We start from the raw sequence: 57012 nt of genomic DNA on the forward strand, positions 1-57012 counted from the left end.
CAGCGTCACCCATGCCTTTTGCGGCGACTGCAACCGCGCACGCCGCACGGATCAGCCGCCGATGTAGCTCATCTCGATGCGCCTGCGCTGCGTGCCCGTGCTGGCCGGCAGGCTGGCGCGCAGCTCGGAGTAGCGGTCGCTGCGCTGCTGCCAGATGGGGGCCAGCGCGGAGGCGACCTCGGCATCGCTGGCGCCGCTGCGCAGCAGGCTGCGCAGGTCCCAGCCTTCGGAGGCGAACAGGCACAGGTACAGCCGGCCTTCGGTGGACAGGCGTGCGCGGTTGCAGTCGCCGCAAAAGGCATGGGTGACGCTGCTGATCACGCCGACCTCGCCCAGCGACGGGTCGTGCAGGCCGCGTGCGTCGGCATAGCCCCAGCGCACGGCCGTCTCGCCGGTGGCGCTGGGCTGCAGCGGCACCAGGGGCAGTTCGGCGCGCAGCCGGGCGATGACCTCGTCGGAGGGCAGGACCTCGTCCATGCGCCAGCCGTTGGTCGCGCCCACATCCATGTATTCGATGAAGCGCAAGGTCACGCCCGTGCCCTGGAAGTGGCGCGCCATGGGCAGGATCTGGTCTTCGTTGGTGCCGCGCTTGACCACCATGTTGACCTTGATGTTGGTCAGGCCCGCGGCCTGGGCCGCCTCGATGCCGGCCAGCACGTCGGAGACCGGGAAGTCCACGTCGTTCATGCTGCGGAACACCGCGTCGTCCAGCCCGTCCAGGCTCACGGTGACGCGGTTCAGGCCGGCGTCCTTGAGCGCGCGGGCCTTGCGGGCCAGCAGGGAGCCGTTGGTGGTCAGCGTCAGGTCCAGGGGCTGGCCGCCGGGCGTGCGCAGGGCGGAGAGCTGCTCCACCAGCGTTTCCACGTTCTTGCGCAGCAGCGGCTCGCCGCCCGTCAGCCGGATCTTCTGCACGCCGTGCTGCACGAACAGGCGTGCCGTGCGCGTGATTTCCTCGAAACTCAGCAGCGAGCCGTGCGGCAGGTAGCTGTAGTTCTTGTCGAAGACTTCCTTGGGCATGCAGTAGCTGCAGCGGAAGTTGCAGCGGTCGGTGATGCTGATGCGCAGGTCGCGCAGCGACCGGCCAAGCCTGTCCTGCAGATCGCCGGTGGGCGTCTGCAGCAGACTTGGCACGGCGGCCGGGCGCGTGGGGGAGCGCTCGTCGACCAGGGGGATCACTCGTTCTGCCATGCCTGCGATTTTGCCCGAATGCCTATGTCCAGGCACTGCGCAAGCCTGCAGTTCTTGATCTGTGTCTAGACGCAGCGCGCTCCGTCCACCTCGATGCAGGTGCCGCTGATGAAGGCGGCCTCGTCGCTGGCCAGATACAGCGCGGCATTGGCCACGTCCAGCGCTGTGGAAAAGCGGCCCAGCGGAATCGTCGCGCGAAAGCGCGCGCGGCGCTCCTCGTCCACGGGGCCGCCGGCAAACTCGGCGGCCAGGCCGGTGTCCGGGTTGAACACGGGGTTGATGCAGTTGACGCGGATGTTCTCGGGCCCGAGCTCGGCCGCCATGGACTTGCTGGTGATGATGACGGCACCCTTGGAGCCGTTGTACCAGGTCAGCCCCGGCCGAGGGCGCAGGCCTGCCGTGGAGGCGATGTTGATGAAGCTGCCGCCGCCAGGGCGGCCATCGGCCAGCGCCGGGTTGGCGCGCATGGCGGGCACGCCGTGCACGGCAGAAAGGTAGATGCTCTTGACGTTGATGGCGTAGACGCGGTCGAACTCGGCCTCGCTGACTTCGAGCATGGGGCGGTTGCGGTGCGTCCAGCCCGCGTTGTTGACGAAGGCATCGAGCCGGCCATGCGCCTGCAGCGTGGCCTCCACCAGGGCCTTGACCTGTTCGCTGCTTGTCATGTCCGCCTGCACGAAAAGTGCCCGGCCGCCTTCGGCGGTGATGGACTGTGCCACGCGCGTGCCGGCCTCGCGGTCGATGTCGTTGACGATGACCCGGGCACCTTCGGCGGCCAGCCGCTGTGCGATGCCGGCCCCGATGCCGCTGCCGGCGCCTGTGACGATGATGGATTTGTCCTGGACACGCATCGGGCTTTGCTCCTCGGTCGGGGGTCAGGCCCCCTGGGTTTCGGTGGTTGCTGTGGTTGCCGGGATCGGGGTCGCGCCGCCTGTGCCGGGCTGCCAGCCCACGAATTGCGGGTAATAGCGGGCCACGCCGGGGCCATTGAAGTCCCAGCCCAGGCACTGGCCCAGGTGGCGTGGCGGCTGGCTGGGGTCGGCATCGCCAAAGACGCCCGGCACGGACTGGAAGGCGGCGGTGGCCATGTTGAACAGCAGCTCGCGCAGATGCGTGCAGCTGGCCACGCCGCCCAGGTTCTCGTTGATGGCCTTGCGCCAGCCGCGCGCCATGCTGCAGCCCACCATTTTTTGCAGGGCCCGCGTGGCCTCGGGGCAGTGGCCCAGCGGGTGGGAATCCATGACGACCTCGATGGCCTGCACCGTCAGGCGGGCATCGACCGTGGTGCGTATCCACATGTGGTGTATGGCCGTGCCGGCGGGCATGTGGCGGCCGCCGCTCAGTTCGATGTCATGGGTTTTGCTGTCGCGCAGCTCGCCTTCGATATCCCAGAGGCCGTCGGCGCGGGCGTAGCTGCGGTAGCGCACGTCGCGTTCATGCTGGGGCGTGCGGTCGGGAATGGGGGACAAGGGCATGGGGGAAGCTGTTCTTTCTGTCGCGGGCTGCCGGCTGGCGCCGGGCATCCCGCGATTTTCCGTCATGCGCCAGGATCAGCCATGCCGTATGGCGACGGTCTTCAGCGTGGTAAAGCCGTAGAGCGCCTCGAAGCCCTTTTCGCGGCCATGGCCGCTGGACTTGACGCCGCCGAAGGGCAGCTCCACGCCGCCACCGGCGCCGTAGTTGTTGACGAAGACCTGGCCGCAGCGCAGGCGCCGCGCCATGCGCAACTGGCGCGCGCCGTCGCGCGTCCACAGGCCGGCCACCAGGCCGTAGGCCGTGCCGTTGGCCAGTTGCACGGCATGGTCCTCGTCATGGAAGGGCATGGCGCAGAGCACGGGGCCGAAAATCTCTTCCTGCGCCAGCCGGTGCTCGGGCGGCACGTCGCGCAGCAGGGTGGGCGCCTGGTAAAAGCCGCTGTCGGGCGCATCCTCGACGATCTGGCCCTGCGCCACCACGGCAATGCCGGCCACCTGGGCGTCGGACAGGAAATCCCAGACGCGCTGCTGCTGGCTGGCGCGGATCAGCGGCCCCAGGTCCAGGTCCATGGCAGCCGGGCCAACGCGCAGCGCCTCGAAGGCCTGGCCCAGGCGTTCGAGCAGCGGCTCGTAGATCAGCGAGTCGATCAGCACGCGCGAACCTGCCGAGCAGGTCTGGCCCGCGTTCTGCACGATGGCGTTGACGATGGCGGGCACGGCGGCATCGAGGTCCGCGTCTGCAAACACGATCTGCGGGCTCTTGCCGCCCAGCTCCAGCGTGACGGGGCAGTGGCGCTCGGCAGCGGCCTGCTGGATCAGCGTGCCCACGCCGGGGCTGCCCGTGAAGCTCAGGTGGTCTACGCCGGGATGGCGCGCCAGGGCCTCGCCCACCTCGTGACCCAGGCCGGTGACCACGTTGAAGGCGCCGGCTGGAAAGCCGGCCTCGGTGGCCAGCCGCGCCACGCGCAGCACGGACAGGCAGGCGTCTTCCGACGGCTTGACCACACAGGTATTGCCCGCAGCCAGCGCCGCGCCCACGCTGCGGCCCAGGATCTGCATGGGATAGTTCCAGGGCACGATGTGGCCGGTCACGCCGTGGGGCTCGCGCCAGGTCAGGGCGCTGTAGCCCTGCTGGTAGGGCAGGGTCTCACCGTGCAGCTTGTCGCAGGCGCCGGCATAGAACTCGAAGTAGCGCGCCAGCGCCAGCACATCGGCACGGGCCTGGCGCGTGGGCTTGCCGCAGTCGCGCTGCTCAATGGCCGTGAGCTCATCGGCATGCTGGAGCACGCTGCCCGACAGGCGCATCAGCAGGCGACCGCGCTCTGCGGCAGAAAGCTTGCTCCAGACGCTGTCCTGGCACTCGCGCGCCGAACGCACGGCCAGGTCGATGTCCTGGGGCGAGCCGCGCTGCAGCTCGTCGAAAGCCTGCCCGTCCGACGGGTCCAGCACGGGGATCGTGCGTCCCGACTCCGTGGGCACGGACGCATTGCCGATGTAGTGGTATTGCATGGAGCCCGATTGTGGGGTGCCCGCGCCGCTTGTCCAGTCCCGGGCGTTGCTGCGTCCCCTCGATCGCCTTGGTGGCTCCAGCGGCTACAGCGGCTTCAGTGGCTTCAGTCCTCGGGCCAGCCCGCGTCGCGCAGGCCCTGCCGGTCCAGCACCTCCATCTTGCCGCGCCGCAGTTGCAGGCAACCGGCCTGCTGCAGCTCCTGCAGGATCTGGTTGGTGGTCTGGCGCGACAGGCCCAGCATGCGCGCCAGCTGTTCCTGGGAAACATCCAGCTCGCGGCGCCAGCGCTGGCGGCCCTGGCCGTCCGGCTGCCACTGGTCAAAGCCTTCGGCCATGCGCACCAGGCGCCGCGCCAGACGCTGCGGCGCAGGCAGCAGCGTGTGCTCCTCCAGCGCCATCAGACACACGCGCAGCTTGTCGGTCAGCAGCAAGGCCAGCACCTGCCAGTGTTCGGGATGGGCCGCCAGCCATGCCTGCAGTGGGGCCTGGGGCACGTGCAGCACGGTGCAGGCCGTGGCTGCCTGGGCATCGTGGGTGCGCTCGGCTCCATCGAACAGCGCGATTTCCCCCAGCCACATGGGAGGCTCCACCAGGGTCAGCAGCGCCGTGCGGGCCTGCTCGCCGCAGGCGGCCGTTCCCGAGATACTGAGCGCACCACGCGCCACCGCATACAGGCCGCAGGGCGGGTCGCCGCGCCGGAACAGCCAGTCGCCTGCTGCCAGCGTGCGGGGCTGGGCCAGTGCCTTGAGCTGTGCGCCCAGCTCCGGCGGCAGGGCGTGGAACCAGCGGCCCGCCTCGATGGTGGCCCAGAGATCGGCCATGCCCGGCGGGCCGGCCGCAGCACGGCGCCGTACGCCGCGCGGGGCGGCGTGGGCTGCCGGAGCTGCCGGGGCGGGTGCGGGTAAGCCCGAGGTGTGCGATGAGGCTTGTGTCGGATCCATGACAGACGCCAATCCTTGATGACACCACCATGGTTGCGCAACATCCACCGCAGGTGCAGCCTATGAAAACCCTCATCGACCAACTGTCCCAGTACGCGGACTATCACCGTGATCCGCGCAACATCCTCACGCACTTCGTCGGCGTGCCGCTGATCATGTGGGCCGTGGTGATTTTGCTGGCCCGCCTGCAGTGGGCTGCCCCATTGGGCGATGGCCTGCCCGAGCTGCCATTGAGCCTGGCCCTGCTGGCGGCACTGGCGGCAGGCATCTACTACTGTCTGCTGGACCTGCGCTACGGCATCGCCATGGCCCTGGTGCTTGCCCTGATGCTGGCGCTGGCCCAGCCCATCGCCATGCTGCCGATGGGGGCTTGGCTGGGCTGGGGCCTGGGCATCTTCGCCGTGGGCTGGGTGATCCAGTTCGTGGGCCATTACTACGAGGGCCGCAAGCCGGCTTTCCTGGATGACATCGTGGGCCTGGTCATCGGGCCGCTGTTCGTGCTGGCCGAGCTGGGCTTTGCCCTGGGCCTGCGCCGCGAAGTGCAGCATGCGGTGGAGCAGCGCAGCGGGCCCGTGCAGCGGCGCGCGGGCGGCGCACACGCCTGAAAACGGCCCGGGCGCTGCAAGCTTGGCGCAGGCTTGCCGCCGTAGCATGGCAGGCGTTCCTGCGGAGCCATCCGTGGGGGCGTGTGCCTGCGCCTAAAATCACGCTGCTATCCCCCTGCGGGGGCTTTTTTGTTTCAACTCTCCTCATCCATCATGTCTTTCGACAAAGTCACACCGGGCAAGAACGCTCCTGAAACCTTCAACGTGGTCATCGAGATCTCGGCCAACTCCGATCCCATCAAGTACGAAGTGGACAAGGAAAGCGGCGCCGTCTTCGTGGACCGCTTCATGGGCACGGCCATGCACTACCCGGCCAACTACGGCTATGTGCCCCAGACGCTGTCCGGCGACGGCGATCCGGTGGACGTGCTGGTGATGACGCCCTTCCCGCTGCCCCCGGGCGTGGTCGTGGCCTGCCGCCCCATCGGCATCCTGCTGATGGAAGACGAGTCCGGCGTGGATGGCAAGGTCCTGGCCGTACCCACGCAAAAGCTGCTGCCCGCCTACGACAAGATCAACACGCTGGAAGACATCCACGAGATCACCCTCAAGCAGATCCAGCATTTCTTCGAGCACTACAAGGACCTGGAAAAGGGCAAGTGGGTCAAGGTGCTGGGCTGGAAGGGCGTGGACGAGGCCAAGAAGGAAGTCGTGGACGGCATCGCCAACTACAAGGGCTGATCCTTTTCACTCCCGTTGAGGGAGTCTCAACTGCGCTGAGGTAAATGCCCGCTTCGCAGTTGATACAATTTGAAACGCACCCGTTGCCTACGCGCCGGGTGCGTTTTTTGTTTTGTCGTGGATCAGGGTTTGGACAGATCAATCAGGCGCTGGTGCGAGCCATCAGCCCGGGAGCGAGCAAATGAAGTTGGCAGATTGGCGCATGGGCACGAAGCTGGGCATGGGATTCCTCGTCATGGTCCTGTTCTCGGCCATCCTGGGGGCTGTGGCCTGGTTGCAACTGGCGCAGATGCACCGCAACGCATTGCATTTGTCGGATGTGGCCCTGCCCAGCATGTTCCATGCGGGCGCCATGCGCTCCGAGTACAACCGCCTGCGCCGCCACGAGGCCGGCATCGCCTCGGCGCGCAGCCTGGGCGAGGTCGATGGCTTTGCCAAGCAGGTGCAGGACCGGCTGCAGACCATCGGCGAGCATGAGACGGCGCTGCGTGCGCTGATCGACCAGCAGGCCCTGCGCGCGGCCTTTGACGACTACCTCGGCTTCAAGCAGCAGTTCCTGGCCATGCATGCGCGCCTGCTGGAGCGCGCGCGTGCCGGCAACTATTCGACCACCGAGGAGCAGGCCTTCATGGCCGACGAGATGGGGCTGATGTTCGCCGGCGAATCCGAGGCGCAGTTCGGCAAGCTGGCCGAAAGCGCCGGCCGCCTGCTGACCCTGCAGCGCGAGGCGGGAGAGCAGGCGCGCCAGCAGGCGCAGGCAGGCTTTGACCTCGCCCGCATCTGGGTGCTGGGCACGCTGGCCGTGGTGGTGGCCATTGCCGCCCTGGTGGGATGGTCCATCACGCGTGCCGTGACCGGCCCCGTCGCCCAGGCCGTCCATGTGGCGCGCAACGTGGCGGCCGGCCATCTGGAGACGCCGGTCACCAGCCGCCGCCGCGACGAAATGGGCCAGCTCATCAACGCACAGGAAGACATGCGCCGCAAGCTCGCCGAGCTGGTGGGCGAGGTGCGTGGCAACGCGCAGGGCGTGGCACTGGCCGCCGGTGAGATCGCCCAGGGCAATGCCGATCTGTCGGCGCGCACCGAAAGCCAGGCCAGCGCGCTGGAGGAAACGGCAGCCTCCATGGAGCAACTGGGCGCCACCGTGCGGCAGAACGCCGACAGCGCGCGCCAGGCCAACCAGATGGCGGCCTCCGCATCGGGCATCGCCGCGCGTGGGGGCGAAGTCGTGGCCCAGGTGGTGGACACCATGAAGGGCATCAACGACAGCAGCCGCCAGATCGCGGACATCATCGGCGTGATCGACGGCATTGCCTTCCAGACCAACATTCTTGCGCTGAACGCGGCCGTGGAAGCGGCCCGCGCTGGCGAGCAGGGCCGGGGCTTTGCCGTGGTGGCGGGCGAGGTCCGTTCGCTGGCCCAGCGCAGCGCCGAGGCGGCCAAGGAGATCAAGGCGCTGATCCAGGCCAGCGAGCAGCGCGTGGAGCAGGGCACGCAACTGGTGGACAAGGCCGGCGAGACCATGTCGGAAATCGTCACCGCCATCCGGCGCGTGACGGACATCATGGGCGAGATCAGCGCGGCCAGCAGCGAGCAGAGCGCGGGCGTGGCCCAGGTGGGCGATGCCATCACGCAGATGGACCAGGCCACGCAGCAGAACGCGGCCCTGGTGGAGCAAAGCGCCGCCGCCGCCCAGTCGCTGCAGCAGCAGGCACAGGCCATGGTGGCCTCGGTCTCGGTATTCCGCACGGCCGCTGCCGATGCGCCAGCTGTCACTGTGGCGACTGCCGCAGCATCGCGCGCAACGGTTGTTGCCTCCCTGGCATCGCGTCCGGCCCTGGCTCCCATGGCCGCCGGGCCGGCGCAACAGATCGCTGCGGCCACCCCGGCCAAGGCCACCAAGGCCACCAAGGCCACCAAGACGACCACCGCCGACGATGAGGAGTGGGCCGCATTCTGAGGCCTCACGCGCAGTTCGGCTCCCTTTTCTGGCGGCTCCATGCTTTGCATGGGGCCGCTTTCCTTTTGTGTCTGCCGCTGAGCTGGCGCAAGACGGGAGCGAGAGGCTGTGGCACAAATCTGCCAGTGAAGGTTTCTGCCTACTACCAGTCCCTGAACTTGTCCTGAACAATGCCTGGATACTGGCAGAATGTAAGTGGATGTAGTCCTATTCTTACAGCGTGAACAATGGCGGCTTCTGGCGCCGCTCCCTAGGAACGAAGGGGTATCCCGTGATCACCTTGTTCTCATGGCCGCCACGCCTGGCGGCAATCAGTCTTCCAGCGGACCGCGCCACCGCGGCGGCTCTCCCTCTCCGATCCCTGCCAACAAGCCGACTTGCGCGGTTGCGGCAGATCTGTTTTTGCGAAGTCCGCGCCGGGCCTGGCTGACGCCTGTCCATGGCGCAACACAAAGCTAGGCACAACAAGATGGCAGGACTTCGACAAGAAAGACGAACGTGAAAAACCTCAAGATCTCAACGCGCATGCTGGGCACCTTCGGCCTGCTGGTGCTGCTGCTGCTGGCCGTGGTGGCTGCGGCGCTGGTGCAGTTGCGCGCCATGCGCGCCAGCATGGAAGTCATCACGGGCAACGCCATGCCCAGCGTGGAAGTGATCAACCAGATCGGCACCGATGTCGTGCGCACGCGCCTTCTGGAAGTGCGCCATGTCAACAATGACGATGCCGCCTACAAGACCGATTCGGAAAAGCAGCTGGAACAACTGCAGCGCCGCCTGGCCGAGCGCAAGAAGGCCTATGAGCCGCTGCTGTCATCGGACGAAGAACGCAGGCTCTACGCGCAACTGGTCCAGGAACGCGAGCGCTACCAGCAACTGAGCCAGCAGGTGCTGGCGCTGTCGCGCCAGGGCGAGAAGGAAAAGGCCCAGGCGGTGCTGGGCGGCGAGTCGCTGAAGCTCTACAACGATTCGTCGAACACGCTGGATCTGCTGGTCAAGCTCAACAGTGATGCCGCCTTGCAGGAAAGCCGCAACGCCGAGGCCGTGTACGGGCGCTCGGTCGTCGTCCTCAGCGTGGCGGCGCTGGCGGCCGTGCTGCTGGCCGTGCTGGCCGGCCTGTGGCTGACGCGCTCCATCCGCGCGCCGCTGGCGCATGCGGTCGATGCCGCAGACCGCGTGGCCAACGGCGACCTGGGCGGGACCATCCGCATCGACCGCAATGACGAAACCGGCCTGCTGCTGGGCGCGCTGCAGCGCATGCAATCGAGCCTGGTGCAGACCGTGCGCAGCGTGCGCCAGAACGCCGAAGGCGTGGCCTCGGCCAGCGCGCAGATTGCCTCGGGCAATGCCGACCTGTCCAGCCGCACGGAAGAGCAGGCCAGTGCCCTGGAGCAGACGGCAGCCTCCATGGAGGAGCTGGGCTCCACCGTGCGCCAGAACGCCGACAACGCACGCCAGGCCAATCAGCTGGCGCTCAATGCATCCAGCGTTGCGCGCCGTGGCGGCGAAGTGGTGGCCGAGGCCGTGGAGACCATGAAGGGCATCAACGACAGCAGCCGGCGCATCGGCGACATCATCGGCGTGATCGACTCCATTGCCTTCCAGACCAACATCCTCGCGCTCAATGCCGCGGTGGAGGCGGCCCGCGCAGGTGAGCAGGGCCGGGGCTTCGCCGTGGTCGCGGGCGAGGTGCGATCGCTGGCCCAGCGCAGCGCCGAGGCCGCCAAGGAAATCAAGGCGCTGATCACGGCCAGCGTGGAGCGTGTGGAGCAGGGCTCGCAACTGGTGGACCGCGCAGGCACGACCATGACCGAAGTGGTGGCCGCCATCGGCCGGGTCACCGACATCATGGGCGAGATCAGCTCGGCCAGCACTGAGCAGAGCTCCGGCGTGGCCCAGGTTGGCGAAGCCGTCACGCAGATGGACCAGACCACGCAGCAGAACGCGGCCCTGGTCGAGGAAAGCGCGGCCGCCGCTGCCTCGCTGCGCAAGCAGGCGCAGGACCTGGTCGAGGCCGTGGCCGTCTTCCAGTTGCCCCGTGGCGCCACGGACAGCCATGCGCATGTGCCGCACAGGGTGGCGGCACCGGCCAGCGCCGCAACGCGCCCCGCAGCCCCGCCTGTCCGGCCTGCCCCACCCGCCAGCCCTGCGCGGCCTGCGGCCCTGGGCGGCGGCGGTGCGCCTGCAGGCGGCGAGACGCTGGCCCGCCGGCTTGAGCGCGATGCCACACCCCCCATCCGGCCGCGCGCCGGACCCACGCAGGCCGGCAAGCCGGCACCACGCCAGCCCGGCCAGCCCGGTCAGGGCGATGACGACTGGGAAACCTTCTGAGCCTTGGCCCTGGCCTTACCCCTGGCGCAGCGGGCTGTGGGCCTGCAGCTCCTGCAGATAGCCGGCCATGCCCTCGCCCTCGCGGTCCAGAAAGCGCGAGATGGCATCGGCAAAGGACGGGTGGGCAATCCAGTGGGCGCTGGGGGTGACCACGGGCAACAGTGCCCGTGCCATCTTGTGCTCGCCCTGGGCGCCTCCCTCGAAATGCGCAATGCCGCGTTCTATGCACCAGGCGATGGGCTGGTAGTAGCAGGCCTCGAAATGCAGGCAATCCACGCGCTCCAGTGCACCCCAGTAGCGGCCGTAGGCCGTTCCCTGCGGGGTCTGCGGCGCGTGGGCGCGTCCGCCTGGATGGCCCGCTGACAGCCTTGCGGCCGCAGCATCCAGCGCGATCAGGCTGCAGGCCATGGGCTGGCCGTCGCGCTCGGCGATGAACATCAGCCAGGCCTCGGGCATCTGGCGCGCCATGGCCTCGAAGAAGGCCGGTTCGAGGTACGGGGCGTTGCCATGCTCCAGGTAGGTTCGCTCGTGGCAGCGGTAGAAAAAGGCCCAGTCCTGTGCGCCCATGTCCGGCCCGTGCAGGGCGCGAAAGCGCACGCCGGCCTCATGCACCTTGCGCCTTTCCTGGCGTATCTTCTTGCGCTTTTCCTGGTTCAGCGTCGCCAGAAAGTGTTCGAAATCGCCGTGCCCGGCGCCATCGGCGCCCTGGTTGGTCCAGTGGAACTGCACGGTGCTGCGCTGCATCCAGCCGTCGGCATCGCAGGCTGCCAGATCCTCTGCATCGCTGAACAGCAGGTGCAGCGAAGACAGCTGCTGCGCCTGGGCCCATTCGCGCACCGCGCGCACCAGGGCTGCACGCAGCAAGGGCGTGCGCGCCAGCAGGCGGCTGCCCGGCACGGGCGTGAAAGGCACGGCCAGCACGCCCTTGGGGTAGTAATCCAGCCCGTGCTGGGCGTAGGCACGTGCCCAGGCAAAGTCGAACACGTACTCGCCATAGGAGTGCGCCTTGGCGTAGACCGGGCAGGCGGCGACCAGCTCGCCGCCCTGCCAGAGCGTGACCACGCGGCCGGCCCAGCCGGTTTGCGGCACGGCGCTGCCGCTGGATTCCAGCGCGCTCAGGTACTCGTGGCGCATGAAGGGAGTGGGCGCGGCCTGCGATGCCAGCAGCGCATTCCATGCCTGGGCATCGAGCTGCTGCACGCTGTCCAGCACGCGGGTGATAATTGCGGTTTCAGCCATGCCATTCCTTGCAGGCCGGTGTGACGCGCGCTGCCGCCTTTCGCTGTGGGGTGGCCTTGTCGGCCCTGTTGGCTCCATTGCATTCCATGACGCTCTCCATCTGCACTGCCCAGCTCAACTTTGTCGTGGGCGACCTGCCCGGCAATGTCCAGAAAATCATTGCCGCAGCCCGTGAAGCTTATGCCACGGGAGCACGCTTGCTGCTGACGCCCGAGCTTGCCCTGTGCGGCTATGCGGCCGAAGACCTGTATCTGCGCCCCGCCTTTCTGGATGCCTGCGACCAGGCCGTGCAGCAGCTTGCGCTGGAGACCGCGCAATGGCCGGGCCTGGCGCTGGTGCTGGGCCATCCCTGGCGCGACCCGGGCGCCGGTGGCGCGTTGCGCAATGCGGCCAGCGTGCTGCGCGACGGGCGCGTGGAATGCAGCCATGCCAAGCAATGCCTGCCCAACTACGGCGTGTTCGACGAGCAGCGCTACTTTGTGGCCGGCCAATCGCCCTGCGTGATCGAAGTGCAGGGTGTGCGCGTGGGCCTGCTGATCTGCGAGGACGCCTGGCATCCCGAACCCGCACGCGCCGCCGCCCAGGCCGGTGCGCAATTGCTGGCCGTGATCAATGCCTCGCCCTTCCATGAGGGCAAGCAGGCCGAACGCGAAGCCACGCTGGCCGCGCGTGCGTGCGAGACCGGCTTGCCCCTGGTCTACGCACATCTGGTTGGCGGCCAGGATGAAATCGTCTTTGATGGCAGCTCCTTTGCCGTGCAGGCGGACGGCTCCATTGCCGCGCGCGCGCCGGCCTTTGCCGAGGCCTTGCCGCGGGTGGAGGTCCGCACGGGCGGGCATGCGCTGGTGCTGGCCGGCGAGGTGATTGCGCAGCCAGGGCACCTGCCGGCGCTGTGGTCCGCCCTGGTGCTGGCCGTGCGCGACTACGTGGGCAAGAACCGTTTCCCCGGCGCCCTGCTGGGCCTGTCGGGCGGTATCGACTCGGCCCTGGTGCTGGCGATTGCAGTCGATGCCCTGGGAGCTGACAAGGTGCATACGGTGATGATGCCTTCGCCCTATACGGCCGACATCAGCTGGATCGACGCGCGTGACATGGCCGAGCGCGTGGGCGTGCGCTATGACGAAATCTCCATCGCACCGCAGTTCGAGGCCTTCAAGGCCGCCCTGGCCCCGGCCTTCGCGGGCCGCGCCGAGGACACGACCGAAGAAAACCTGCAGGCCCGCATCCGCGGCACCTTGCTGATGGGCCTGTCCAACAAGTTCGGCTCCGTGGTGCTGACCACGGGCAACAAGAGCGAGATGTCCACCGGCTACTGCACGCTCTATGGCGACATGGCGGGCGGCTTTGCGGTGATCAAGGACGTGCTCAAGACCGAGGTCTTTGCGCTGGCGCGCTGGCGCAATGCCAACGATCCGTTCGGCACGGGGCTGGACCCCATTCCGGATCGCATCATCACGCGCCCGCCCAGCGCCGAACTGCGCCCTGACCAGAAAGACCAGGACAGCCTGCCCGCTTATGAGGTGCTCGATGCCATCGTGCGCCGTTACATGGAAAATAACGAAAGCATCGCCTCCATCGTGGCCGACGGATACGCCAGCGCCGATGTGGAGCGAGTGACGCGCCTGATCCAGATCAACGAGTACAAACGCCGCCAGGCGCCCGTGGGGCCGCGACTGACGCGCCGCAGCTTCGGCAAGGATTGGCGCTACCCCATCACCAACCGCTTTCGCGCTTGAAGCACCTGAGGCGGCGGGGTTTCCCGGCCAGCCGTCTTGCCCCGTATTGCATGCACTGAGGAGTTCACCCCATGAAAATGATCACCGCCATCATCAAGCCGTTCAAGCTGGAAGAGGTCCGCGAGGCACTGGCCGACTGCGGCGTCAACGGCCTGACCGTCACCGAGGTCAAGGGCTTTGGCCGCCAGAAGGGCCATACCGAGCTTTACCGCGGTGCTGAGTACGTGGTGGACTTCCTGCCCAAGGTGAAGATCGAGGTCGTGGTCCGCACCGAGGACGTGGACCGCTGCGTGGACGCCATCGTCAACGTGGCGCGCACGGGCAAGATCGGTGACGGCAAGATCTTCGTCACGGCCGTGGAGCGCGTGGTGCGCATCCGTACCGGCGAGCTCGACGACGGAGCCATTTGAGTCCGAGAGCAGGGCAGGGCGCATTCGGCGCCCTGCATTCCTGATATCTCGACGCTGGCGGCCATCCTCTCAAGGGTGGCCGTTTCCGTTTCCGCTTGTGTTCAGATCACGGCGCGCAAGGGCGCAGTCTCCAGGCCCGTGCCGGCGTTCTGCACCAGGGATTGCAGCAGCGTGGGGATGTCGCTGCCGCTTTCGATCAGTCCCATCTGCCACTCGCCCATGAAGCCATGGCCCACGCAGGTCTGCAGGAACTGCAGCATGCTGTCGTAGTAGCCATCCACATTGAGCAGGCCGATGGGCTTGTCGTGGTAGCGCAGCTGGCGCCAGGTCCAGACCTCGAACAATTCCTCGAAGGTGCCTATGCCGCCGGGCAGGGCGACGAAGGCATCGCTGCGCTCGGCCATCATGGCCTTGCGCTCGTGCATGGTCTGGACGATGTGCAGTTCATCGCAGGCATGGTTGGCCAGTTCCTTGTCCACCAGCGCCTGCGGGATCACGCCCACGACGCGGCCGCCGGCCTGCCGCGTGGCTTCGGCCACCTCGCCCATCAGGCCGCTGCGGCCGCCTCCATAGACCAGCTGGCCGCCGTGCTCGCCGATCCAGCGGCCGGTGGCGCGGGCCGCCTCGATGAATCCGGGCTGGTCGCCGGGGCGCGAGCCGCAATACACACAAATGGAAAACGTGGGATTTGTCATGCAATGAACCGTTGATAGAGGGCGGCCAGCCAGACGCCGGCGCACAGCAGCAGCGCCAGCATCACGGCCGCGCTGCCCATGTCCTTGGCCTGCTTGGACAGAACGTGCCATTCGGGGCCTATGCGATCGACCACGGCCTCGATGCCGCTGTTGAGCAGCTCCACGATCAGCACCAGCAAGACGGTGCCCGCCAGCAGTGCGACCTCGATCCAGCTGCTTCCCAGCCAGAAGGCGGCAGGGATCAGCACGATGGCGGCCAGCGCTTCCTGGCGGAAGGCTTTTTCATTCCATCCGGCGCGAAGGCCCGACAGCGAATAGCCTGCTGCGTGCCAGACACGCGTCAGGCCTGTGCGGCTTTTCTGGGGATTGACAGGTGCACTGTCGGTCGGGTCGGGAGATGCGGCGGGCATGCTTGCGAGTGTAGGAGATGCGACGCTGCCTCTGGGCCTGTCAGTGCTTTTTCCTGGGTGCCGGTGCCTGGTGGATCAACTGGGTGCCGGCCCATGCGTCATGCCAGAACTGGCGGCGCGGATGAAAGCGGCTGAGCAGCGCCCAGAGCGCCACCCACAGCACCAGCAGCATCAGCGTGGTCAGTGCAGGCACGCCGGTCGAGTAAGCCGCCAGCGGCGGCAGCAGCCAGATCCAGCTGAACACATAGCGCCGCAGCGCGCGCAACTGGCTGACGGGCTGGCCAGCTGCATCCACCAGGCGGATGTGCCAGGTCTTCATGGCCAGCGTCTGGCCCTTGGACCAGAACCAGACGAAATAGATGCCCAGCACCACGAACATGAAGGCCTGCAGCGCATGGCGGTTGTCCATGGCATTGCGTGTCTGCGACAGGGTGCCGAACAGATAGCCTGCAATGAAGACCACGCCGAACAGCAGCATGCCCTCGTAGAGCCAGCAGGCCATGCGCCGCGCCAGTCGCGGGGCCATCTGTGGGGAGGATGCGATTGCGGCTGCCGTGGTGGAGGCGGGGGATGTGGCGTTCGTCATGCGGACGGGGAGATCGGTGCGTCAGTGCGTCAATGCGAGAGGGGCGCTTCGCCGTGCGATGGCTGGGATGCAGCATCGGGGCTGTCATGCAGTTCCATGGGCGGCAAAGGCATGGGCGTGGCCGAGGGCACTTCCACCGGCGCTGTCTCCACCAGCGCCGGCGGGCGCACGGGATGGGTTTCCACGGCCGCAGGGGATGGGGCAGGGGGTACCGGAAGCGGCGGGTTGTAGATGGTGGCGGGCGGAATCTTCGGCGGATTCGGAATGGTGGCCGGAGCCACCGAGGCCGCCGGAATCCGCGCCAGCCGCTTGGGGGCCACGGGCTCTATGGCGGTGGCGGCGCCCTTGGCCTTGGGCGCGGCGCGCGCGGCCAGCAGGCGTTTTTCCTCGTCGCTGAGCGCCTGGTAGGCCTCCCATTGGGCGCGCTTGTCGGTGGCCAGGCGGTTGGTCAGGGCGAAATTCAGGCGGGCCTGGCTGCGCTGCTGGGCGCTGAGGCTGGACCAGGTCTGCATGCGATCGCGCAGCTTTTCCTGCTCTTTTTCACTGAGCTTGTCCCAGCCCTCGGCCAGCGCCATCCAGCGGCGCTTTTGCAGCGCATCCATCATGGACCAGCGCTCGGACAGGGGTTCAAGCACGCTGCTTTGCGCCGGTGTCAGCTCTGCCCAGCGCGGGCCGGAGGCCAGGTCCGTGGCGCGCTGGCGTGTGGCTGCATCACCGTGCAGGGTCTTGGAGGCTGCGATCGTGGCCGGCGAGACGGTGCTGGGTGCCAGCCGTACCTGCTGCACGACGCGCCAGCCGGTCCAGGCCAGCGCCATCAACAGCACCGCCGCCAGGATGGCGGCGGCTGAGCGGTGGAACGCGGCGCGTGAATCAGTGGGCATGCAGGCAGGCAAGGCGGGGATCAGCGTTCCGTGTTGGTGGCCGAAGTCTTCAGGTACTGGATGAAGCCGGGGTCGGCGTAGGCGGCGGGCGGCAGATCATCGGTCAGCAAGGCGGTGTCCACCTCGGCAACCTCTGTCAGACCTGTCTGGTCCGTCTGCACGTTGACGACCACCAGGCCAACGATCAACGCCAGCACCGGCACGGCCGAGATCAGCGCGCGCCACCAGGTGCCGCCCTCGTCGCCCGAGCCCAGCGTCAGCGTGCCGCCCTGAGCCTGGGTTGCGCTGGCGGTCTGCAGCGGTGCAGCGCGCAGTTCGCGCCGGCGAACGGACAGGGCGCGCTCGCGCCCAGCGCGCAGCCGTTCGGTGATGTCGTATGGCAGCAACGCCTCGCCGTCACCCAGGCGCGCGGTGATCCGGCGTGCGATGCGGTCGGCCGCCATTTCGCTGTGGAGAGTGAGAGTGGGCGCAGTCTTCATAGCTCGATTCCTTTGGCCTTCAGTGCCTTGCTCAATGTCTGGATGGCGCGGAAACAATGTGTTTTTACACTTCCTTCGGAACACCCCATCGCGGCAGCGGTCTCCGCGACGTCCATCTCTTCCCAATAACGCATCAGGAAAGCTTCGCGTTGACGTGCTGGAAGCTCCTGTATCTCTTTTTCAATGCTTTGCAAAATCTGGGCCCGCTCGGTCAGATCTTCGGCGCTGCGGGCGGTTTCGCCGTTCTGGCCTGAGTCGGCGTAGGTTTCTAGCCAGTCGAAGTCCGCATCGTCGCCGGCCGAGGCCTCCAGGTCGCTCATGCGGGTGAAGAGGGCGTTCTGCGTTTTTTGCCTGCGAAACCAGTCCAGCGTGCTGTTGGACAGGATGCGCTGGAACAGCATGGGCAGCTCGTTGATGGGCTTGTCGCCATAGTGCTGCGCCAGTTTGAGCATGCTGTCCTGCACGATGTCCAGCGCCGCCTCCTCATCCCGGACGTGAAAAAAGCTGCGCTTGAAGGCTCGCTTTTCTACGCTTTTGAGGAAGTCGGATAGTTCTTGCTCGGTTGCCAAAAGGAACGCAGGCCCGGATGAGGGGCTCGTTGATGAGGGGCTGAACGGGTGCGGGGCCTGATTATCGCACCGCACTGTCAATTTTTTTCGCAGGATGGCGCGCAGGCTTGTTGCAGTGCGATAATGTCTGCTGCAATTCAAAAAGGCAAACGGGTCACGGTCCGGCGTTTACTCACTCGCCCATGTCTGTTGGTCCTAAGTCCCGCACCGGCCTCACAAGGGCTTCAGGCAAGGGGCACCCAAGGTTTTTCGTTAGAGAAATTCACAAAGGTTGATCATGGAAATTTCCAAAGCCGAGTACTCCAGCGCGGCAGCAGCGGCGTCGCAGTCCCATGCATCCCAGGAGCTGATGGGCTCCGAGATCCTCGTCAAGTCCCTGCAGGCCGAAGGTGTCAAGCAGCTTTGGGGCTATCCGGGCGGTGCGGTTCTGTACATCTACGACGCCCTCTACAAACAAGATTCCATTCAGCATGTGCTGGTGCGCCACGAGCAGGCGGCCGTGCATGCGGCAGACGGTTTTGCCCGTGCCACGGGTGAAGTCGGCGTGGCCCTGGTGACCTCGGGTCCCGGCCTGACCAACGCCGTGACCGGCATTGCCACCGCCTACACCGATTCCATTCCCCTGGTCGTGATCAGCGGCCAGACCTCGACGGCCTACATCGGCACCGATGCGTTCCAGGAATGCGACACCGTCGGCATCACCCGCCCCATCGTCAAGCACAACTTCCTGGTGAAGGATGTGCGCGATTTGGCGGACACGATGAAGAAGGCCTTCCACATCGCGCGCACCGGCCGTCCCGGCCCTGTGGTGGTGGACATCCCCAAGGATGTGTCCTTCAAGAAGGCTCTCTACGCCGGCTACCCCGAGAAGGTGGAGATGCGCTCCTACAACCCGGTGCGCAAGGGCCATGCGGGCCAGATCCGCAAGGCGCTGCAGTTGCTGCTGGCTGCCAAGCGTCCCTATATCTACACGGGCGGCGGCGTTCTGCTGGGCAATGCCTGCAACGAGCTGCGCACGCTGGTGGACATGCTGGGCTACCCGGTCACGCATACGCTGCTGGGCCTGGGTGCCTATCCGGCCAGCGACCGCAAGTTCCTGGGCATGCTGGGCATGCACGGCACCATCGAAGCCAACAATGCCATGCAGAACTGCGACGTGCTGCTGGCGGTGGGTGCACGCTTCGATGACCGCGTGATCGGCAACCCCAAGCATTTCATGTCGGTGGAGCGCAAGATCATCCACATCGACATCGATCCCTCTTCCATCTCCAAGCGCGTGAAGGTGGACGTGCCCATCGTGGGCGACGTCAAGGAGGTGCTGACCGAGCTGATCTCCATGATCCGCGAGGCAAGTGCCCGTCCCGACGCAGCGGCCCTGGGTCAATGGTGGGAGACTATCGAAGGCTGGCGCAGCCGCGACTGCCTGCAGTACAGCCGTGGCGATGGCTCGGTCATCAAGCCCCAGTACGTGGTGGAGACGCTGTGGAACATGACCCGCGACGCCGATGCCTACATCACGTCCGACGTGGGCCAGCACCAGATGTGGGCCGCGCAGTACTACCGCTTCGACGAGCCGCGCCGCTGGATCAACTCCGGCGGCCTGGGCACCATGGGTGTGGGCCTGCCCTACGCCATGGGCATCAAGCTGGCCAAGCCGGATTCCGAGGTGTTCTGCATCACGGGTGAAGGCTCCATCCAGATGAACATCCAGGAGCTGGCCACCTGCCTGCAGTACAACACGCCGGTCAAGGTGGTGTCGCTGAACAACCGCTACCTGGGCATGGTGCGCCAGTGGCAGGAGATCGAGTATTCGGGCCGCTACAGCAGCAGCTACATGGACTCGCTGCCCAACTTCGTGAAGCTGGCCGAGGCCTATGGCCACGTGGGCATGCTGATCGAGCGCCCCGAGGACGTGGAGCCCGCCCTGCGCGAGGCACGCAAGCTCAAGGACCGCACGGTGTTCATGGACTTCCGTACCGATCCCACCGAGAATGTGTTCCCCATGGTGCAGGCCGGCCGTGGGATCACCGAGATGCTGCTGGGGGCTGACGACCTCTGAGCATGGTCCCTTGCGGGATCTGCCCGGGTTCATTCCTGCCGCATCCGTTCCAGTGAGCCGTCCTCGAGGCGGCCCCTTTGACGAATCTATTGCCTGCCAAGCCCGACGTTTACCGGCGCCGGGGGAGGGCAGCGAAAAGAGGAATCTTTCTTTCATGAAACACATCATTGCCGTGCTGCTCGAAAACGAGCCGGGAGCCTTGTCGCGCGTGGTGGGCCTGTTCTCGGCCCGCGGCTACAACATCGAATCGCTGACCGTGGCCCCCACGGAAGACGCATCGCTGTCGCGCATGACCATTCAGACGAATGGCTCCGAAGACGTGATCGAGCAGATCACAAAACACCTGAATCGCCTGATCGAAGTCGTCAAGGTCGTGGACCTGACCGAAGGCTCCTATACCGAGCGCGAACTCATGATGGTCAAGGTCCGCGCCGTGGGCAAGGAACGCGAGGAGATGAAGCGCATGGCGGACATCTTCCGCGGCCGCATCATCGACGTGACCGAAAAGAGCTACACGGTCGAGCTGACCGGCGACCAATCCAAGAACGACGCCTTCCTGCAGGCGCTGGACCGCACGGCCATTCTGGAAACCGTGCGCACCGGCTCCTGCGGCATCGGCCGCGGCGAACGCATCCTGCGCGTTTGATGCGCTGCAACGCACCTGAAACCTGTCCCCTTCCCCTTTTCAACCCCTACACACACGAAGCCTGGAGCCAACATGAAAGTTTTCTACGACAAGGACTGTGACCTGAGCCTGATCAAGGGCAAGACCGTTGCCATCATCGGCTACGGCAGCCAGGGCCACGCACACGCGCAAAACCTGAACGAAAGCGGCGTGAAGGTCGTGGTCGGCCTGCGCAAGGGCGGCGCTTCCTGGGACAAGGTCGCCAAGGCTGGCCTGACCGTCGCGGAAGTCGATGACGCCGTGAAGTCCGCCGACCTGGTCATGATCCTGCTGCCGGATGAGAACATCCCCGAGGTCTACAACAACAACGTGGCCCCCAACATCAAGCAAGGCGCCACGCTGGCCTTTGCCCACGGCTTCAACATCCACTACAACCAGGTCGTGCCCCGCGCCGATCTGGACGTGATCATGGTCGCCCCCAAGGGTCCTGGCCACACCGTGCGTTCCGAGTACCTGAAGGGCGGCGGCGTGCCTTCGCTGATCGCTGTGTACCAGGACAAGTCCGGCAAGGCCCGTGACCTGGCCCTGTCCTATGCCATGGCCAACGGCGGCGGCAAGGGCGGCATCATCGAGACCAACTTCAAGGAAGAAACCGAGACCGACCTGTTCGGCGAGCAAGCCGTTCTGTGCGGCGGCGCGGTGGAACTGGTGAAGATGGGCTTCGAGACCCTGACCGAAGCCGGCTACGCTCCCGAAATGGCCTACTTCGAGTGCCTGCATGAGCTCAAGCTCATCGTGGACCTGATGTATGAAGGCGGCATCGCCAACATGAACTACTCGATCTCGAACAACGCCGAATACGGCGAGTACGTGACGGGTACCGAAGTCATCAACGACAAGTCGCGCGAAGCCATGCGTGCTGCCCTCAAGCGCATCCAGACGGGCGAATACGCCAAGATGTTCATCCAGGAAGGCCGCACCAACTACCCGAGCATGACGGCCCGCCGCCGCATGAACGCCGACCACGCCATCGAGAAGGTCGGTGGCCAGCTGCGCGCCATGATGCCCTGGATCTCCAAGAACAAGCTGGTTGACCAGAGCCGCAACTGAGATTGCTGCATTCCATCTTGCCTGGGTCGCGCAAGCGGCCTACGCAAGGTGCAGGACAAGGCCACCCCGACGGGTGGCCTTTTTCGTGCAGGGAAGGGGTGCGGCGCGCAGGTACACTGACCCTTTCGGGGCGGCGCGGTCCGCTCCCTTAGAATACTATCGTTTTAATAGCTGCCCGCGCCCGTAGGCGCTGTGCTGGAGGCTGGATTGATGCAAAACCACAATGAGTCCAACGAGATTGAGGGCGTGGTGGTGCGCAAGCGCCGCAAGGGTATCTACATCCTGCCCAACCTGTTCACGCTGGCTGCGCTGTTCGGTGGCTTCTACGCCATCGTGATGGCCATGAACGGCCGCTTCGAACTGGCTGCTGCAGGCGTGTTCTGCGCCATGGTGCTCGACAGCCTTGACGGCCGTGTGGCACGCATGACCAATACGCAAAGCGCCTTTGGCGAACAGATGGACTCGCTGTCGGACATGGTGTCCTTCGGCGCCGCTCCCGCCTTGATCGCCTATGAGTGGGCGCTCAAGGGCATTGGTCGCTGGGGCTGGATTGCCGCCTTTGTCTATTGCGCCTGCGCCGCACTGCGGCTGGCGCGTTTCAACGTGAATACCGGCACGGTGGACAAGCGCTGGTTCCAGGGCCTGCCTTCGCCTGCGGCGGCGGCGCTGGTCACGGGCTTCATCTGGCTGCTGGACGAAGCGGGCCTGCTGCGCGGGCAGGATGCCTGGCTGAGCTGGACGCAGATCACCTGGATCATGTTCTTCCTGACGCTGTACGCGGGCCTGACCATGGTCACCAATGTGCCGTTCTACAGCTTCAAGGACGTGCACTTCAAGAAGAGCGTGCCGTTTGCCGCCATCGTGCTGATTGCGCTGGGCATTGCCATCATCAACATCCACCCGCCCATCGTGCTGTTCGGCGTGTTCCTGCTCTACGGTTTCTCGGGCTATGGCGTCTACGCCTGGCGCAAGGCCAAGGGCCAGCGCACCAGCGTCATCAGCACCTCGACCGACGAGCCCGAGGAGCGCGGCCTGCACAAGTGATGCGGCGCAGCATCTTCACAGCCTTTGTGAACCTGTGCTAAAGTCGTCCGAATGCAATACCTGTCGCTAGCTCTACTACTGATGTCCAACGGGCAGAGACAGTAGCGCGCGCGTACATACCTACTTTCACGGCCCGTTTGCACCAGCGACGGGCCGTTTTGCATTTGTGGGGTCGCTGGAGCAGGTGGGTCTTGTTTTTACCTAGACGATAGAAAGCACTTCAGCCATGTTGCAAAACCCTTCGACCAAGTACCGTCCGTTCGCTTTCGCTCCCGTGCGTCTGCAAAATCGCAGCTGGCCCGACGCGACGATTACCAAGGCTCCGATCTGGTGCAGCGTGGATCTGCGCGATGGCAACCAGGCGTTGATCGAGCCCATGGACATCGATCGCAAGATGCGCATGTTCGAGCAGCTGGTGAAGATCGGCTTCAAGGAGATCGAGGTCGGTTTTCCCTCCGCTTCGCAGGTGGAGTTCGACTTCATGCGCAAGCTCATCGAGGAAAACCGCATTCCCGATGACGTGACCATCCAGGTGCTGACCCAGGCGCGCGAGCACCTCATCCGCCGTACCTTCGAAGCGCTCGAAGGCGTGCCCCGTGCCATCGTCCATCTCTACAACGCCACCGCGCCCGTGATGCGCCGCGTGGTGTTGAACATGAGTGAAGACGAGATCGTCGAGCTGGCCACCACCAATGCCCGCATGTTCAACGAGATCGCTGCCGGCTACCCCCAGACGCAATGGACCTTCCAGTACTCGCCCGAGATGTATTCGGACACCGAGCTGGAGTTTTCCAAGCGCGTCATCGATGCCGTCACCGATGTATGGCAGCCCACGCCCGAGCGCAAGTGCATCATCAACCTGCCCACCACGGTGGAGCATTCCACGCCCAATCTGTTTGCCGACATGGTGGAGTGGACGCACCGCCACATCCAGCGCCGTGATTCCATCGTGCTGTCCGTCCATCCCCACAACGATCGCGGCACGGGCACGGCCACGGCCGAGCTCGCGCTGATGGCCGGTGCCGACCGCCTCGAAGGCTGCCTGTTCGGCAACGGCGAGCGCACGGGCAACCTCGACGTGGTCAACGTGGCGCTGAACATGTACATCCAGGGCGTGTCGCCCGGGCTGGATTTCTCCGATATCGACGGCATCCGCAGCACGGTCGAGCATTGCAACCAGTTGCCCGTGCACCCGCGCCATCCCTACGTGGGCGATCTGGTCTACACCTCGTTCTCTGGCTCGCACCAGGATGCGATCAAGAAGGCCTTCGCCGACCGCAAGGACGGCGACATCTGGGACATGCCCTATCTGCCCATCGATCCCAAGGACCTGGGTCGCAGCTATGAGGCCGTGATCCGCGTCAACAGCCAGTCGGGCAAGGGCGGCATCGCCTATCTGCTTGAAAGCGAATATGGCCTCCAGTTGCCGCGCCGCCTGCAGATCGAGTTCAGCCAGGTCGTGCAGCGCGAGATGGATGCCAGCGGCAAGGAATTGGCTGCCGCCGACCTGTGGAATCTGTTCCAGCGCGAATACGGCCTGCAATCCGTGCAGGCGCCGCACTACCGGCTGAGCGAGAACGATGGTGTGGTCAGCCTGTCGGCCGACCTGGCCGTCGAGGGCGGCAAGCGCACGGTCGAGGCCGAGGGCACGGGCCCGATCGACGCCTTCGTGCAGGCGCTGAGCGAGCACAGCGGCCGCGCGGTGCGCGTGCTGGACTATGCCGAGCACGCCATTGGCGAAGGCGCCAACGCCAAGGCCATCGCCTATGTGGAACTGCGCGTGGACGAGTCCCACGTGTGCTACGGCGTGGGGGTCGATGCGAATATCGTCTCTGCCTCGTTCCGGGCCATCATGTCGGGCTTGCAGCGTGTTCCCTCCGCCGAGAATGCGGTGGCGCAGGAGGCAGTCGCCGCCTGAATTTCGTTCCCGAGCCGGTGCAGCCACAAGCGCACCGGCTTTTTTCATCGCCTGCCCGTGGGCAGGGGCTTCGCATCCACAAGAAAGACGAGACTCCCCATGACCGACCAATTGATCATTTTCGACACCACCTTGCGTGACGGCGAGCAGTCGCCCGGTGCCTCCATGACCCGCGACGAGAAGCTGCGCATCGCGCGCCAGCTCGAACGGCTGAAGGTCGATGTGATCGAGGCCGGTTTTGCGGCGAGCTCCAATGGTGACTTCGAGTCGGTGCAGGCCATTGCGCGCGCCATCAAGGACTCCACCATCTGCTCGCTGGCGCGGGCCAATGACCGTGACATCGCCCGTGCGGCCGAGGCTCTGAAGGACGCCAACCGCGCGCGCATTCACACCTTCATTGCGACCAGCGCGCTGCACATGGAGAAAAAGCTGCGCATGACGCCCGAGCAGGTGCTGGAGCAGGCGCGCCAATCCGTGCGCTTTGCGCGCAACCTGATTGCCGACATCGAGTTCAGCCCGGAGGACGGCTACCGCAGCGACCCGGATTTCCTGTGCCGCGTCATCGAGACCGTGATCGCCGAGGGCGCAACCACGATCAACGTGCCCGACACCGTGGGCTATGCCATTCCCGAGCTCTACGGCGCCTTCATCAAGAACCTGCGCGAGCGCGTGCCCAACAGCGACAAGGCGGTCTGGAGCGTGCACTGCCACAACGACCTGGGCATGGCCGTGGCCAACTCGCTGGCCGGCGTCAAGCTCGGCGGCGCCCGCCAGATCGAATGCACCATCAATGGCCTGGGTGAGCGCGCCGGCAACTGCTCGCTGGAAGAGGTGGTGATGGCCATCAAGACGCGCAAGGACTACTTTGGCCTGGACGTCAACATCGACGCCCTGCACATCGTGGCCGCCAGCCGCATGGTCAGCCAGACCACCGGCTTCGTGGTGCAGCCCAACAAGGCCGTGGTGGGGGCCAACGCCTTCGCCCACGCCTCCGGCATTCACCAGGACGGCGTGCTCAAGGCGCGCGACACCTACGAGATCATGCGTGCCGAGGACGTGGGCTGGAGCGCCAACAAGATCGTGCTGGGCAAGCTCAGCGGCCGCAACGCCTTCAAGCAGCGCCTGCACGAGCTGGGCGTGGAGCTGGACAGCGAAGCCGCGATCAATACCGCCTTCGCCGCCTTCAAGGAGCTGGCCGACCGCAAGAGCGAGATCTTCGACGAGGACATCCTGGCCCTGGTGACCGAGCAGGACGCGCATCAGCAGGCCGACCCCTTCCAGTTCATCTCGCTGGCTCAGCAAAGCGAGACAGGTGAGCGCCCACACGCGTCAGTGGTGTTCAGCCGCGACGGCCGAGAGATCAAGGCCCAGTCCGACGGCAATGGCCCGGTCGATGCCTCGTTCAAGGCCATCGAGTCCGAGGTGAAGAGCGGTGCCGAGATGCTGCTGTACTCGGTCAACGCCATCAGCGGCTCCACCGAAAGCCAGGGCGAAGTGACCGTTCGCCTGCAGCGCAGCGGGCGCGTGGTCAACGGCGTGGGCGCCGACCCTGACATCGTCGTGGCTTCTGCCAAGGCCTATCTGAGCGCGTTGAACAAATTACACAGCAATGCAGAGATCGTGGCTGCGCAGGGGTAAGCACTCGCCTTATAATTTCACTTAAATTATCGAAAAGTCGCACAAGTTATTGTCACAGTGCGACTTTTTCGATTAATGTAAGGTCTAGTCACAAATTCTTGCTGCTTGGAGCATTTCTCATGCCCACCCTACGCCGTGCCCGCCTCGGTCGATTTGCTCAGGTCATGTCCTTTCTGGCCCTGAGTTGTGCTCTTGCTGCTCCGGGCGCATATGCCGCGCCCGCCAAGAAAGTTGCCAAGAAACAGGTGGCCGTGGCCCCTGTCAAGAAGAAGGCGGTGAAGGAGCGCGCCACGGCCGCTCCCCAGGGCAAGCGCGTTGCCAAGAGCGCGCGCCAGCCCAGCCGCGTCGCTGCACGCAGCGTGGCCAGCCCCATTCGCGCCGTTGCCTACGAGCCACGCCTGTCCTTCGGCCAGATGGCCGGTCTGCATGCGGTGGCCGATCCTCTGGATCTCAAGAGCAGCGTGGCCCTGGTCCTGGACCAGGACACCCATGAGGTGCTGCTGAGCAAGAACGACCATGCCGTCTTGCCCATCGCCTCGTTGACCAAGCTGATGACCGGCCTGCTGATTTCCCAGGCCCATCTGCCGATGGATGAAACCATCACCATCACGCAGGACGACGTGGATACCGAAAAGGGCAGCAGCTCGCGCCTGGCCGTCGGCACCACGCTCACGCGCGGTGAAATGCTGCACCTGGCCCTGATGTCCAGTGAAAACCGCGCTGCCCATGCCCTGGGCCGCACTTTCCCTGGTGGCCTTGATGCCTTTGTCCAGCAGATGAATGCCAAGGCCCGTCTGCTGGGCATGACCGATACCCGCTACGTGGAGCCCACCGGGCTGTCCAGCCGCAACCAGTCCAGCGCCCGTGATCTGGCCGTGCTCGTCAATGTGGCGCACAGCGATCCGCTGGTGCGCGAGTACACCACCTCGCCCGGCTATGAGGTGGCCGTGGGCCGCCGCACGCTGCAGTACAACAACACCAACCGTCTGGTGATGAGCCCCACCTGGGACATCGGTCTGCAAAAGACCGGCTACATCTCCGAGGCAGGCCGCTGCCTGGTCATGCAGGCGCAGGTGGCTGGCCGCAAGATCATCATGGTCTTCCTGGATTCGGCCGGAAAGTTCAGCCGCCTCGGTGATGCCGAGCGCGTGCGCCACTGGGTGGAGTCCATGGGACAGGTGGCTGGCGATCCCATGATCCACAAGGTCAAGGGCTGAGTTTTCTTTCCCCTCACGACAAAGGCGCCGATGGCGCCTTTGTCGTTTCTGGTGGGCAGAGGTCTGTGTAGCCAATGGCCCCTGGCCAATGCCAACGGGGCCGACGGCCGTTCAGTGGCTGCTGCGCGCGTAGGGGTTGGGAGGCGGTGCAGCCGGACGGGTTGCATTGAAGCCCAGGGCGCCCGAGATCTCCTGTGCGGTGGATTGGAGCTTGGACATCCAGCTTTCGTCCAGCCGGTCGGCGGGAGCGGAGATGGACAGGCCGGCCACCAGCTTGCCCTGGTCGTCGTAGATGCCGGCGGCCATGCAGCGCACGCCCAGTTCCAGCTCTTCGTTGTCGCGGGCCACGCCATGGTGGCGTACCTTGTCCAGCTCGTTTTCCATGTCGGCCAGCCGCGTGATGCTGAAGTGCGTCTTGCCGGGCAGGCCGGTGCGCGTGGCGTAGGCGCGGACCTGTTGCGCATCGTCGGCCGCCAGGAACAGCTTGCCGTTGGATGTCAGGTGCAGCGGCGCATGGCCGCCGATGGCGCGCACCACCTGCATGCCGGAGCGCTCGCTGTAGGCGCGTTCCACATAGACGATTTCATCGCCCTGGCGCACGCTGAGGCTGACCGGCTGCTGGATCTGCTTGTGCAGCTGGCGCATGGGGATCAGGGCCGCTTCGCGCACGCTCAGGCGGGCCTTGACCAGATTGCCCAGTTCCAGGAAGCGCATGCCCAGGCGGTAGCTGCCCGATTCGGGGCGATCGACAAAGCGGCCAATGGCCAGATCGTTGAGGATGCGGTGCGTGGTGGAGGGGTGCAGGCCGGTGCGCTCGCTGATCTCCTTGAGCGATACCGCTTCCTCGCGCGAGGCCAACACGTCGATCAACGTGAACATGCGTTCCAGGACTTGGACGCTGGGCTTGGGGGAGGCCGCGTTATCGTTTTTTTTCATGAGGCGGAGTGGAGTTTCGGCATTCGGTCATTCTAGCGGCGGCCATGGCATGGCGGCATATGTGCCGCCAGCAAACAGCGGCTATGCGCATAAGAAATGTCGCTGAAAAGGCGTGGAGTGACGCTGTATCAGCGCGGCAGCTGATCCACGCGCTGCCAGCGCTCGTCAACGCGCACTTCATGGGGCAGGAAGCGCGCCTTGTAATTCATCTTCTGGCTGTCGGCGATCCAGTAGCCCAGGTAGACATAGGGCAGGCTCATGGACCGGGCCTGGTCGATCTGCCACAGCACATTGAAGGTGCCGTAGCTGGCGGGGTCGTTGGGCTCGTAGAAGGTGTAGACGGCAGACAGCCCGTCTTCCAGCACATCGAGGATGGAGACCATCTTCAGCGTGCCGATGCCGCCATCGGCCGCCGGCGTGCGGAACTCCACAAGGCGCGAGTTGACGCGGCTTTGCAGCAGGAACTGGGTGTACTGGTCCACGCTGTCATGGTCCATGCCTCCGCCGCTGTGGCGGCTTTGCTGGTAGCGCAGGTACAACTGGTAGTGCTCGTTCGAGTAGTGCAGGCGCTGGATCGATGCCGTGAGGTCGGTATGGCGCGCGGCAGCGCGGCGCTGGCTGCGGTCGGGGCGGAAGTCGTGGACCAGGATGCGCATCGGAACGCAGGCTCGGCATCCGTCGCAATACGGCCGGTAGGTGAACATTCCGCTGCGGCGAAAACCCAGTGAAACCAGCTCCGAATAGGCGCTGTTCTGGATCAGGTGGCTGGGCGTGGCCACTTGCGAACGCGCCAGCCGGCCATCGAGATAGCTGCAGGGGTAGGCGGCGGTGGCATAGAACTGCAGGGCCTGCAGCGGAAGATCGTTCGGGTGCGTCATGGTGTGCTGGCGGCAGCCGGTGATGTGTCGCCAGCCTCGCCGGACGGTGGCAGCAACGCGTCCCAGTATACGTTTTCGAACCGCCAGCGCATGGGCAGCAGCTGGCTTTGCTCGGCCACGGTTTGCAGGAACCGGGCGCGCGGCATTTCGCGCGCCCCCAGCGAGGCCAGATGCTGCGTGGCCTGCTGGCAATCGATCTGCACGGCGCCTTGGTGTCTGCACAGTGCAACCAGGGCTGCCAGCGCGATCTTGGATGCGTCGGTGGCATGCGCGAACATGGATTCGCCAAACACGGCGCGGCCCAGTGCCACGCAATACAGGCCGCCCACCAGGCGTCCGTCCATCCAGGTCTCCACGCTGTGGGCTGCACCCTGGTGGTGCAGATCGGTATAGGCGTCAAGAATTTCCTGCACGATCCAGGTGCCATCCTGGTCGTGGCGCACCGTCTGGGCGCAGTGCTGCATCACCGTCTCGAACGCGCTGTCGATGCGGATCTCGCAGCCCGGCGTGGCGCGAAAGCGCTGCAATGTCTTGCGCAGGCTGCGGTGCAGCCGGAACTGCGATGTCTGCAGCACCATGCGTGGATCGGGCGACCACCACAGCGTGGGCTGGCCTTCGCTGAACCAGGGAAAAATCCCCTGGCTGTAGGCGATGCGCAGGTGCGCCGCATCCAGCGTGCCGCCTGCGGCCAGCAGGCCTGGGATGGGGTCGTTGGGGCCCCATGCCGTTTCCACAGGAGGGAAGGCCTGGTGGGGGATGAGCCATGGGAGGGGATGGGACATGATCGGGTGCGGACGGAGGAAATGGATTCGTATGCTCTGCAGCCGCAGTCTTGCACAAACCATGCGCAAGAGGGCTGCGTGGATGCGAGGGCATCGCCTGGCCGGGGTAAGTGAACCTCCTACGCGGCCTTGTCGCGCCAGGGGACAGTGCCGCTTGGCAGGCTTGGGCTATGCTGGTTCCGTCTTCTTGCGGATGCTTGGCTTTCGCTGTGAAGGCATCGAAGGAGGATGAGCGATGTTTTTCAGCAAAATCTTTGGCGCAAGCCTTGCCGAGCCGCGCTATATCCGTCGCACCCGGGCCTACCTGCAGGAAGCCCGCATGGCGATGCTGGAGCACACCATTGCCGCGGAGTACTACAAGTCCTCTGCTGACATGTATGCGGAACGTGCCGCACGGCTGGAAGAAGAGCTGCGCGCATGGGAAGAGGGTGTCGAGCAATCCCGTACTGCCCATGGTTCGCGCCGCGCACATGCCAGGCACAGCAAGCCCGTCACCGTGGAGCCCGCTGCAGCTCCATCGCCACCGAACACGCCCACCGTGGGCATGGTGCGTGCAGCCTGACCCAACAAAAAAGCCCGCATGCGTTGGCATGCGGGCTTTTCATCTGGCTCCTCAACCTGGGCTCGAACCAGGGACCTACGGATTAACAGTCCGGCGCTCTACCAACTGAGCTATTGAGGAATATGTTGGCGTTGGGTCTTGTGCGATTGCAAGGCCACTGAAATTTGGCTCCTCAACCTGGGCTCGAACCAGGGACCTACGGATTAACAGTCCGGCGCTCTACCAACTGAGCTATTGAGGAATACACGTCTATCGACAGAGATCTTGTGCGGTTGCAAGATCTTGAAATTCTTTTGGCTCCTCAACCTGGGCTCGAACCAGGGACCTACGGATTAACAGTCCGGCGCTCTACCAACTGAGCTATTGAGGAACAAGACCTAGATTATATGACGTAAAAAACACGTCATAGAAAACTCGGGGGAATTTTTTCAGGAAGGCCCGCTGCAGGCCTTCATTCTCACGGCTCAGGCCTGAACCACAGCCATACCAGCACGCAGCCCATGGAGGTCAGCGCCACGGCCTGCACCCAGGCGGGCGGGCGTGTCCACAGCAGTATGACGGCGCACAGGCTCATCATGGCGCTGGCGCTCCATTTGGCGCGCCGGCTCACGCAGCCGCCCCGTGCCCAGTTGCGCAGCATGGGGCCGAACAGGCGATGGCGCCACAGCCAGGTGTGCATGCGCTGCGAGCTGCGCGCCGCGGCCCAGCCGGCCATGAGCACGAACACCGTGGTGGGCAATCCTGGAATGAAGATGCCGGCAATGCCCGTGGCCAGGCTCAGGCAGGCAAACAGCTGCAGCGCCCAGCGCAACGGGGCGGCCGGCATGCGGTGCAGGGGAGGGGGATCGTCATCATGGAAGGCCGGCGCCGTGCCTGCCTGCGCAGTGGCCTCTGGCTCCAGGGCCTGTGCCGTGGGTATTTGCTGCGCGCCTGCCTCACGGTCCTCTGGGGACGCGGTGGATGACTCTCTGGCGGTGCTGGGCATGCTGCGATTGTGCCAGCGCGCTGTGGCCATGGCGGCCAAGAGGTGGCCAGGAGGCAGTCGGGAGGCAGCCGGGAACCGGGCGGCAGCTATGCTTGGCAACCCACATATATATGCATAGCCTTGTACTGCCATGACTGTCCGCACCATTTTGAAGATGGGCGATCCGCGCCTGCTGCGCGTCGCCCAGCCCGTGACCGAATTCGACACCGACGAACTGCACCTGCTGCTCAGCGATTTGCTGGACACCATGCATGCAGCCAACGGCGCGGGGTTGGCCGCGCCGCAGATTGGCGTAGACCTGCAGATGGTGGTGTTCGGCTCCGGCCTGCCCAATCCGCGCTACCCCGATGCGCCCGTGGTGCCGCGCACCGTTCTCATCAACCCGGTCATCACGCCCATGGGCGAGGACGAGCAACTGGACTGGGAAGGCTGCCTGTCCGTACCCGGCATGCGCGGCATGGTGCCGCGCTGGAACCATATCCGCTACACGGGCTTCGATGTGTTTGGCGATGCCATCGACCGCACGGTGGATGGTTTTCATGCGCGCGTGGTCCAGCATGAGTGCGATCACCTCTGGGGAAAGCTCTATCCCATGCGCATGCGTGACTTCAGCCAGTTCGGCTTCACCGATGTGCTGTTCCCCGGCATCAGCGCGGCCGAGGACGACTGAGCGGGCGGGCGCTGCCCGTATTCAAGGATCTTCGGTCAGGTCTTTGTATACAAATCGGTAGACAATTTTTCCATGCTGGCGCCGTACATTGGCACTTCCCGCCAAGGCGGGGATTGTGTGCGTTCGCCCCCCAAGAGCTGCCAAGCAGCCACCGGGCTTCGCGATGCAGGATGCAGGAGAGCGCGGCCTATCGGGTCGGCGGCAAAGGTGCGCGGGGGCGCGCCTGCCGCCATCCGGCTGCCGCGTACTTGTCCGGCGTTCTGTGAACAAGAGGACAAGGAGACAGCGATGGAAAAAAGTTCTGGCAATGCGCCGGCCCTGGGTACAGACATCCGCCCGGAGGACGAGCAACTCGGCCTCACGGCCAACACCCTCTATGGTTTGCAGCATGTGCTGACCATGTACGGAGGCATCGTGGCCGTGCCCCTGGTCATGGCCAATGCGGCCGGCATGTCGGCGGCCGACACGGGCCTGCTGATCACGGCCTGCCTTTTCATGGGCGGGCTGGCCACGCTGCTGCAGACGCTGGGCATTCCGTTCTTCGGCTCGCGCCTGCCGCTGGTGCAGGGCGTGTCCTTCTCGGGCGTGGCCACCATGGTCAGCATCCTGCACACAGGCGGCGGCATGCAGGGCGTGCTGGGCGCCGTGCTCTTTGCCTCGGTGTTCGGCCTGATCATTGCGCCCATTTTTTCCAAGCTCACCCGGTTTTTCCCGCCGCTGGTCAATGGCTGCGTGATCACCATCATCGGCCTGTCGCTGATGCCGGTGGCGGCCCACTGGGCCATGGGCGGCAATCCCCAGGCGGCCGACTACGGCAGCATGGGCAACATCGGGCTGGCGGGCCTGTCGCTGGTCATCGTGCTGGCACTGAGCAAGCTGGGCAACGCCATGATCTCGCGCCTGTCCATCCTGCTGGCCATCGTCATCGGCACGGCGGTGGCGGCCATGATCGGCAAGTCCGACTTTTCCGAGGTGGGCAGCGGCGCCTGGTTCGCCGTGCCCATGCCGCTGCACTTCGGCTGGCCGACCTTCAGCCTGGCGGCGACGCTTTCCATGTCCATCGTGATCCTGGTGACGCTGGTGGAAACCTCGGCCGACATCCTGGCCGTGGGCGACATCGTGGGCACCCGCGTGGATTCGCGCCGCCTGGCCGACGGCCTGCGCGCCGACATGCTGTCCAGCGTGGTGGCGCCGTTCTTCGGCTCGTTCACGCAGAGCGCCTTTGCCCAGAACGTGGGCCTGGTCGCGGTCACCGGCATCAAGAGCCGCTATGTGGTGGCCTTCAGCGGCCTGATCCTGATCGCCTTCGGCCTGTTGCCCATCATGGGGCGCATCGTGGCCTGCGTGCCGCCCTCGGTGCTGGGCGGCGCGGGCCTGGTGCTTTTTGGCACGGTGGCGGCCAGCGGCATCCGCACGCTGGCCAAGGTGGACTATCACAACAACATGAACCTGATCATCGTGGCGGCGTCCATCGGCATGGGCGTGCTGCCCATGGTCAAGCCGGACTTCTATCACCACTTCCCGGACTGGTTCGCCACCATGTTCCATTCGGGCATCAGCTCCACTGCGGTGACCGTGCTGCTGCTGAACCTGGTCTTCAACCACTTCAAGCAGGGCAACCCCGAGGAGCCTTCGGTGTTCGGCGCAGGTTCTGAGCGCGTGCTCAGCGAGGCCGTGCTGTCTGCCCTGGCCGATGGCGACCGGGTGGTTGACGGCAAGCTCTATGACCGCGAGGGCAAGGAGGTGGCCACGGTGTCGGCGCCTGCGGCCGCCATGCACTGACGGCCGCACCCGCGCCAGCGCCTGGATGCAAAAGGCCCGCCCTGGTTGACAGGGCGGGCCTTTTTTCGCCGCAAGCTCAGACCGCCAAGGCCTGCAGCAGCTCGGTTTCTATGAGCAACTGGCGCTGGTTGTTCTGCAGTTCGGCGCCCTCGATCAGAAAGCTGTCTTCCACGCGCTCGCCCAGCGTGCTGACCTTGGCCAATTGCACGCTCAGGTGGTGCTGGGCCAGGATGCGCGCCACGGTGTAGAGCAGGCCGGCCCGGTCCGTGGCCGAGATGGACAGCAGCCAGTGCTGGGCTTTCTCGTCGGGCTGCAGCGTGACGCGCGGCGCAAAGGGGAAGCTTTTGACGCGGCGCGACAGGCGCCGGGGGGATGGCTCGCGCAGCGGCCCGCCCTGCATCAGCGCGGCGACCAGGTCGTTCTCGACCATGTGCATCAGCTCGCGGTACTGCTCCTGCATGGCGGGCGCGACCACCTGGAAGGTGTCCAGCGCATAGCTGTTGTGGGCCGTGTGCACGCGCGCATCCAGAATGGAGAAGGCCGCCCGGTCGAAGTAGCCGCAGATGCGCGCGAACAGATCGGGCTGGTCAGGCGCGTAGACCAGCACCTGCAGCCCCTCGCCGGCCAGGGAGCGGCGCGCGCGCACCACGGGGCGGGTGGTGCCCACATGGCGCGACAGGTGGCGCGTGTGCCAGGCGATGTCGGCCGCCTCATGGCGCATGAAATAGTCCACGCCCAGCGTGTCCCAGAGCTTCTTGTGCGATTCGAAGGGCTGGGCTGTCAGTGCAAGCTGCACCAGGGCCTCGCGGCGGCGGGCCTCGATTTCGGCGGCAGCATCGGGCGCGCGTCCGCCCATGACGCGCAAGGTCAGGCGATAGGTGTCCTCCAGCAGCTTGCCCTTCCAGGCGCTCCAGACCTTGGGGCTGGTGCCGCGGATGTCGGCCACGGTCAGCAGGTACAGGGCCGTGAGGTTGCGTTCGTTGCCCACGCGCTCGGCAAAGGCCTGGATCACCTCGGGGTCCGACAGGTCCTGCTTTTGTGCGACCTGGCTCATGGTCAGGTGCTCGCGCACGAGGAATTCGATCAGCTCGGCGTCGGCGCGCGCAATGCCGTGGGCGCGGCAAAAGCGCTTGGCCTCCACGGCGCCGATGATGGAGTGGTCTCCGCCCCGGCCCTTGCCGATGTCGTGGAACAGCGCGGCCACGTACAGCAGCCAGGGCTTGTCCCAGCCGCTGGCCAGCTGCGAGCAGAACGGGTACTCATGCGCATGCTCGGCCATGAAAAAGCGCCGCACATTGCGCAGCACCATGAGGATGTGCTGGTCTACCGTGTAGACGTGGAACAGGTCATGCTGCATCTGGCCCACGATGCGCCGGAACGGCCACAGGTAGCGCCCCAGCACCGAGGTCTGGTTCATCAGCCGCATGGCGTGCGTGATGCCGCTGGGCTGCTGCAGGATCTTCATGAAGGTGGCGCGGTTGACCGGGTCGCGCCGGAAGGCCGCATCCATCAGGTCCCGCGCGCCGTACAGCGCGCGCAGCGTGCGCGCCGACAGGTCGGTGAGGCCCACATGGGTCTCGTACATCAGAAAGGTTTCGAGGATGGCGTGCGGCTCGCGCTCGTAGAGATCGTCGCTGGCCACCTCGATGGTGCCGGCCTTCTCGTAGAAGCGCGAGTTCAGCCGGATGCGCGGCGTGGGGCGCGGGTTCAGCCGCTCCTCGATGTTCAGCCGCAGGATCTGGCACAGCTGGGTCACGGCCTTGGCCGCCCAGTAGTAGTGGCGCATCAGCGTCTCGCTGGCGCGCATGGCCAGCTTGCGCCCCTCGGCCGAGGTGGAGCGGTAGCCAAAGGCCTCGGCCACGGCGGTCTGCTGGTCGAAGACCAGGCGGTCCTCATGCCGGCCCGCCACCGCGTGCAGGCGTGCACGTATCAGGCTCAGCAGGGCTTCGTTGTCCTCGAGCTGGCGGCGCTCGAAATCGGTGATCAGCCCCTTGCCGGCCAGGGCCTGCCAGCTGCTGCCCAGGCCTGCGGCACGGGCCAGCCAGATCATGGTGTGCAGATCGCGCAGGCCGCCGGGCGATTCCTTGCAGTTGGGCTCCAGCGAGTAGGGCGTGCTCTCGTACTTGTTGTGGCGCTGGCGCATTTCCAGCAGCTTGCCGGACAGAAAGGCGTGCGCATTCATCTGGGCCTGGTAGCGCGTCTGGAACTCGGCGAACAGCGGCTCGCTGCCGCAGATGCGGCGTGATTCGAGCAGGGCGGTCTGCACCGTCAGGTCGCGCTCGGATTCCTCCAGGCATTCGGCCAGCGTGCGCACGCTGGAGCCGATCTCCAGGCCCGCGTCCCAGCAACTGCCGATGAATTTCTCGATGCGCGAGGCCAGCTCGGCATCTGCCGTGCCGGCGGCTGGCAGCAGCACCAGCACGTCGATGTCGGAATAGGGAAACAGCTGGGCGCGCCCGAAGCCGCCCACGGCGGCCAGGCAGGCCTCGGGCGGCATGCCGGCGCGATGCCACAGCGCGCGCAGCAGCGTGTCGGCCAGATCGCTCAAGTGCTGCAGCACCAGGCGCACGCCGCGCCGGCCCATGGTGGGCGCCAGCAGCGAGCCTATCCAGCGCCCGCGATCCCGGGCGTACTGCACGCGCAACTGCTCCAGCGAGTCCGGGGCAGAGGGCGCAGCGTGGGAAGGAGTGTGGTCAGTGGTCTGTTTCATGCGCGGCGAGGGCAGGGAAGGCGCCGGGAGCGGGTGCCCCGGACGCCATGCCATTTTGCCTGCGCATCACGCAAGAAACATGCCGAGCCTCAGCAGCTCGTGGTGGTAACGAAGGGGGGCAGCGCGGGCGAGCCGGCCGACAGGGTCATGACTTCGTAGCCGGTCTTGGTCACCACCAGGGTGTGTTCCCACTGGGCCGAGAGGCTGTGGTCCTTGGTCACGATGGTCCAGCCGTCCTTGCCCAGCTCCTTGATCTCGCGCTTGCCCAGGTTGAGCATGGGCTCCACGGTGAAGACCATGCCTTCTTCCAGCACGGTGCCCGTTCCGGGGCGGCCGTAGTGCAGGATCTGGGGCTCTTCGTGGAACTTCTGGCCGATGCCGTGGCCGCAGAACTCGCGCACCACCGACAGGCCGTGGCCTTCGGCAAAGGTCTGGATGGCGTTGCCGATGTCGCCCAGCGTGGCGCCGGGCCTGACCTGCTGGATGCCCAGCCACATGGCGTCGAAGGTCAGTGCCGACAGGCGCTTGGCCGCGATGGAGCACTCTCCGATCATGAACATGCGGCTGTTGTCGCCGTACCAGCCGTCCTTGGTGATGACCGTGACGTCCACATTGACGATGTCGCCCTTCTTGAGCGGCTTGTCATTGGGAATGCCGTGGCAGACCACATGGTTGACCGAGGTGCACAGGTGTCCGGGGTAGGGAGGGTAGCCGGGCGGCTGGTAGCCGATGGTGGCGGAGACCGTGCCCTGCTGCGCCATGCATTCGGCGCCCAGGCGGTCGATCTCGGCCGTGGTGATGCCGGGCTTGATGTGGGGGGTGATGTAGTCCAGCACTTCCGAAGCCAGGCGGCAGGCCACGCGCATGGCTGCGATGTCTTCAGCGCTCTTGATGGTGATGCTCATGCCCGCAATTATCCCATTGCGCCTTCGGGCGTGCAGGGGTAAGGGGCGGCTGTCGCCATCGGGACGACTCAGCCCGGTAAAATAGCGGCCTCACCGATTCAGCGCCTTGCAGCCAGCCCCCGGAGGGCGGGGCCGCAGGGCGCTTTTCACAAGCCTCCTCACCCAACAGGCCGCCACGTGACCTTGCATCTGACACAGTTGGAGGGTGGAAACGCTCTCAGCTCGTTCCGCGCCCAGCAGCTCCTGACCGAACTGGTCTCCATCCATCCCAAAATCACCGGCATTGCCGCGCGCTTCGTGCATCTGGTGGCCACGGACGCCGCACCCACGCCCGCATTGCAAGAGCGCCTCCAGGCGCTCTTGACCTATGGAGACCCCTATGAAGGCCCGGCCGACGGTGCCGCCCTGGTGGTCACGCCGCGCCTGGGAACGATCTCCCCCTGGGCCTCCAAGGCCACGGACATTGCCCGCAACTGCGGCCTGGGCGTGTTCCGCGTGGAGCGCATCACCGAATACCGCATCGCCTTCAAGACCGGCCTGCTGAGCAATGTGCTGGGCAGCGCGCCTGAGCTTTCGGCCGAGCAGACTGCACAGATCGCCGCCTTGCTGCACGACCGCATGACCGAGTCGGTCTTCGCCACGCGCGCCGAGGCCGAGCAACTGTTCTCCGCCCTGGACGCCGCTCCCATGGAGTTCGTCGATGTGCTGGGCGGCGGCCGCGCCGCGCTGGAGACTGCCAACCGCCAATGGGGCCTGGCCCTGGCCGACGACGAGATCGACTACCTGGTCGATGCCTTCAAGGGCCTCAAGCGCAATCCCACGGACGTGGAACTGATGATGTTCGCGCAGGCCAACAGCGAGCACTGCCGCCACAAGATCTTCAACGCCCAGTTCACCATCGATGGCGAGGCCCAGGACAAGAGCCTGTTCGGCATGATCCGCAACACGCACCAGGTCTCGCCCCAGCACACGGTGGTCGCCTACTCGGACAACGCCTCCATCATGGAAGGCCATGAGGTCGAGCGCTTCGTCGCCACCTTCGAGGCGGCCCTGGACAAGATCAAGGCGCCCAGCTACCAGAAGAAGCAGGCCGTCAACCACGTGCTGATGAAGGTGGAGACGCATAACCACCCCACGGCCATCTCCCCCTTCCCCGGCGCATCGACCGGCGCGGGCGGCGAGATCCGCGACGAGGGCGCCACGGGCCGCGGCTCCAAGCCCAAGGCCGGCCTGTCGGGCTTCACGGTCTCCAAGCTGTGGGGCAGCGAAGTGGGCAAGCCCGAGCACATCGCCAGCCCGCTGCAGATCATGATCGAGGGCCCGCTCGGTGGCGCGGCCTTCAACAACGAATTCGGCCGTCCCAACCTGACCGGCTATTTCCGCGAGTACGAGCAGCAGGTCGGCGTGGGTGCCGATGCCGTGATGCGCGGCTACCACAAGCCCATCATGATCGCGGGCGGCCTGGGCGTGATCGACTCCGAGCTGACTCAGAAGATCGAATTCCCCGCCGGCACCCTGCTGATCCAGCTGGGCGGCCCCGGCATGCGCATCGGCATGGGCGGGGGCGCTGCCAGCTCCATGGCCAGCGGCACGAACGCGGCCGAGCTGGACTTCGACTCCGTGCAGCGCGGCAATCCCGAGATCGAGCGCCGCGCCCAGGAAGTCATCAACCACTGCTGGGCCCAGGGCGACAAGAACCCCATCCTGGCCATCCACGACGTGGGGGCCGGCGGCCTGTCCAATGCCTTCCCCGAGCTGACCAACGATGCGGGCCGTGGCGCGCGCTTTGACCTGCGCGCCGTCAACCTGGAGGAATCCGGCCTGGCGCCCAAGGAAATCTGGTCCAACGAAAGCCAGGAACGCTATGTGATGGCCATCGCTCCCGAATCGCTGGCCGAGTTCACGGCCTTCTGCGAGCGCGAGCGCTGCCCGTTTGCCGTGATCGGCACGGCCACGGAAGAACGCCAGCTGGTGCTGGAGGACACTGCGGTGGCCTCGGGCGACCAGAAGTTCCCCGTGGACATGCCCATGAACGTGCTGCTGGGCAAGCCGCCCAAGATGCACCGCGACGTGGCCACCGTGCAGCGCGAGCTGCCGCCCATGGACCTGACCGGCGTGCCCCTGGAAAAGGCCGTGATCGACGTGCTGGCCCACCCCACCGTGGCCTCCAAGCGCTTCCTGATCACCATTGGCGACCGCGCCGTGGGCGGTCTCACGCACCGAGACCAGATGGTCGGCCCCTGGCAGGTGCCCGTGGCCGACGTGGCCGTGACCCTGGCCGACTACCGTGGCTTCAAGGGTGAGGCCATGGCCATGGGCGAGCGCACGCCGCTGGCCTCCATCAACGCCCCGGCGTCGGGACGCATGGCCGTGGCCGAGGCCATCACCAACATGCTGGCCGCGCCCATCGAGCTGTCCAAGGTCAAGATGTCGGCCAACTGGATGGCGGCCTGCGGCGAGCCCGGCGAAGACGCGGCGCTCTACGCCACCGTCAAGGCTGTGGGCATGGAGCTGTGCCCGCAGCTGGACATCTCGATCCCCGTGGGCAAGGACAGCCTGTCCATGCGCACCCAGTGGAACGAGGGCGGCCAGGTCAAGAAGGTGACCTCGCCCGTCAGCCTGATCATCACGGGCTTCGCCTCCATCGACGATGTGCGCGGCACGCTCACGCCCCAGCTGGACGCCACGGAAGACGACAGCACCCTGGTCCTGGTGGACCTGGGCCGCGGCAAGATGCGCATGGGCGGCTCCATCCTGGGCCAGGTGCTGGGCCAGTCCGGCAATGAAACGCCTGACCTCGATGACGCCAAGGACCTGATTGCCCTGGTCGATGCCGTCAACGACCTGCGCGCCAAGGGCCAGATCCTGGCCTACCACGACAAGGGCGACGGCGGCCTGCTGGCCACCGTGGCCGAGATGGCCTTTGCCGGCCATGTGGGCGTGGCCATCAACGTGGACATGCTGGTCACCGAAGGCGACGGCATCAGCGACAGCCGCATGGACTCGGGCGAAGGCAAGAACTGGGCCTCCCAGATCAGCGGCCGCCGCGACGACATGACGCTGCGCGCACTGTTCAACGAAGAGCTGGGCGCCGTGCTGCAGATCCGCACGGCCGACCGCGCCGCCGTGCTGCAGACCCTGCGTGAGCATGGCCTGTCCACCTGCAGCCACATCATCGGCAAGACGCGCCCCGTCTCGTCCAAGGTCGATGCGGGCAAGGGCGAGCTGCAGGTCTGGCGCGATGCCAAGTCCGTCTTCGGCGCCTCGCTCAGCGACCTGCACCAGGTCTGGGATGCCGTCAGCTGGAAGATTGCCCAGCAGCGCGACAACCCGGCCTGCGCCGACAGCGAGCACGCCGCAGCCGGCGAGCCTGCCGACCCGGGCATGCACCTGCACCTGACGTTCGACCCGGCCGAGAACCCGGCCGCACCCTTCCTGAACCTGGGCGCGCGCCCCCGCGTGGCCGTGCTGCGCGAGCAGGGCGTGAACTCCCATGTGGAAATGGCCTACGCCTTCACCGAAGCCGGCTTCGACGCGGTGGACGTGCACATGACCGACCTGCAAAGCGGCCGCGCGCAGCTGCAGGACTTCGCTGGCGTGGTGGCCTGTGGCGGCTTCAGCTACGGCGACACGCTGGGCGCCGGCATCGGCTGGGCGCGCTCCATCACCTTCAACGACAGCCTGTCCGCGCAGTTCCAGCAGTTCTTCGGCCGCAGCGATACCTTCGGCCTGGGCGTGTGCAACGGCTGCCAGATGTTTGCCGAGCTGGCCGACATCATTCCCGGTGCCCAGGACTGGCCGCGTTTCACGCAGAACCAGAGCAACCGCTTCGAGGCGCGCCTGTCCATGGTGGAAGTGCTGGAGTCGCCCAGCCTGTTCCTGCAGGGCATGGCCGGCAGCCGCCTGCCCATCGCCGTGGCCCACGGCGAAGGCTTTGCCAACTTCCGCTTCCGCGGCAATGCGGACAAGGCCATCGCCTCCATGCGCTATGTGGACAACCACGGCAAGGCCACCGAGCAGTACCCGTTCAATCCCAACGGATCGGCCGGCGGCCTGACGGCAGTGACCACGGCCGACGGCCGCTTCACGGCCATGATGCCCCACCCCGAGCGCGTGTTCCGCAACGTGCAGATGAGCTGGACCAACGGCGACAAGTCGGAATTCAGCCCCTGGATGCGCGTGTGGCGCAACGCCCGCAAGTGGCTGGGTTGATGCACTGAGCGACGCTGCAAAGCAGACAAAGGCCCTTCGGGGCCTTTTCTTTTTCTGTTTCTTTTTGGTGGCTGCCGTTACGGCGCCAGCATCTGCGCCGTGCGCGCGCGGGCCTGCTGGACCAGGGTGGAGATCAGCACCGTCTCGGGCAGGTTGTGCCAGTAGCGGCGCGGCATCTCGCGCAGCATGGCCTGCTCCTTCAGGCGCGCCGGGTTGAAGGTGCTGGCGTAGTAGGTCAGCCACAGGGCCTCGCCCGCGTCGGCTGGCGGGGCATCGCTGCGGCGCGCGCCGGGCGCCAGGCGCAGCGCATGGCCGTCCCAGTGAGCGCTGCATTGCGGCGTGAGGATGGCCCAGTGCATGTTGGCAAAGCGCTTGCAGAAGAAGGGCGCCGCCGCGCGCACGATGTGGTGCTCGGGCTCGAACCAGGCAATGTGCAGATCGGGCTGGTCCGGTCGCTGCGTGGTCCGAAAGCGCACAAAGGCGTGCATCTTGTGGATCTCGCGCGAGACGGGGCGGGCCAGGGCCTCGATGGCGCGCCAGTCCGCATCCAGCGCATCCAGCCGCAGTTCGGGCCGGGCCTGCATGCGCGCCAGCCAGCGGTGGCATAGCTCGAAGCGGCCTGCCGCGCGGTGCATGCAGGCATGGCGCAGCGCGGACATCTGGGTGTCCGACAGGGACAGCCCTGCCTCGCCGGGGCCGGTCAGCCCGGCGAGTGCCGAGGCGGGCATGGCCTGCTGCGGCGCGCTGGAAAACAGGTCCACCCCCGCGCCGAGTTGCTGCGCACCCCGCGTGTCGGGCCACCGCCAGCGCACCAGGGCGGGGTCGGCGCCATGGGCCAGCAGCGCCCGGCAGGCTGCGCGAAAGCCGGGCCAGTCGTCGGGGCTGTCGAGTTCGATGGTGAGAGCCTGTGCTTGCATGGCGAGCTCCAGGCGCTAGAACAGGCTGGCCTGCAGCGCGTTTTGCACGCGCATGCCGCTGTGCCGGGCCTGGGCCTGGCTGGCCTGCGACTGCGCGATCAGCCGGGTGCGCAGCGCGGCCGAGTCGGTCTCGCCCAGCAGGGGCCGGTGGCCGTCGATCAGCACGAAGGGCAGGGCCTTTTGCACGGGGGCGCGCAGCCGCAGCAGATCGTCCAGCCGCAGCCTGCGCACGCGGCGCGCCGCCAGCAGGCGGTCCACCGTCTGCGTGCCCAGGCCCGGCACGCGCAGCAGCAGGCTGCGCGGCGCACGGTTGAGGTCCACGGGGAACTGCTGTCGGTTGGCCAGTGCCCAGGCCAGCTTGGGGTCGATCTCCAGGTCCAGCATGCCGTGGCGGCTGGCCGCCGCGATCTCGCCCGCCCCGTAGCCGTAAAAGCGCATCAGCCAGTCGGCCTGGTAGAGCCGGTGCTCGCGCATGAGGGGCGGCGCCTGCGGCGGCAGATCGCGCGAGGCATCGGGAATGGGGCTGAAGGCCGAGTAGTACACGCGGCGCAGGCCGTAGCCCGCATACAGCGTGTGGCTGGATTCGAGGATGTCGGCATCGGTTGCGCGGTCGGCGCCCACGATCATCTGCGTGCTCTGCCCGCCCGGCGCAAAGCGGGGCACGGCGGCGCGCTGCGCGGGCGCGCCGGGCAGGGACTGCGCCTGGCGCTGCTCGCGCGTGGCCGCGCGCCAGGCCTGCACATGCCGGTCCACGCCCTGCATGGCCTGGCGTATGCGCTGCCCATCCTTTTCAGGCGCGAACTGCGCCAGGCCGCTGGCCGTGGGCAGTTCCACATTGATGCTCAGGCGGTCGGCATGGCGGCCTGCCTGGGCCAGCAATTCGGGCGCGGCATCCGGGATGGTCTTCAGATGGATGTAGCCGCGAAAGTCATGCTCCTCGCGCAGGCGGCGCGCCACTTCCACCAGTTGCTCCATGGTGTAGTCGCTGGAACGGATGATGCCGCTGGACAGGAACAGCCCCTCGATGCAGTTGCGCCGGTAGAAGTCCAGCGTCAGCTGCACCACCTCGGCCACCGTGAAGCGGGCGCGCTGCACGTTGGAGCTTTTGCGGTTGATGCAGTAGCGGCAGTCGAAGATGCAGACATTGGTCAGCAGGATCTTGAGCAGCGAGATGCAGCGCCCGTCGGGCGCATAGCTGTGGCAGATGCCCATGCCGGTGACCGAGCCCATGCCCTTGCCGTCCAGCGAGTCGCGCCCCTGCGATCCGCTGGAGGCGCAGCTGGCGTCGTACTTGGCGGCGTCGGCGAGGATGAAAAGTTTGCGTTGCAGCTCCATGGCTGTATAAATATACAGTATATTTGCCTGACACGTCCGGTTTTCTGAGAGCCCATCCCCCAGCCAGGGTCTGGTCCGGCCTTGCCTGGCTGCGGGTCGAACGCACTGTCGCTCTATCGCAATGGCCAGCGGATTGCAATGGTTGCCAGTGCAATGGAATGAAACCGTTTTCAGGTGCGGAATGAGTGCTTGCTTTCAATGGGTGGCGATGTGCATCGCAGGAAATGGTGAATGCGTGTTTTCTGCGTCTTTCGCAATGCCTGAAGACTGGCATGGCTTGGTGCCATCAATGCACGCGCTGATATAGCGCAGCTGGCTGCACGCCATGGGGGGTTCCCATTCATGGGAGAGAGGTTGGGTGTTGTTGTGAATTGTTTCAAATTGCCGATAACTATTGCTGATAGGCTTTCGGGTTTGCCGGGCGGTGCCGTTTCATTCAATGCGCTCGGCGATGACAAACACTTGGAGAGGGAGCTTCGGTGTCGCGTGTATTAGGAACAGAGAGCGAAGTGCTGGCGCTGTCGCCGGACGCCTCATCCAGCAAGGCCGCCAAGGGCCTGCAATCGCCCGCCAAATGGCCCGCCATGGGCGCCAATGACGTGGCGGTCTGGGGTGAATGCCAGGGCAGCGGCAGCAAGCCCTACCAGACCCAGGTGGACCTGTCGGGGCCTTCCTTCAAATGCTCTTGCCCCAGCCGCAAATTCCCCTGCAAGCACGGGCTTGCGCTGATGCTGATGCGTGCCGGCGGGCAAGTCCCCGAAGGCGTTGATCCGCCCGCCTGGGTGCAGACCTGGCTGGACAGCCGCCAGGAAAAGGCCGAGAAGAAAGAGGCCAAGGCTGCCGCCGCAGCGGCCGAGCCGCCACCCGATCCCGAGGTCGCGGCCAAACAGCAGGCCAGGCGCGAGGACAAGCGCTGGGACAAGGTCGAAGCCGGGCTACAGGAGTTGTCGCTGTGGATGCAGGACATGGTGCGTGCGGGCCTGGCCAACCAGGCCAGCGACACGCAGATGCGCCAGCGCTGGAACAACATGGCCGCGCGCATGGTCGATGCGCAGGCCACCGGCATGGCGGCGCGCATCAAGGATTGCCGGGATCTGGTGGACAGCCACCGAGACTGGCCGCGCGACATGCTGGTGCAGCTGGGCCACTGGCAGTTGATCATCGACGCCGTGCGCCGCCGCGAATCGCTCAGCCCCGAGGTCAAGGCCGACGTGATGGCCGCGCTGGGCTGGCCCATGGACAAGGCCGAGGTGCAGGCCAGGGGCCAGCTGGTCGAGGACGAATGGCTGGTGGCCGGCCTGCGCATGATCGAGCGCGAAGGCCGGCTCATGGAGCGGCGCGTCTGGCTGCAGGGCCAGCGCACGGGGCGCATGGCCCTGGTGCTGGACTATGCGCAGGGCGGGCGCGGCTTTGAATCGGCCTGGGTGCCGGGCCATCGCTACGGCTGCGCGCTGAATTTCTACCCGGGCCATGCGCCGCTGCGCGCCATTGCGGCCAATGGCAACGGGCCTGCGCTGCCTGCCGATGGCGCCAGCCCGCTGGCCAACTCGGCCGTGGGCGACGTCCTGCAACTGCTGGGCCAGCGCATTGCCGCCAACCCGCTGCAGGCCACGCAGCCGCTGTGCCAGGACCGGCTGCGGCTGGTGCCCGCCCAGGGCCAGTGGTTTGCGGCCTGGCCCCAGGCGCTGGATGCATCGCCGGTCGCCCCTGGCACGGCAGCGCCAGTGCAGCCCGTTCCCGTGGCGATTGACGATGCCGAGGCCTGGCGCCTGCTGGCGCTCAGCGGCGGTGCGCCCATGCAGCTGTTTGGCGAATGGGAACCCGGCCCGGCCGTGGGCCGCTGGCGGCTGCTGAGTGCCTGGCAGGCCCGCGAGGGCGAAACCGCCCAGCAATGTATCTGGCAGAACCAGGGTGATCCGGTATGAGCAACGCACAACTTTGGGCTGCGCTGCAGCAATCGGCCATGGTCGGCTCGGACCGGCTGGCCGTGCCGCCTGCGCTGGCTTCGGGCGTGGACCCGTCCGCAAGCGGGTCGCAGCAGGCCGTGCAGGCCGCGCTGCAGCCCCGCACTGACGTGGCCGGTGACTCGCCCGCCCAGCAACTGCTGCGCGCCAGCGCCGTGGCGGCCGTGTTCGAGCGGGCCGGCTGGCAGCCTGGCGCGCTGGTGCGTCTGACGGCACCGCTGGCCGTGCCGGCCGCAGCGCCTGCGGAGTCGCGCACCGCGCCTGCCGATGCGCGCCTGCACACCCTGATGGGCGACGTGCTCAAGGACGGCCCGTTCGAGCTGCAGGCCTCCATGCTGCGTACCCTGGACCAGGCCGGCCAGCGCCTGCCCCATGACCTGCTGGTGTCTGCGCTGGAGCAGGGCCGCCAGTCCGTGGAACTGCGCCAGTGGCTGGCCCCCGTGCTGGGCGAGCGCGGGCGCTGGCTGGGCGCGCTCAACCCGCAATGGGGCTATGCCAGCGGCGTGGAGGAAACCGCCGACCCCGAACTGGTCTGGCAGGAGGGCTCGGTGGAGCAGCGCGTGGCCCTGCTGCGCAGCGAGCGCGCAACCGATGCCGCCAAGGCCCGCACGCGGCTGGAAGGCAGCCTGAAGGAGCTGGGCGCCAAGGAGCGCCTGCCCCTGGTCCAGGCCCTGGCCGTGGGGCTGGGCATGGACGATGAGCCGCTGCTCGAAAAACTGCTGTCCGACCGCAGCAAGGAGATCCGCGAGAACGCCGCGCAAATGCTCTCGTGCCTGCCGGACAGCGCGCACAGCCAGCGCGTCATGGGCTGGATGCAGTCCATGCTGCAGCAGGACGACAAGGGCCAGTGGATCGTGGAGCCCCCCGAAGAAGGCCTCAAGGAATGGGAGCGCGACGGCATCACGCTCAAGCCCGACGCCTACCACCGTGGCGGCAAGAAGGCCTGGCTGCTGGAGCAGATGGTGCAGCTCACGCCCGTGTCCTTCTGGACCCGCGCCCTGGGCCTGACGCCCCTGGAAGTGATGGAGTGGAGCCGGCGCAGCGACTGGAAGTCCTCGCTGCGCCAGGGCTGGGTGCAGGCCCTGCAGTACCAGTTGGACGTGGAATGGATCGATGCCGCCCAGACCATGGGCCGCGACATGCGCCACGACGCCCTCCTGCCCGCCCTCATGGCCCGGCTGTCCCGCGAGGAACGCGAGTCCCGCTGGATTGCCCAGTTCGAGCGCGACAGGCACAAGCTCATCGATGCCATCGAAGGCATGTCCCAGTCGCTGGGCGGTGCCGAACTGCTCTCGCCCGCGCTGTCTGCGCGGCTGACAGAGGCACTGCACGTGGCCGTGGGCGGCAAGCAGATTACGGGCAACTGGCACAGCTACCGCGCCGACCAAGCCCTGCTGTCCTGTGCGCGCATGCTGGACGTGACCGCGCTGGAGCGCTTTGCCGAACTGTGGCGCAAGCCCTCGGTGCTGGATGCGCAGCCCGAGCCTGAGCCCGAGCCGCAAACCGAACCTGCTGCTGCGGCAACAGTCACGGCCACCGCTGCCACAGCCGCTGCAGTTGCCGCACCGGCAAGCATTCCCCTCACGCCCCAGCAGCAGGCGCGCCTTGAACGCAGCCGCGTGCGGCCCTGGGACGAGGAGCGCATGCGCGGCCATCTGGAGCGCATCGTCGATCTGCGCCTGGGCCTGCACCAGGCCTTTGTCGCCCTGCGCGGCCCGGCCTGAGCCGCGCCCGTCCTGCCGCATACCCCGAACCGAACCGAATCCAACCCTTACCCCTTCCCGGAAGCACACCATGAGCCAAGTCCTGCGCCAGCATGCCGAACAGCAATTCGCCGAAGAACTCGAAGCCCTGCGCAAGGTGGACGACCGTCCGCGTCCGCCCAACTGGAAGCTCTCGCCCTGGGCCGTGCTCCAGTACCTGATGGGCGGCAAGCTCGGCAACGGCTTCGAGGTCAGCCCCAAGTACATCGGCAATCCGCGCCTGATGGAAATCGCCGTCTCCACCCTGGCCACCGACCGCGCCCTGCTGCTGTACGGCGTGCCGGGCACGGCCAAGTCCTGGGTGTCCGAGCACCTGTCGGCCGCCGTCAGCGGCGACTCCACCATGCTGGTGCAGGGCACGGCCGGCACCAGCGAGGAGCAGCTGCGCTACGGCTGGAACTACGCCCAGCTGCTGGCCCACGGCCCGTCCGAGAAGGCGCTGATCCCCAGCCCCCTGGTCAACGCCATGAAGCTGGGCAAGATCGCCCGCATCGAAGAGCTGACCCGCATCCCGGCCGATGTGCAGGACACGCTGATCACCGTGCTGTCCGAAAAGACCCTGCCCGTGCCCGAGCTGGGCAGCGAAGTGCAGGCCGTGCAGGGCTTCTCGGTCATCGCCACGGCCAACAACCGCGACAAGGGCGTGAACGAGTTGTCCAGCGCACTCAAGCGCCGCTTCAACACCGTCATCCTGCCCGTGCCGGCCTCGCAGGACGAAGAGGTGCAGATCGTCACCAAGCGCGTGGCCGAGCAGGGCCGCGCCCTGGCCTTGCCCGCCGAGCCGCCGGCCCTGCAGGAAGTGCGTCGCGTGGTGCAGATCTTCCGCGAGCTGCGCAACGGCCAGACCGAAGACGGCAAGACCGTGCGCGTCAAGTCGCCCAGCAGCACGCTGTCCACGGCCGAGGCCATCTCGGTCATCAACAGCGGCATGGCGCTGGCCGGGCATTTCGGCGACGGCGTGCTGCGCGCGGGCGATGTGGCCTCGGGCCTGCTGGGCGCCGTGATCAAGGACCCGGTGCAGGACAGCGTGGTCTGGAAGGAATACCTGGAGACCGTGGTCAAGGAACGCAGCGACTGGAAGGACCTGTACCGCGCCTGCCGCGAGCAGCTCTGAAGCCCCCAGTCCCGCACCGCTGACCGACCGCACCCTCTGCGCATCCCCTGTATGGCCACCTCTGCCAATCCGCTTCATTTCTTCGGCATCCGCCACCATGGCCCGGGCTGCGCGCGCAGCCTGCTGCAGGCCCTGGAGCAGCTGCAGCCCGACTGCCTGCTGGTGGAGGGACCGCCCGAGGGCGAGTCCCTGCTGCCCATGCTGCAGCATGCCGACCTGCAGCCGCCCGTGGCCATGCTGGTCTATGTGCAGGACAGTCCGGCCCATGCCGCCTTCTATCCCTATGCCGAGTTCTCGCCCGAATGGCAGGCCCTGCAATGGGCGGCGCGCCAGGGCGTGGCCACGCGTTTCATCGACCTGCCCCAGACCCACCGCATGGCGCTGGACATGGCCGAACAGGAGCGGCGCCGGGCCGAGGCGGCGGCAGCAGATGCAGCTGATGCAGGCGCGGATGCGGCCGATGGAGGCCAGGATGCAGATGCAGATGCCGACACCGGCTCCGATTCCGGCGCCGCTGCGGCAGACGGCAGCCAGCTCCAGAGCAATGCCGCGGAGGCCCTGGACCGCGACGACACCACGCAGTCCGTGCCGGCTGCCGACCTGGCCGTCGATCCCTCGGCACCGTCCCCGCAGGACTGGCACGATCCGCTGGACCTGCTGGCCGAGGCCGCTGGCTACCCCGACGGCGAAAGCTGGTGGAACCGCATGGTCGAGGAACGCGGCGACGGCGCCACCCTGTTCGAGGGCATTGCCGAAGCCATGACCGTGGTGCGCGCCGAGCTGCCCAACGAAGTGCGCGGAGAACGCCACGCCCAGCGCGAGGCATTGCGCGAAGCCTGGATGCGCCAGTGCATGCGCGAGGCCGTCAAGGCCGGCCACCAGCGCATTGCCGTGGTCTGCGGCGCATGGCATGTGCCTGCCCTGCAGGCCCAGGTCACCGCCAAGGCCGATACCGCCACGCTCAAGGGCCTGCCCAAGGCCAAGGTCCAGGCCACCTGGGCGCCCTGGACCTACCGCAACCTGTGCTCGTCCAGCGGCTATGGCGCGGGCGTGGATTCGCCGGGCTGGTATGAACATCTGTGGCGCTGCTCCGAGCCTGTGCCCGAGTCCTTGCTCCAGCCCGCACCTGCTGCCGACCCGGCACGCGCCAGCACCCAGCGCACCGTCGGCTGGCTGGCGCGCGTGGCCCATCTGCTGCGCTCCAAGGACCTGGACTGCTCCAGCGCCCACATCATCGAGGCCACGCGCCTGGCCGAAAGCCTGGCGGCCCTGCGCGGCCATGCCAGCCCCGGCCTGCCCGAGCTGGACGAGGCCATCGTCACCGTCATCAGCATGGGCGAGCGCACGCCGCTGCGCCTGATCGAGCGCGAACTCAGCGTGGGCGACCGCATCGGCGGCGTGCCCGCCGACGTGCCCCAGGTGCCGCTGCAGCGCGACATCGAGCAGCAGCAAAAAAGCCTGCGCCTCAAGCCCGAGGCGGCCGCCAAGGTCCTGGCCCTGGACCTGCGCAAGGACACGGACCGCGAACGCAGCCACTTCCTGCACCGCCTGCGCCTGCTGGGCATAGAGTGGGGCAGCGTCACCACCGACCAGCAGCGCAACCGGGGCACCTTCCGCGAAAGCTGGCAGCTGCAGTGGGAGCCCGAGCTGGCCGTGCGCATCATCGAGGCCAGCCGCTACGGCGGCACCCTGGTGCAGGCCGCCGCCGCCAAGGTGCGCCAGGCGCTGACGTCCGAGACCCCGCTGCCCGAGCTGGCCAAGACCATCGACGACGCCCTGCTGGCCGACCTGCCGCACCTGGTCGATGCCCTCATGCACGACCTGGCCGACCGCTCGGCCAGCACCGGCGATGTTTCCCAGCTCATGCAGGCGCTGCCGCCGCTGGCCAATGTGCTGCGCTACGGCAGCGTGCGCCAGACCGACACCCAGGCCCTGGCCACGGTGATCGACAGCATGGCGCTGCGCGCCGCCATCGGCCTGCCCCTGGCCTGCATGGCGCTGGATGAAGACGCTGCAAGACACATGCAGGCCACGGTGCTGCAGGCCCACGAGGCCCTGCGCCTGCGCGATGCCGAGGAGCCGCGCGAAGCCTGGTTCGGCGCCCTGCGCAGCATTGCCATGGGCGACGCGGGCGCCGCCTTGCTGCGCGGCGCGGCCTGCCGCCTGCTGCTCGATGCCCACCGCCTGGACAGCGAGGCCGTGGCCACGCAACTGGGTCGCAATCTCTCGCTGGGCGTGCCGCCGCTGGACGCTGCCGCCTGGCTGGACGGCTTTCTCAATCGCCAGGCCCTGGTGCTGCTGCACGACGACGCCATCTGGGGCGCCGTCGATGCCTGGCTGGCGCAGCTGGGCGAGACCCAGTTCACCCAGATCCTGCCCCTGGTGCGCCGCAGCTTCTCGGCCTTCTCCAACCATGACCGCCAGAGCCTGGGCGAAAAGGCCCGGCGAGGGCAGGGCAGTGCGGCCGTCGTGGCGGCTGCATGCGCAGGTGCCGCAGGCGCGGCAGGCGGCGGTGACGACGGCGCCTGGAACGAGGCGCGCGCCGTGCTTGCCCTTCCCGTACTCGATCAACTGCTGGGCCTGAACCTGCCCGTGCAACTGCTGTCCAGCCCGCAGGAGGCCCAGCCATGAACACCGCTGCCACCGTGAACGATGCATCCCTTGCCGGCGCCGACCCGCAGGAGACCGCCCCCCAGCCCACCACCCGCCTGCAACGCTGGCGCCTGGTGCTGGGCCAGCCGTCCGAGGCCAGCTGCGGCGGGCTGGGCCCCAAGGGCAGCTCCATCGACGAGATGGACAAGGCCCTGGCCGCGCTCTACGAAGAGGACAACAAGGACGGCGGCCTTTCGCGCCGCGGCGGGCGGGGCAACTCCTCGCCCAGCGTGGCGCGCTGGCTGGGCGACATCCGCAAGTACTTTCCCAGCCAGGTCGTGCAGGTCATGCAGCGCGACGCCATGGAACGCCTGAACCTGCGCGAACTCATGCTCCAGCCCGAAATGCTGGAGCATGTGCAGCCCGACGTGCACATGGTGGCCGACCTCATCTCCCTGGGCTCCGTCATCCCGCAGAACACCAAGGAGACCGCGCGCATCGTCGTGCGCCAGGTGGTGGACGACCTCATGCGCCGCCTGGAAGAGCCCATGCGCAGCGCCGTCTCGGGCGCGCTGGACCGCAGCCAGCGCAACCGCCGCCCGCGCCATTCCGAGATCGACTGGAACCGCACCATCCGCGCCAACCTGCGCCACTGGCAGCCCGACTACCGCACCATCGTGCCCGAGACCCTGGTCGGCTACGGCCGCAAGGTGCGCCGCCCGCAGCGCGAAGTCATCCTGTGCATAGACCAGAGCGGCTCCATGGCCAACTCCGTCGTCTACTCCAGCATCTTCGGTGCCGTCATGGCCAGCCTGCCGGCCGTCGCTACCAAGCTGGTGGTCTTCGACACGGCGGTGGTGGACCTGACCGACAAGCTCTCCGACCCGGTGGACGTGCTCTTTGGCGTGCAGTTGGGCGGCGGCACCGACATCAACCGTGCCGTGGGCTACTGCCAGGGCCTGATCAGCGAGCCGCGCAACGCCATCGTCGTGCTCATCTCCGACCTCTATGAAGGCGGTGTGGAAAGCGGCCTGCTGCGCCGCGCCTCCGAACTGGTGGAGTCGGGCGTGCAGTTCATCACCCTGCTGGCACTCAGCGACGAAGGCGCCCCCGCCTACGACGCGCAACTGGCCGCCAAGCTGGCCGCGCTGGGCGTGCCCTCGTTCGCCTGCACGCCGGACGCCTTCCCGCAGCTCATGGCCGCCGCCATCCGCCGCGACGACGTGGCGGCCTGGGCGGCAGGGCAGGGCTTCAAGACCAGCAAGTGACGCACGGCCGGTCGGCCCCGTGACCGGGCTGGCCGCCGGGCATCTCCTACATGGGCAGGACATGCCCAGGCCCCATGATGGCGCCCAGGCAAAAAGAAGTTCCCCGAACAATTCACTGGAGTAATGCGATGGCTGGTGCTGGTTTGCTGATGCTGCTGGACGATATTGCAGCGATCCTGGACGACGTGGCCCTCATGACCAAGGTGGCGGCACGCAAGAGCGTGGCCATGGCCGACGATGTGTCCGTCATGACCAAGGTGGCTGCGCAGAAGACGGCCGGCGTGCTGGGTGATGACCTGGCCCTGAACGCCCAGCAGGTCACGGGCGTGCGCGCCGAGCGCGAGATTCCCGTGGTCTGGGCCGTGGCCAAGGGCTCGCTGATCAACAAGGCCATCCTGGTGCCTGCGGCGCTGCTGATCAGCGCCTTCATTCCCTGGGCTGTCACGCCGCTGCTCATGGTCGGCGGCGCCTTTCTGTGCTTTGAGGGTTGCGAGAAGCTGGCCCACAAATTCCTGCATTCGCCCGAGGAAGATGCCGTGGAGCGCGAGCGCCTGACCCAGGCCAATGCCGATGCGGGCGTCGATCTCGTCGCCATGGAAAAGGACAAGATCAAGGGCGCTGTGCGCACCGACTTCATCCTCTCGGCCGAGATCATCGCCATCACGCTGGGCACCGTGGCCTCGGCGCCGTTCGGGCAGCAGGTGGCCGTGCTGGCGGGCATTGCCCTCATCATGACCGTGGGCGTCTATGGCCTGGTGGCCGGCATCGTCAAGCTCGATGACCTGGGACTGTGGCTGGGCCAGCGTGCCAGCGCCGCGGCCCGCGCGCTGGGCCGGGGCATCGTCGCCGCCGCGCCCTGGCTGATGAAGGGGCTGTCCGTTGCGGGCACGGCCGCCATGTTCCTGGTGGGCGGTGGCATCCTCGTGCACGGCGTGCCTGCGCTGCACCACGCCGTGGAAGGCCTGGGCGAGGCCGTGGCCCAGGGCGCGCTGGGCGGCCTGTGGCGCGTGCTGGCGGTGAATGTGCTCAACGCGGTGGCCGGCATCGTGGCCGGTGCCATCGTGCTGGCGGCTGTCGAAGGCATCAAGCGCCTGCGCCGCCGCTGAGTCGCGGCAAACATCGCCGGCCGGCCCTGCAGCCGGCAAGGCACGCCACGGGGGCCGGACGGCCCCCGTTTGCATGGAATTTTCGCTTCGGCGCATCGCATTTGACTGTGGGCGCAAGCACATGCATTCCCCCTGGAACTCCGCAAGGCCAGGCGTCCTCCTGTCCCTTGGCGGCGGCGCAATGCGTTTGCGCCTGCCGGCCGCCGAGGCTCCGGGAGCGGCCTATTGCCGCAGCGGAGCCGTTGTCGGGACCGGGCGGCTGAATTCGCATCCGCACCGGTCCCTGGGTGTTCATCAGGGGGACTCCATGATTTCCAACCTCACCAAGGCCAGCGTGCTGCGGTCCGTCATCGCCGGCTGCACGCTCGCGCAAGCGGGCAGGGCCGAGAAACTCAGCACCGAGCGCGCGCGCACGGCGCTCAACCGCATCTGCGAGCTGCTGCATCTGCCCAACGACCTGGCCGCCATCCACGCGGAGCCGCAGCTGTACCTCGAATCCCTGGCCCACTTCGAGAGCCTGCCCCAGTTCGAGCTGCGCACGCCGCTGGTGGCCAAGCTCAAGCAGGTGCTGGGCCTGCGCTCGTCCAGGCAACTGACGCCGGCCGTGCTTGCGCAGGTCAGCGCGTCACAGCTCATCAACCAGGGCGTCTCCATCATCGCCCTGGCCGATCTGCAGGAGTGGCTGCTCAAGCATGACCTGTCGCTGATGCATGGCCCGCCCATCACGGATATCGACTTCAGGGAGGCCAGAAAGGCCATTGCCTTGCTTGACGCCTTCGACTTCGACACCGAATCGCTGGAATGGCAAATGAATCACCTGGCCCGCAAGCGCGGCCGGGCCAGGAGCCGGCCTGCCCCGGCTGCCTGCGCAGTGGAATCCCTGCCTGCCGTCAGCACCACAGGGGCTGCGCCCTAATATCGGGGCTTCCCAACAAGGCCCGATACACCATGAAGTTCTCCTTGCTTGCTGCCGCGGCTGTGGCATTGCAACTGCTGGCGCCGGCTCCTGCCCTGGCGGCCGACGACATCGTGTTCAAGGACAGCGCCGGCCGCGTGCTCAGGCGCAGCGACCTGGACAAGGCCGATGGCCGCTTCAGCTGGGAACTGCCCTCCGCCACACCCGTCAACCAGGCCGCGCGCGATGCCCATGCCTTGGGCCGCGCTGCAGGGCAGAACGGCGATTACCGCGCCGCCCTGGCACATTTCGAGACCGCCTCGAAGCTGGCGCCCCGCTGGCCCTATCCCATCTACGACGCTGCATTCACCTACCTGCTGCAAAAGGACTTTGACGCGGCCTATCGGCATTACCGGCGCGTGGATGCACTGGCGCCCAGGGGCTTCTTCACCGCCAAGACGGCCGTGCACAGCCTGCGCATGGAGCGTGACGGCAAGCTCCCCCAAGGCACCTACCTGCGCTACCTTGCCCTGGAGTGGGAAACCGACCGCGACAAGACGCGCCAGGCCGCGCTGGCCATGACCCGCGAGACGCCCGGCTTCGCTCCCGCCTGGAAGACCGCCGCCCATCTGGAGGACGACCCCGCAAAACGTCTCGCCCTGCTGGACAGCGGCCTGAAGGCCGACCCCGATGCCGAGACCCGCGGCTTTCTGCTCCTTAACAAGGCCATGGTGCTGCGCGAACGCAACCAGATCCCAGAGGCCATGGTGATGCTGGGAGAGCTTGCGTTAGACCCGCAGTCTCCGCTGGATGTCGAGGCCCTGGCGCGGCACACGCTGGCGCAGTGGGCGCGGCCTTGACGCTGGCACCTGCACATTCCACCCTGCAGCCCGCTCAGCGCAGGGCGAGCTCCACGGCCTCCGCAGACAACCCGTAGGCCTCGACAAAGACCTCGATGCGGTCCTGCGTCTGCGCGTTCACAAACGTCTCCATGCCCACGCTGTCCATCTCCCCTGACAGCATCTGGCCCGTAGTCACGGGGCGGGTATCGAGCTGCTGCGCCAGCACGCAGCTGTCCTCTCCCTCCGGCTGCAGGCCGATGAGCCCTGTCTGGTTGTTGATGGCAATCACCCTGGCTTGTCTTTGCATGCTCCACCCTGTCGTCTGAATCCGTCGTTTCTGGAATGGCGAAAGGCGCCGCCTTGTGCAACGCCCCTGCCTGTCCTGGCGACTGTAGGGAAGGCTTGCGGACGGCGGTAGAGGTCCGGGGCTTGGTGGACTGCCAAGAAGAATTTACGAATGGTTTTCGGGGGTGCTGGGTTTTCTGTTGAATGTGGCGGATGTGCCGAGGCGGTTGCAAGGCGCTTTGACCCGGCGACCTGGAGCGGATGCAATAGACGCGGCATCTGCTGTGCGATGGCCATGCATGGCGAGGAAGGCATGAAACCTTCCGAAGCGCTGGCTTTGAACCGTACCGGGATTCGCCATGTGGTCAAGTCCCACCGTGCGACCCTGATGGATTAGGCCGCCATCCAGGAGGAACTGCAGCGCCTGCTGGGCATGTCGGTCGATGGGCTGACGCCCAGTGCCTTGCCGGAGGCCTTCCGCAGCCAGGTGCTGGCCGAGGCGCTGCCGATGTGGGCAAGGCATTGCGCGCCAGCGTTCCTTCCTGATGAATCGGCAAGTGAACGGCATCTGCCGCAAACCTGCGATAGATACCTGACCAAGCACCTTCATTGCGGGTATCGCGGGCAGCCTCCCCCTCTCAGCTCCCCAGTGCCCCGCGCACGGCAGCGCGCTCGCCCATGCGCTTGAAATGCGCCTGCACCTTGGGGAAGCCGGCGATGTCCACGCCGTCGCCTTCCAGCCAGCCGGCAATGGTGAACAGATAGGCGTCGGCCACGGAATAGTCGGCGCCCAGCACCCAGGGGGCATCGCCCAGGTAATGGCGTTCGATCACGCCAAAGCATTCGGCCATGTTGGCTGCCACCTTGCGCTGCATGGAGGCAATGGCCGCTTCGTCATCGGCCCAGCGGCCTGCGCGGCGGCCGTGGGCGTGGGCCACGTGCACGGTGGAGGACAGGTAGCTGTGGAAATCCTGCATGTGGGCAAAGGCATACGCATCGTCGAGCGGGGCGAGCCGGGCCTCGGGGAAGCGGCGCGCGACGTAGGCGAGCAAGGCCGGCGTTTCGGTGAGCACGCCGCGCTCGGTCACCAGGGCGGGCACGCGGCCCTTGGGATTGATGGCCAGGTATTCGGGGCTGCGCTGCTCGCCCTTGGGGAAGTCGAGCTTGATGACTTCGTGCGGCGCATTGGCTTCGATCAGGGCGATG

General features: G+C 66.6%; 47 protein-coding genes, 3 tRNA genes and 1 pseudogene (1 of these 51 only partly in view). 26 read left to right on the forward strand and 25 right to left on the reverse strand.

Annotation, left to right across the window (positions count from 1 at the left end; all coding sequences use genetic code 11):
* Nucleotides 1-51: 51 nt before the first annotated feature.
* The 5 genes from moaA to INR38_RS13610 form a co-directional block, all read right to left on the reverse strand.
* Nucleotides 52-1188, reverse strand: a complete 1137-nt coding sequence (moaA, locus tag INR38_RS13590) for a GTP 3',8-cyclase MoaA (protein WP_013801490.1) — start codon at nt 1186-1188, stop codon at nt 52-54.
* A gap of 65 nt (nt 1189-1253) precedes the next feature.
* Nucleotides 1254-2039 (reverse strand): SDR family oxidoreductase, encoded by a 786-nt coding sequence (locus INR38_RS13595; RefSeq protein ID WP_207442286.1) that lies wholly within the window; start codon nt 2037-2039, stop codon nt 1254-1256.
* Nucleotides 2040-2063: 24 nt separating this feature from the next.
* A complete protein-coding gene (locus INR38_RS13600) occupies nt 2064-2663 on the reverse strand; it encodes a DUF2889 domain-containing protein (RefSeq protein WP_043819748.1) in 600 nt (199 codons plus the stop codon).
* Nucleotides 2664-2738: 75 nt separating this feature from the next.
* Nucleotides 2739-4172: an aldehyde dehydrogenase family protein gene (locus tag INR38_RS13605; protein ID WP_207442283.1), complete on the reverse strand. Its 1434-nt coding sequence runs from the start codon at nt 4170-4172 to the stop codon at nt 2739-2741.
* A 104-nt stretch (nt 4173-4276) separates the two neighbouring features.
* Nucleotides 4277-5113, reverse strand: a complete 837-nt coding sequence (locus INR38_RS13610) for a Crp/Fnr family transcriptional regulator (RefSeq protein ID WP_013801494.1) — start codon at nt 5111-5113, stop codon at nt 4277-4279.
* 62 nt (nt 5114-5175) lie between these two features.
* Here INR38_RS13610 and INR38_RS13615 point away from each other — a divergent pair, with 62 nt between their 5' ends.
* The 4 genes from INR38_RS13615 (at nt 5176) to INR38_RS13630 (ending at nt 10687) form a co-directional block, all read left to right on the forward strand.
* Nucleotides 5176-5718 (forward strand): Mpo1-like protein, encoded by a 543-nt coding sequence (locus INR38_RS13615; protein ID WP_012206679.1) that lies wholly within the window; start codon nt 5176-5178, stop codon nt 5716-5718.
* A gap of 153 nt (nt 5719-5871) precedes the next feature.
* Nucleotides 5872-6399: an inorganic diphosphatase gene (gene ppa, locus INR38_RS13620; protein ID WP_012206678.1), complete on the forward strand. Its 528-nt coding sequence runs from the start codon at nt 5872-5874 to the stop codon at nt 6397-6399.
* A gap of 181 nt (nt 6400-6580) precedes the next feature.
* Nucleotides 6581-8359, forward strand: a complete 1779-nt coding sequence (locus tag INR38_RS13625) for a methyl-accepting chemotaxis protein (RefSeq protein WP_207442282.1) — start codon at nt 6581-6583, stop codon at nt 8357-8359.
* Nucleotides 8360-8857: 498 nt separating this feature from the next.
* Complete coding sequence (locus INR38_RS13630) at nt 8858-10687, forward strand: methyl-accepting chemotaxis protein (RefSeq protein ID WP_207442280.1); 1830 nt, start codon at nt 8858-8860, stop codon at nt 10685-10687.
* A gap of 15 nt (nt 10688-10702) precedes the next feature.
* Here the strand turns inward: INR38_RS13630 and INR38_RS13635 are convergent, their stop codons facing one another.
* Nucleotides 10703-11926: a GNAT family N-acetyltransferase gene (locus INR38_RS13635; RefSeq protein ID WP_207442277.1), complete on the reverse strand. Its 1224-nt coding sequence runs from the start codon at nt 11924-11926 to the stop codon at nt 10703-10705.
* Between the two features lie 86 nt (nt 11927-12012).
* Here INR38_RS13635 and INR38_RS13640 point away from each other — a divergent pair, with 86 nt between their 5' ends.
* Nucleotides 12013-13662, forward strand: coding sequence for an NAD+ synthase (locus tag INR38_RS13640; protein WP_034396061.1), 1650 nt, complete (start codon nt 12013-12015; stop codon nt 13660-13662).
* Between the two features lie 71 nt (nt 13663-13733).
* Nucleotides 13734-14072 carry a P-II family nitrogen regulator gene (locus INR38_RS13645; protein ID WP_012206673.1) on the forward strand — a complete coding sequence of 113 codons (339 nt, stop codon included), beginning with the start codon at nt 13734-13736 and terminating at the stop codon, nt 14070-14072.
* A 101-nt stretch (nt 14073-14173) separates the two neighbouring features.
* Here INR38_RS13645 and INR38_RS13650 read toward each other — a convergent pair whose 3' ends face one another.
* From INR38_RS13650 to INR38_RS13675, 6 genes are read right to left on the reverse strand one after another with little or no spacing between them, the layout of a single operon-like run.
* A complete protein-coding gene (locus tag INR38_RS13650) occupies nt 14174-14767 on the reverse strand; it encodes a TIGR00730 family Rossman fold protein (RefSeq protein WP_012206672.1) in 594 nt (197 codons plus the stop codon).
* Nucleotides 14764-15177, reverse strand: coding sequence for a diacylglycerol kinase (locus tag INR38_RS13655; protein WP_043819740.1), 414 nt, complete (start codon nt 15175-15177; stop codon nt 14764-14766). The genes INR38_RS13650 and INR38_RS13655 overlap by 4 nt, the downstream gene beginning before the upstream one ends.
* 40 nt (nt 15178-15217) lie before the next feature.
* Complete coding sequence (locus tag INR38_RS13660) at nt 15218-15763, reverse strand: RDD family protein (RefSeq protein ID WP_207442271.1); 546 nt, start codon at nt 15761-15763, stop codon at nt 15218-15220.
* Between the two features lie 29 nt (nt 15764-15792).
* Nucleotides 15793-16644, reverse strand: a complete 852-nt coding sequence (locus INR38_RS13665; protein WP_013801503.1) for a DUF3106 domain-containing protein — start codon at nt 16642-16644, stop codon at nt 15793-15795.
* A gap of 20 nt (nt 16645-16664) precedes the next feature.
* Nucleotides 16665-17123 (reverse strand): DUF3619 family protein, encoded by a 459-nt coding sequence (locus INR38_RS13670; protein WP_043819737.1) that lies wholly within the window; start codon nt 17121-17123, stop codon nt 16665-16667.
* Nucleotides 17120-17692: an RNA polymerase sigma factor gene (locus INR38_RS13675; protein ID WP_013801505.1), complete on the reverse strand. Its 573-nt coding sequence runs from the start codon at nt 17690-17692 to the stop codon at nt 17120-17122. Before INR38_RS13675 ends, INR38_RS13670 begins: the two co-directional genes overlap by 4 nt.
* A 277-nt stretch (nt 17693-17969) precedes the next feature.
* Here INR38_RS13675 and INR38_RS13680 point away from each other — a divergent pair, with 277 nt between their 5' ends.
* The 7 genes from INR38_RS13680 (at nt 17970) to INR38_RS13710 (ending at nt 27303) form a co-directional block, all read left to right on the forward strand.
* Entirely contained in the window at nt 17970-19751 is a 1782-nt protein-coding gene (locus INR38_RS13680) for an acetolactate synthase 3 catalytic subunit (RefSeq protein ID WP_207442268.1), read from the forward strand.
* A 154-nt stretch (nt 19752-19905) separates the two neighbouring features.
* Nucleotides 19906-20397, forward strand: coding sequence for an acetolactate synthase small subunit (gene ilvN / locus INR38_RS13685; protein ID WP_012206665.1), 492 nt, complete (start codon nt 19906-19908; stop codon nt 20395-20397).
* A gap of 72 nt (nt 20398-20469) precedes the next feature.
* Nucleotides 20470-21486, forward strand: a complete 1017-nt coding sequence (gene ilvC / locus INR38_RS13690; RefSeq protein WP_012206664.1) for a ketol-acid reductoisomerase — start codon at nt 20470-20472, stop codon at nt 21484-21486.
* Nucleotides 21487-21696: 210 nt separating this feature from the next.
* On the forward strand, nt 21697-22530 hold the full coding sequence (gene pssA / locus INR38_RS13695; RefSeq protein ID WP_012206663.1) for a CDP-diacylglycerol--serine O-phosphatidyltransferase: 834 nt from the start codon (nt 21697-21699) through the stop codon (nt 22528-22530).
* 226 nt (nt 22531-22756) lie between these two features.
* Nucleotides 22757-24448: a 2-isopropylmalate synthase gene (leuA, locus tag INR38_RS13700; RefSeq protein ID WP_207442266.1), complete on the forward strand. Its 1692-nt coding sequence runs from the start codon at nt 22757-22759 to the stop codon at nt 24446-24448.
* A gap of 99 nt (nt 24449-24547) precedes the next feature.
* Complete coding sequence (locus INR38_RS13705; protein WP_012206661.1) at nt 24548-26086, forward strand: 2-isopropylmalate synthase; 1539 nt, start codon at nt 24548-24550, stop codon at nt 26084-26086.
* A gap of 119 nt (nt 26087-26205) precedes the next feature.
* Nucleotides 26206-27303 carry a serine hydrolase gene (locus INR38_RS13710; RefSeq protein ID WP_013801508.1) on the forward strand — a complete coding sequence of 366 codons (1098 nt, stop codon included), beginning with the start codon at nt 26206-26208 and terminating at the stop codon, nt 27301-27303.
* Between the two features lie 111 nt (nt 27304-27414).
* Here the strand turns inward: INR38_RS13710 and INR38_RS13715 are convergent, their stop codons facing one another.
* The 3 genes from INR38_RS13715 to aat form a co-directional block, all read right to left on the reverse strand.
* Entirely contained in the window at nt 27415-28239 is an 825-nt protein-coding gene (locus INR38_RS13715) for an IclR family transcriptional regulator (protein WP_013801509.1), read from the reverse strand.
* Between the two features lie 128 nt (nt 28240-28367).
* On the reverse strand, nt 28368-29117 hold the full coding sequence (locus INR38_RS13720; RefSeq protein WP_207442265.1) for an arginyltransferase: 750 nt from the start codon (nt 29115-29117) through the stop codon (nt 28368-28370).
* The gene (gene aat / locus INR38_RS13725; protein WP_207442264.1) at nt 29114-29899 is read right to left on the reverse strand and encodes a leucyl/phenylalanyl-tRNA--protein transferase; all 786 of its coding nucleotides are present in this window, start codon (nt 29897-29899) and stop codon (nt 29114-29116) included. The genes INR38_RS13720 and aat overlap by 4 nt, the downstream gene beginning before the upstream one ends.
* 235 nt (nt 29900-30134) lie before the next feature.
* Between aat and INR38_RS13730 the strand changes: the two genes are divergently transcribed.
* A complete protein-coding gene (locus INR38_RS13730) occupies nt 30135-30461 on the forward strand; it encodes a hypothetical protein (RefSeq protein WP_207442263.1) in 327 nt (108 codons plus the stop codon).
* 44 nt (nt 30462-30505) lie between these two features.
* Here INR38_RS13730 and INR38_RS13735 read toward each other — a convergent pair.
* The 4 genes from INR38_RS13735 to INR38_RS13750 form a co-directional block, all read right to left on the reverse strand.
* Nucleotides 30506-30581 (reverse strand) — tRNA-Asn (locus INR38_RS13735).
* Nucleotides 30582-30626: 45 nt separating this feature from the next.
* Nucleotides 30627-30702: transfer RNA gene (locus INR38_RS13740), tRNA-Asn, on the reverse strand.
* Nucleotides 30703-30755: 53 nt separating this feature from the next.
* Nucleotides 30756-30831: transfer RNA gene (locus INR38_RS13745), tRNA-Asn, on the reverse strand.
* An 87-nt stretch (nt 30832-30918) separates the two neighbouring features.
* A complete protein-coding gene (locus INR38_RS13750) occupies nt 30919-31287 on the reverse strand; it encodes a YbaN family protein (RefSeq protein ID WP_049801494.1) in 369 nt (122 codons plus the stop codon).
* Nucleotides 31288-31576: 289 nt separating this feature from the next.
* Here INR38_RS13750 and def point away from each other — a divergent pair, with 289 nt between their 5' ends.
* Together def and INR38_RS13760 are read left to right on the forward strand one after the other, a co-directional pair.
* Nucleotides 31577-32116 carry a peptide deformylase gene (gene def, locus INR38_RS13755; RefSeq protein WP_013801513.1) on the forward strand — a complete coding sequence of 180 codons (540 nt, stop codon included), beginning with the start codon at nt 31577-31579 and terminating at the stop codon, nt 32114-32116.
* A 288-nt stretch (nt 32117-32404) separates the two neighbouring features.
* Nucleotides 32405-33898, forward strand: coding sequence for a nucleobase:cation symporter-2 family protein (locus INR38_RS13760; protein ID WP_012206653.1), 1494 nt, complete (start codon nt 32405-32407; stop codon nt 33896-33898).
* 76 nt (nt 33899-33974) lie between these two features.
* Here INR38_RS13760 and INR38_RS13765 read toward each other — a convergent pair whose 3' ends face one another.
* Both INR38_RS13765 and map read right to left on the reverse strand, forming a co-directional pair.
* Nucleotides 33975-36608, reverse strand: coding sequence for a [protein-PII] uridylyltransferase (locus INR38_RS13765; protein ID WP_013801514.1), 2634 nt, complete (start codon nt 36606-36608; stop codon nt 33975-33977).
* Between the two features lie 89 nt (nt 36609-36697).
* Nucleotides 36698-37513 carry a type I methionyl aminopeptidase gene (gene map, locus INR38_RS13770; protein WP_034396030.1) on the reverse strand — a complete coding sequence of 272 codons (816 nt, stop codon included), beginning with the start codon at nt 37511-37513 and terminating at the stop codon, nt 36698-36700.
* A gap of 177 nt (nt 37514-37690) precedes the next feature.
* Between map and purL the strand changes: the two genes are divergently transcribed.
* Nucleotides 37691-41725: a phosphoribosylformylglycinamidine synthase gene (gene purL, locus INR38_RS13775; RefSeq protein ID WP_207442262.1), complete on the forward strand. Its 4035-nt coding sequence runs from the start codon at nt 37691-37693 to the stop codon at nt 41723-41725.
* A 77-nt stretch (nt 41726-41802) separates the two neighbouring features.
* Here purL and INR38_RS13780 read toward each other — a convergent pair whose 3' ends face one another.
* Complete coding sequence (locus INR38_RS13780; protein ID WP_207442261.1) at nt 41803-42642, reverse strand: TIGR03915 family putative DNA repair protein; 840 nt, start codon at nt 42640-42642, stop codon at nt 41803-41805.
* Between the two features lie 15 nt (nt 42643-42657).
* Nucleotides 42658-43977 (reverse strand): putative DNA modification/repair radical SAM protein, encoded by a 1320-nt coding sequence (locus INR38_RS13785; RefSeq protein ID WP_013801517.1) that lies wholly within the window; start codon nt 43975-43977, stop codon nt 42658-42660.
* Between the two features lie 479 nt (nt 43978-44456).
* Here INR38_RS13785 and INR38_RS13790 point away from each other — a divergent pair, with 479 nt between their 5' ends.
* From INR38_RS13790 to INR38_RS13825, 8 genes are all read left to right on the forward strand, one after another.
* Nucleotides 44457-45902: an SWIM zinc finger family protein gene (locus INR38_RS13790; RefSeq protein ID WP_207442260.1), complete on the forward strand. Its 1446-nt coding sequence runs from the start codon at nt 44457-44459 to the stop codon at nt 45900-45902.
* Nucleotides 45899-47665 (forward strand): DUF5691 domain-containing protein, encoded by a 1767-nt coding sequence (locus INR38_RS13795; RefSeq protein ID WP_207442251.1) that lies wholly within the window; start codon nt 45899-45901, stop codon nt 47663-47665. The genes INR38_RS13790 and INR38_RS13795 overlap by 4 nt, the downstream gene beginning before the upstream one ends.
* 70 nt (nt 47666-47735) lie before the next feature.
* On the forward strand, nt 47736-48818 hold the full coding sequence (locus INR38_RS13800) for an AAA family ATPase (RefSeq protein ID WP_012206645.1): 1083 nt from the start codon (nt 47736-47738) through the stop codon (nt 48816-48818).
* 51 nt (nt 48819-48869) lie between these two features.
* Nucleotides 48870-51449, forward strand: a complete 2580-nt coding sequence (locus INR38_RS13805) for a DUF5682 family protein (protein ID WP_207442250.1) — start codon at nt 48870-48872, stop codon at nt 51447-51449.
* Nucleotides 51446-52678: a VWA domain-containing protein gene (locus tag INR38_RS13810; RefSeq protein ID WP_207442248.1), complete on the forward strand. Its 1233-nt coding sequence runs from the start codon at nt 51446-51448 to the stop codon at nt 52676-52678. Before INR38_RS13805 ends, INR38_RS13810 begins: the two co-directional genes overlap by 4 nt.
* Nucleotides 52679-52806: 128 nt before the next feature.
* The gene (locus tag INR38_RS13815) at nt 52807-53784 is read left to right on the forward strand and encodes a DUF808 domain-containing protein (protein WP_012206642.1); all 978 of its coding nucleotides are present in this window, start codon (nt 52807-52809) and stop codon (nt 53782-53784) included.
* Between the two features lie 307 nt (nt 53785-54091).
* Nucleotides 54092-54700, forward strand: coding sequence for a hypothetical protein (locus tag INR38_RS13820; RefSeq protein ID WP_013801522.1), 609 nt, complete (start codon nt 54092-54094; stop codon nt 54698-54700).
* A 32-nt stretch (nt 54701-54732) separates the two neighbouring features.
* Complete coding sequence (locus tag INR38_RS13825; protein WP_207442244.1) at nt 54733-55539, forward strand: hypothetical protein; 807 nt, start codon at nt 54733-54735, stop codon at nt 55537-55539.
* A 34-nt stretch (nt 55540-55573) separates the two neighbouring features.
* Here INR38_RS13825 and INR38_RS13830 read toward each other — a convergent pair whose 3' ends face one another.
* Complete coding sequence (locus INR38_RS13830) at nt 55574-55828, reverse strand: hypothetical protein (RefSeq protein ID WP_207442242.1); 255 nt, start codon at nt 55826-55828, stop codon at nt 55574-55576.
* A gap of 291 nt (nt 55829-56119) precedes the next feature.
* Between INR38_RS13830 and INR38_RS28710 the strand changes: the two are divergent.
* Nucleotides 56120-56317: pseudogene (locus tag INR38_RS28710) on the forward strand (nucleotidyltransferase); the annotation flags it as partial.
* A gap of 127 nt (nt 56318-56444) precedes the next feature.
* On the opposite strand, the gene INR38_RS13835 reads toward INR38_RS28710, so the two are convergent.
* Nucleotides 56445-57012, reverse strand: partial view of a glutathione S-transferase family protein gene (locus INR38_RS13835; protein ID WP_012206636.1) — the 3' portion only. It continues 53 nt past the right edge of the window; only the last 568 of its 621 coding nucleotides appear in the window; its start codon lies beyond the right edge, outside the window; it ends in the stop codon at nt 56445-56447.

Source organism: Delftia sp. SD018, assembly GCF_017355445.1.
GTDB lineage: Bacteria > Pseudomonadota > Gammaproteobacteria > Burkholderiales > Burkholderiaceae_C > Comamonas > Comamonas acidovorans.

Excerpts from the sequence above, each read along its gene's own strand:
- INR38_RS13830 (WP_207442242.1), bottom strand. The coding sequence starts at position 55,828 with ATGCAAAGACAAGCCAGGGTGATTGCCATCAACAACCAGACAGGGCTC.
- ilvC (WP_012206664.1), top strand. The coding sequence starts at position 20,470 with ATGAAAGTTTTCTACGACAAGGACTGTGACCTGAGCCTGATCAAGGGC.
- aat (WP_207442264.1), bottom strand. The coding sequence starts at position 29,899 with ATGTCCCATCCCCTCCCATGGCTCATCCCCCACCAGGCCTTCCCTCCT.
- INR38_RS13615 (WP_012206679.1), top strand. The coding sequence starts at position 5,176 with ATGAAAACCCTCATCGACCAACTGTCCCAGTACGCGGACTATCACCGT.
- INR38_RS13810 (WP_207442248.1), top strand. The coding sequence starts at position 51,446 with ATGAACACCGCTGCCACCGTGAACGATGCATCCCTTGCCGGCGCCGAC.
- INR38_RS13805 (WP_207442250.1), top strand. The coding sequence starts at position 48,870 with ATGGCCACCTCTGCCAATCCGCTTCATTTCTTCGGCATCCGCCACCAT.
- pssA (WP_012206663.1), top strand. The coding sequence starts at position 21,697 with ATGCAAAACCACAATGAGTCCAACGAGATTGAGGGCGTGGTGGTGCGC.
- INR38_RS13730 (WP_207442263.1), top strand. The coding sequence starts at position 30,135 with ATGTTTTTCAGCAAAATCTTTGGCGCAAGCCTTGCCGAGCCGCGCTAT.
- INR38_RS13665 (WP_013801503.1), bottom strand. The coding sequence starts at position 16,644 with ATGCCCACTGATTCACGCGCCGCGTTCCACCGCTCAGCCGCCGCCATC.
- def (WP_013801513.1), top strand. The coding sequence starts at position 31,577 with ATGACTGTCCGCACCATTTTGAAGATGGGCGATCCGCGCCTGCTGCGC.
- INR38_RS13635 (WP_207442277.1), bottom strand. The coding sequence starts at position 11,926 with ATGGCTGAAACCGCAATTATCACCCGCGTGCTGGACAGCGTGCAGCAG.
- INR38_RS13595 (WP_207442286.1), bottom strand. The coding sequence starts at position 2,039 with ATGCGTGTCCAGGACAAATCCATCATCGTCACAGGCGCCGGCAGCGGC.
- INR38_RS13645 (WP_012206673.1), top strand. The coding sequence starts at position 13,734 with ATGAAAATGATCACCGCCATCATCAAGCCGTTCAAGCTGGAAGAGGTC.
- INR38_RS13600 (WP_043819748.1), bottom strand. The coding sequence starts at position 2,663 with ATGCCCTTGTCCCCCATTCCCGACCGCACGCCCCAGCATGAACGCGAC.
- INR38_RS13705 (WP_012206661.1), top strand. The coding sequence starts at position 24,548 with ATGACCGACCAATTGATCATTTTCGACACCACCTTGCGTGACGGCGAG.
- moaA (WP_013801490.1), bottom strand. The coding sequence starts at position 1,188 with ATGGCAGAACGAGTGATCCCCCTGGTCGACGAGCGCTCCCCCACGCGC.
- INR38_RS13605 (WP_207442283.1), bottom strand. The coding sequence starts at position 4,172 with ATGCAATACCACTACATCGGCAATGCGTCCGTGCCCACGGAGTCGGGA.
- ilvN (WP_012206665.1), top strand. The coding sequence starts at position 19,906 with ATGAAACACATCATTGCCGTGCTGCTCGAAAACGAGCCGGGAGCCTTG.
- INR38_RS13760 (WP_012206653.1), top strand. The coding sequence starts at position 32,405 with ATGGAAAAAAGTTCTGGCAATGCGCCGGCCCTGGGTACAGACATCCGC.
- INR38_RS13660 (WP_207442271.1), bottom strand. The coding sequence starts at position 15,763 with ATGACGAACGCCACATCCCCCGCCTCCACCACGGCAGCCGCAATCGCA.
- map (WP_034396030.1), bottom strand. The coding sequence starts at position 37,513 with ATGAGCATCACCATCAAGAGCGCTGAAGACATCGCAGCCATGCGCGTG.
- INR38_RS13820 (WP_013801522.1), top strand. The coding sequence starts at position 54,092 with ATGATTTCCAACCTCACCAAGGCCAGCGTGCTGCGGTCCGTCATCGCC.
- INR38_RS13670 (WP_043819737.1), bottom strand. The coding sequence starts at position 17,123 with ATGAAGACTGCGCCCACTCTCACTCTCCACAGCGAAATGGCGGCCGAC.
- INR38_RS13650 (WP_012206672.1), bottom strand. The coding sequence starts at position 14,767 with ATGACAAATCCCACGTTTTCCATTTGTGTGTATTGCGGCTCGCGCCCC.
- INR38_RS13765 (WP_013801514.1), bottom strand. The coding sequence starts at position 36,608 with ATGAAACAGACCACTGACCACACTCCTTCCCACGCTGCGCCCTCTGCC.
- INR38_RS13710 (WP_013801508.1), top strand. The coding sequence starts at position 26,206 with ATGCCCACCCTACGCCGTGCCCGCCTCGGTCGATTTGCTCAGGTCATG.
- INR38_RS13785 (WP_013801517.1), bottom strand. The coding sequence starts at position 43,977 with ATGGAGCTGCAACGCAAACTTTTCATCCTCGCCGACGCCGCCAAGTAC.
- leuA (WP_207442266.1), top strand. The coding sequence starts at position 22,757 with ATGTTGCAAAACCCTTCGACCAAGTACCGTCCGTTCGCTTTCGCTCCC.
- INR38_RS13800 (WP_012206645.1), top strand. The coding sequence starts at position 47,736 with ATGAGCCAAGTCCTGCGCCAGCATGCCGAACAGCAATTCGCCGAAGAA.
- INR38_RS13825 (WP_207442244.1), top strand. The coding sequence starts at position 54,733 with ATGAAGTTCTCCTTGCTTGCTGCCGCGGCTGTGGCATTGCAACTGCTG.
- INR38_RS13780 (WP_207442261.1), bottom strand. The coding sequence starts at position 42,642 with ATGCAAGCACAGGCTCTCACCATCGAACTCGACAGCCCCGACGACTGG.
- INR38_RS13655 (WP_043819740.1), bottom strand. The coding sequence starts at position 15,177 with ATGCCCGCCGCATCTCCCGACCCGACCGACAGTGCACCTGTCAATCCC.
- ppa (WP_012206678.1), top strand. The coding sequence starts at position 5,872 with ATGTCTTTCGACAAAGTCACACCGGGCAAGAACGCTCCTGAAACCTTC.
- INR38_RS13795 (WP_207442251.1), top strand. The coding sequence starts at position 45,899 with ATGAGCAACGCACAACTTTGGGCTGCGCTGCAGCAATCGGCCATGGTC.
- INR38_RS13610 (WP_013801494.1), bottom strand. The coding sequence starts at position 5,113 with ATGGATCCGACACAAGCCTCATCGCACACCTCGGGCTTACCCGCACCC.
- INR38_RS13720 (WP_207442265.1), bottom strand. The coding sequence starts at position 29,117 with ATGACGCACCCGAACGATCTTCCGCTGCAGGCCCTGCAGTTCTATGCC.
- INR38_RS13640 (WP_034396061.1), top strand. The coding sequence starts at position 12,013 with ATGACGCTCTCCATCTGCACTGCCCAGCTCAACTTTGTCGTGGGCGAC.
- INR38_RS13815 (WP_012206642.1), top strand. The coding sequence starts at position 52,807 with ATGGCTGGTGCTGGTTTGCTGATGCTGCTGGACGATATTGCAGCGATC.
- INR38_RS13750 (WP_049801494.1), bottom strand. The coding sequence starts at position 31,287 with ATGCCGGCCGCCCCGTTGCGCTGGGCGCTGCAGCTGTTTGCCTGCCTG.
- INR38_RS13715 (WP_013801509.1), bottom strand. The coding sequence starts at position 28,239 with ATGAAAAAAAACGATAACGCGGCCTCCCCCAAGCCCAGCGTCCAAGTC.
- INR38_RS13680 (WP_207442268.1), top strand. The coding sequence starts at position 17,970 with ATGGAAATTTCCAAAGCCGAGTACTCCAGCGCGGCAGCAGCGGCGTCG.
- INR38_RS13625 (WP_207442282.1), top strand. The coding sequence starts at position 6,581 with ATGAAGTTGGCAGATTGGCGCATGGGCACGAAGCTGGGCATGGGATTC.